The organism is Kineococcus rugosus (genome assembly GCF_050871975.1).
Lineage (GTDB): Bacteria > Actinomycetota > Actinomycetes > Actinomycetales > Kineococcaceae > Kineococcus.
The window spans coordinates 1-49,820 of sequence record NZ_JBJLSJ010000037.1 but is presented as its reverse complement, the minus strand read 5'-3'; the positions used below and the strand labels follow the sequence as shown (position 1 = coordinate 49,820).

Annotated in this window: 49 protein-coding genes; 25 read left to right on the top strand and 24 right to left on the bottom strand. The window is 74.8% G+C overall.

The genetic code is table 11. The annotated features are described in order from the left end of the window. Window positions 1-121: 121 nt before the first annotated feature. Entirely contained in the window at window positions 122-517 is a 396-nt protein-coding gene (locus ACRYM6_RS18845; RefSeq protein WP_432544420.1) for an ankyrin repeat domain-containing protein, read from the bottom strand. A 161-nt stretch (window positions 518-678) separates the two neighbouring features. Here ACRYM6_RS18845 and ACRYM6_RS18840 point away from each other — a divergent pair, with 161 nt between their 5' ends. The 6 genes from ACRYM6_RS18840 to ACRYM6_RS18815 all read left to right on the top strand — a co-directional run bounded on the left by ACRYM6_RS18840 (window position 679) and on the right by ACRYM6_RS18815 (window position 5,186). Continuing rightward, a complete protein-coding gene (locus ACRYM6_RS18840) occupies window positions 679-1,431 on the top strand; it encodes a sugar phosphate isomerase/epimerase family protein (protein ID WP_432544419.1) in 753 nt (250 codons plus the stop codon). Then, entirely contained in the window at window positions 1,428-2,546 is a 1,119-nt protein-coding gene (locus tag ACRYM6_RS18835; RefSeq protein ID WP_432544418.1) for a Gfo/Idh/MocA family protein, read from the top strand. Before ACRYM6_RS18840 ends, ACRYM6_RS18835 begins: the two co-directional genes overlap by 4 nt. A 164-nt stretch (window positions 2,547-2,710) precedes the next feature. Further along, window positions 2,711-3,451 carry a DedA family protein gene (locus ACRYM6_RS18830; protein WP_432544417.1) on the top strand — a complete coding sequence of 247 codons (741 nt, stop codon included), beginning with the start codon at window positions 2,711-2,713 and terminating at the stop codon, window positions 3,449-3,451. Between the two features lie 24 nt (window positions 3,452-3,475). Beyond that, on the top strand, window positions 3,476-3,889 hold the full coding sequence (locus tag ACRYM6_RS18825) for an acyl-CoA thioesterase (protein ID WP_432544416.1): 414 nt from the start codon (window positions 3,476-3,478) through the stop codon (window positions 3,887-3,889). Between the two features lie 53 nt (window positions 3,890-3,942). After that, a complete protein-coding gene (locus tag ACRYM6_RS18820) occupies window positions 3,943-4,563 on the top strand; it encodes a DedA family protein (RefSeq protein ID WP_432544415.1) in 621 nt (206 codons plus the stop codon). Continuing rightward, on the top strand, window positions 4,560-5,186 hold the full coding sequence (locus tag ACRYM6_RS18815; RefSeq protein ID WP_432544414.1) for an IMPACT family protein: 627 nt from the start codon (window positions 4,560-4,562) through the stop codon (window positions 5,184-5,186). Before ACRYM6_RS18820 ends, ACRYM6_RS18815 begins: the two co-directional genes overlap by 4 nt. Here the strand turns inward: ACRYM6_RS18815 and ACRYM6_RS18810 are convergent, their stop codons facing one another. From ACRYM6_RS18810 to ACRYM6_RS18775, 8 genes are read right to left on the bottom strand one after another with little or no spacing between them, the layout of a single operon-like run. Next, entirely contained in the window at window positions 5,187-6,056 is an 870-nt protein-coding gene (locus tag ACRYM6_RS18810; RefSeq protein ID WP_432544413.1) for a putative RNA methyltransferase, read from the bottom strand. It lies immediately after the preceding gene. Then, window positions 6,002-6,376 carry a hypothetical protein gene (locus ACRYM6_RS18805; protein ID WP_432544412.1) on the bottom strand — a complete coding sequence of 125 codons (375 nt, stop codon included), beginning with the start codon at window positions 6,374-6,376 and terminating at the stop codon, window positions 6,002-6,004. Before ACRYM6_RS18805 ends, ACRYM6_RS18810 begins: the two co-directional genes overlap by 55 nt. Beyond that, window positions 6,376-6,942 carry an orotate phosphoribosyltransferase gene (gene pyrE / locus ACRYM6_RS18800; RefSeq protein ID WP_432544411.1) on the bottom strand — a complete coding sequence of 189 codons (567 nt, stop codon included), beginning with the start codon at window positions 6,940-6,942 and terminating at the stop codon, window positions 6,376-6,378. The genes ACRYM6_RS18805 and pyrE overlap by 1 nt, the downstream gene beginning before the upstream one ends. A 56-nt stretch (window positions 6,943-6,998) precedes the next feature. After that, the gene (locus ACRYM6_RS18795; protein WP_432544410.1) at window positions 6,999-7,883 is read right to left on the bottom strand and encodes a phytanoyl-CoA dioxygenase family protein; all 885 of its coding nucleotides are present in this window, start codon (window positions 7,881-7,883) and stop codon (window positions 6,999-7,001) included. A gap of 28 nt (window positions 7,884-7,911) precedes the next feature. Continuing rightward, entirely contained in the window at window positions 7,912-8,805 is an 894-nt protein-coding gene (locus ACRYM6_RS18790) for a carbohydrate ABC transporter permease (RefSeq protein WP_432544409.1), read from the bottom strand. Window position 8,806: 1 nt separating this feature from the next. Then, window positions 8,807-9,757 carry a carbohydrate ABC transporter permease gene (locus tag ACRYM6_RS18785; RefSeq protein ID WP_432544408.1) on the bottom strand — a complete coding sequence of 317 codons (951 nt, stop codon included), beginning with the start codon at window positions 9,755-9,757 and terminating at the stop codon, window positions 8,807-8,809. Then, the gene (locus ACRYM6_RS18780) at window positions 9,757-11,061 is read right to left on the bottom strand and encodes an ABC transporter substrate-binding protein (RefSeq protein ID WP_432544407.1); all 1,305 of its coding nucleotides are present in this window, start codon (window positions 11,059-11,061) and stop codon (window positions 9,757-9,759) included. Before ACRYM6_RS18780 ends, ACRYM6_RS18785 begins: the two co-directional genes overlap by 1 nt. Window positions 11,062-11,113: 52 nt before the next feature. Continuing rightward, window positions 11,114-12,688 (bottom strand): alpha-N-arabinofuranosidase, encoded by a 1,575-nt coding sequence (locus ACRYM6_RS18775; protein WP_432544422.1) that lies wholly within the window; start codon window positions 12,686-12,688, stop codon window positions 11,114-11,116. 285 nt (window positions 12,689-12,973) lie between these two features. Between ACRYM6_RS18775 and ACRYM6_RS18770 the strand changes: the two genes are divergently transcribed. From ACRYM6_RS18770 to ACRYM6_RS18760, 3 genes are all read left to right on the top strand, one after another. Continuing rightward, window positions 12,974-14,017 (top strand): LacI family DNA-binding transcriptional regulator, encoded by a 1,044-nt coding sequence (locus ACRYM6_RS18770; RefSeq protein ID WP_432544421.1) that lies wholly within the window; start codon window positions 12,974-12,976, stop codon window positions 14,015-14,017. Window positions 14,018-14,027: 10 nt separating this feature from the next. Further along, window positions 14,028-14,828 (top strand): exodeoxyribonuclease III, encoded by an 801-nt coding sequence (locus ACRYM6_RS18765; protein ID WP_432544406.1) that lies wholly within the window; start codon window positions 14,028-14,030, stop codon window positions 14,826-14,828. Window positions 14,829-14,890: 62 nt separating this feature from the next. After that, window positions 14,891-15,442, top strand: coding sequence for a hypothetical protein (locus ACRYM6_RS18760; RefSeq protein WP_432544405.1), 552 nt, complete (start codon window positions 14,891-14,893; stop codon window positions 15,440-15,442). 7 nt (window positions 15,443-15,449) lie between these two features. Here ACRYM6_RS18760 and ACRYM6_RS18755 read toward each other — a convergent pair whose 3' ends face one another. Genes ACRYM6_RS18755 through ACRYM6_RS18745 form a run of 3 tightly spaced genes read right to left on the bottom strand, consistent with a single transcriptional unit; the run spans window position 15,450 to window position 16,836 of the window. After that, entirely contained in the window at window positions 15,450-16,046 is a 597-nt protein-coding gene (locus ACRYM6_RS18755; RefSeq protein ID WP_432544404.1) for a DUF1684 domain-containing protein, read from the bottom strand. Further along, entirely contained in the window at window positions 16,043-16,396 is a 354-nt protein-coding gene (locus ACRYM6_RS18750) for an STAS domain-containing protein (protein ID WP_432544403.1), read from the bottom strand. Before ACRYM6_RS18750 ends, ACRYM6_RS18755 begins: the two co-directional genes overlap by 4 nt. A gap of 20 nt (window positions 16,397-16,416) precedes the next feature. Continuing rightward, window positions 16,417-16,836, bottom strand: a complete 420-nt coding sequence (locus tag ACRYM6_RS18745; RefSeq protein WP_432544402.1) for a DUF2000 family protein — start codon at window positions 16,834-16,836, stop codon at window positions 16,417-16,419. A gap of 49 nt (window positions 16,837-16,885) precedes the next feature. On the opposite strand from ACRYM6_RS18745, the gene ACRYM6_RS18740 reads away from it, so the two are divergent. From ACRYM6_RS18740 to ACRYM6_RS18720, 5 genes are all read left to right on the top strand, one after another. After that, the gene (locus tag ACRYM6_RS18740) at window positions 16,886-17,668 is read left to right on the top strand and encodes an AraC family transcriptional regulator (protein ID WP_432544401.1); all 783 of its coding nucleotides are present in this window, start codon (window positions 16,886-16,888) and stop codon (window positions 17,666-17,668) included. Window positions 17,669-17,857: 189 nt separating this feature from the next. Then, window positions 17,858-19,081, top strand: a complete 1,224-nt coding sequence (locus tag ACRYM6_RS18735; protein ID WP_432544400.1) for a mannitol dehydrogenase family protein — start codon at window positions 17,858-17,860, stop codon at window positions 19,079-19,081. After that, on the top strand, window positions 19,078-20,055 hold the full coding sequence (locus tag ACRYM6_RS18730) for an SDR family oxidoreductase (protein WP_432544399.1): 978 nt from the start codon (window positions 19,078-19,080) through the stop codon (window positions 20,053-20,055). Before ACRYM6_RS18735 ends, ACRYM6_RS18730 begins: the two co-directional genes overlap by 4 nt. Before the next feature lie 14 nt (window positions 20,056-20,069). Next, window positions 20,070-21,563, top strand: coding sequence for a mannitol dehydrogenase family protein (locus tag ACRYM6_RS18725; RefSeq protein WP_432544398.1), 1,494 nt, complete (start codon window positions 20,070-20,072; stop codon window positions 21,561-21,563). Then, a complete protein-coding gene (locus ACRYM6_RS18720) occupies window positions 21,560-22,291 on the top strand; it encodes an HAD family hydrolase (RefSeq protein ID WP_432544397.1) in 732 nt (243 codons plus the stop codon). Before ACRYM6_RS18725 ends, ACRYM6_RS18720 begins: the two co-directional genes overlap by 4 nt. Window positions 22,292-22,300: 9 nt before the next feature. Here the strand turns inward: ACRYM6_RS18720 and ACRYM6_RS18715 are convergent, their stop codons facing one another. Beyond that, the gene (locus ACRYM6_RS18715) at window positions 22,301-23,911 is read right to left on the bottom strand and encodes a peptide chain release factor 3 (protein WP_432544396.1); all 1,611 of its coding nucleotides are present in this window, start codon (window positions 23,909-23,911) and stop codon (window positions 22,301-22,303) included. 249 nt (window positions 23,912-24,160) lie between these two features. Here ACRYM6_RS18715 and ACRYM6_RS18710 point away from each other — a divergent pair, with 249 nt between their 5' ends. Next, window positions 24,161-24,889, top strand: a complete 729-nt coding sequence (locus tag ACRYM6_RS18710) for an ANTAR domain-containing protein (RefSeq protein ID WP_432544395.1) — start codon at window positions 24,161-24,163, stop codon at window positions 24,887-24,889. Window positions 24,890-24,898: 9 nt separating this feature from the next. Here ACRYM6_RS18710 and ACRYM6_RS18705 read toward each other — a convergent pair whose 3' ends face one another. Then, window positions 24,899-25,759 carry a phosphotransferase family protein gene (locus ACRYM6_RS18705; protein ID WP_432544394.1) on the bottom strand — a complete coding sequence of 287 codons (861 nt, stop codon included), beginning with the start codon at window positions 25,757-25,759 and terminating at the stop codon, window positions 24,899-24,901. A gap of 70 nt (window positions 25,760-25,829) precedes the next feature. Between ACRYM6_RS18705 and ACRYM6_RS18700 the strand changes: the two genes are divergently transcribed. After that, window positions 25,830-26,273 (top strand): DUF1772 domain-containing protein, encoded by a 444-nt coding sequence (locus ACRYM6_RS18700; protein WP_432544393.1) that lies wholly within the window; start codon window positions 25,830-25,832, stop codon window positions 26,271-26,273. Window positions 26,274-26,590: 317 nt separating this feature from the next. On the opposite strand, the gene lysA is transcribed toward ACRYM6_RS18700, so the two are convergent. The 3 genes from lysA to clpB form a co-directional block, all read right to left on the bottom strand. Further along, window positions 26,591-27,919 carry a diaminopimelate decarboxylase gene (gene lysA / locus ACRYM6_RS18695; protein ID WP_432544392.1) on the bottom strand — a complete coding sequence of 443 codons (1,329 nt, stop codon included), beginning with the start codon at window positions 27,917-27,919 and terminating at the stop codon, window positions 26,591-26,593. Then, window positions 27,916-28,275, bottom strand: a complete 360-nt coding sequence (locus tag ACRYM6_RS18690) for an SAV_915 family protein (RefSeq protein WP_432544391.1) — start codon at window positions 28,273-28,275, stop codon at window positions 27,916-27,918. The genes lysA and ACRYM6_RS18690 overlap by 4 nt, the downstream gene beginning before the upstream one ends. A gap of 154 nt (window positions 28,276-28,429) precedes the next feature. After that, the gene (clpB, locus tag ACRYM6_RS18685) at window positions 28,430-31,066 is read right to left on the bottom strand and encodes an ATP-dependent chaperone ClpB (RefSeq protein WP_432544390.1); all 2,637 of its coding nucleotides are present in this window, start codon (window positions 31,064-31,066) and stop codon (window positions 28,430-28,432) included. 176 nt (window positions 31,067-31,242) lie between these two features. Here clpB and ACRYM6_RS18680 point away from each other — a divergent pair, with 176 nt between their 5' ends. Beyond that, complete coding sequence (locus ACRYM6_RS18680; RefSeq protein ID WP_432544389.1) at window positions 31,243-33,195, top strand: putative bifunctional diguanylate cyclase/phosphodiesterase; 1,953 nt, start codon at window positions 31,243-31,245, stop codon at window positions 33,193-33,195. Window positions 33,196-33,269: 74 nt separating this feature from the next. On the opposite strand, the gene ACRYM6_RS18675 is transcribed toward ACRYM6_RS18680, so the two are convergent. Beyond that, window positions 33,270-36,110 carry an ATP-binding protein gene (locus tag ACRYM6_RS18675; RefSeq protein ID WP_432544388.1) on the bottom strand — a complete coding sequence of 947 codons (2,841 nt, stop codon included), beginning with the start codon at window positions 36,108-36,110 and terminating at the stop codon, window positions 33,270-33,272. 272 nt (window positions 36,111-36,382) lie between these two features. Between ACRYM6_RS18675 and ACRYM6_RS18670 the strand changes: the two genes are divergently transcribed. Next, entirely contained in the window at window positions 36,383-37,216 is an 834-nt protein-coding gene (locus tag ACRYM6_RS18670) for a helix-turn-helix transcriptional regulator (protein ID WP_432544387.1), read from the top strand. Window positions 37,217-37,340: 124 nt separating this feature from the next. Here ACRYM6_RS18670 and ACRYM6_RS18665 read toward each other — a convergent pair whose 3' ends face one another. Together ACRYM6_RS18665 and ACRYM6_RS18660 are read right to left on the bottom strand one after the other, a co-directional pair. Continuing rightward, a complete protein-coding gene (locus tag ACRYM6_RS18665; RefSeq protein ID WP_432544386.1) occupies window positions 37,341-37,871 on the bottom strand; it encodes an MmyB family transcriptional regulator in 531 nt (176 codons plus the stop codon). A 167-nt stretch (window positions 37,872-38,038) separates the two neighbouring features. Beyond that, a complete protein-coding gene (locus ACRYM6_RS18660) occupies window positions 38,039-38,752 on the bottom strand; it encodes an alpha/beta fold hydrolase (protein WP_432544385.1) in 714 nt (237 codons plus the stop codon). Between the two features lie 408 nt (window positions 38,753-39,160). Between ACRYM6_RS18660 and ACRYM6_RS18655 the strand changes: the two genes are divergently transcribed. The 3 genes from ACRYM6_RS18655 (at window position 39,161) to ACRYM6_RS18645 (ending at window position 42,432) form a co-directional block, all read left to right on the top strand. Then, on the top strand, window positions 39,161-40,348 hold the full coding sequence (locus ACRYM6_RS18655; RefSeq protein ID WP_432544384.1) for an LLM class flavin-dependent oxidoreductase: 1,188 nt from the start codon (window positions 39,161-39,163) through the stop codon (window positions 40,346-40,348). Beyond that, window positions 40,345-41,016 (top strand): FMN reductase, encoded by a 672-nt coding sequence (locus ACRYM6_RS18650; RefSeq protein ID WP_432544383.1) that lies wholly within the window; start codon window positions 40,345-40,347, stop codon window positions 41,014-41,016. Before ACRYM6_RS18655 ends, ACRYM6_RS18650 begins: the two co-directional genes overlap by 4 nt. Window positions 41,017-41,598: 582 nt before the next feature. After that, entirely contained in the window at window positions 41,599-42,432 is an 834-nt protein-coding gene (locus ACRYM6_RS18645; RefSeq protein ID WP_432544382.1) for a peptidase, read from the top strand. Between the two features lie 109 nt (window positions 42,433-42,541). Here the strand turns inward: ACRYM6_RS18645 and frlD are convergent, their stop codons facing one another. The 4 genes from frlD to ACRYM6_RS18625 form a co-directional block, all read right to left on the bottom strand. Further along, window positions 42,542-43,327: a fructoselysine 6-kinase gene (gene frlD / locus ACRYM6_RS18640; protein ID WP_432544381.1), complete on the bottom strand. Its 786-nt coding sequence runs from the start codon at window positions 43,325-43,327 to the stop codon at window positions 42,542-42,544. A gap of 15 nt (window positions 43,328-43,342) precedes the next feature. Next, window positions 43,343-44,338, bottom strand: coding sequence for an SIS domain-containing protein (locus ACRYM6_RS18635; protein WP_432544380.1), 996 nt, complete (start codon window positions 44,336-44,338; stop codon window positions 43,343-43,345). After that, window positions 44,335-45,807 (bottom strand): amino acid permease, encoded by a 1,473-nt coding sequence (locus ACRYM6_RS18630; RefSeq protein WP_432544379.1) that lies wholly within the window; start codon window positions 45,805-45,807, stop codon window positions 44,335-44,337. The genes ACRYM6_RS18635 and ACRYM6_RS18630 overlap by 4 nt, the downstream gene beginning before the upstream one ends. 112 nt (window positions 45,808-45,919) lie before the next feature. Beyond that, window positions 45,920-47,008 carry an SIS domain-containing protein gene (locus ACRYM6_RS18625; RefSeq protein ID WP_432544378.1) on the bottom strand — a complete coding sequence of 363 codons (1,089 nt, stop codon included), beginning with the start codon at window positions 47,006-47,008 and terminating at the stop codon, window positions 45,920-45,922. A 263-nt stretch (window positions 47,009-47,271) separates the two neighbouring features. Here ACRYM6_RS18625 and ACRYM6_RS18620 point away from each other — a divergent pair, with 263 nt between their 5' ends. The 4 genes from ACRYM6_RS18620 to ACRYM6_RS18605 form a co-directional block, all read left to right on the top strand. Then, window positions 47,272-48,000 carry a GntR family transcriptional regulator gene (locus ACRYM6_RS18620; protein ID WP_432544377.1) on the top strand — a complete coding sequence of 243 codons (729 nt, stop codon included), beginning with the start codon at window positions 47,272-47,274 and terminating at the stop codon, window positions 47,998-48,000. Window positions 48,001-48,082: 82 nt separating this feature from the next. Next, window positions 48,083-48,865 carry a GntR family transcriptional regulator gene (locus ACRYM6_RS18615; RefSeq protein WP_432544376.1) on the top strand — a complete coding sequence of 261 codons (783 nt, stop codon included), beginning with the start codon at window positions 48,083-48,085 and terminating at the stop codon, window positions 48,863-48,865. A 66-nt stretch (window positions 48,866-48,931) separates the two neighbouring features. Then, window positions 48,932-49,264: an ArsR/SmtB family transcription factor gene (locus ACRYM6_RS18610; RefSeq protein WP_432544375.1), complete on the top strand. Its 333-nt coding sequence runs from the start codon at window positions 48,932-48,934 to the stop codon at window positions 49,262-49,264. After that, on the top strand, window positions 49,264-49,820 hold a 557-nt coding region (locus tag ACRYM6_RS18605), incomplete at its 3' end, for a cation transporter (protein ID WP_432544374.1). The genes ACRYM6_RS18610 and ACRYM6_RS18605, both read left to right, overlap by 1 nt.

Here is a 49,820-nt window from a genome sequence, read left to right as displayed (position 1 = left end):
GGAGGACGGTCAGCGGAGGACGGTCAGCGGAGGACGGTCAGCGGAGGACGGTCAGCGGAGGACGGTCAGCGGAGGACGGTCAGCGGAGGACGGTCAGCGGAGGACGGTCAGCGGAGGACGGTCAGCGCGGGGCGGTCAGCAGGGCCGCCATCTCCGGCAGGTCGAACACCTGGGCCACGGCGAGCCCGGACTGCCGGCCCAGCGCGGGGTCGGCGCCGGCGTCGAGCAGCAGCTCCACGACGGGCCGGGCCTGCCGGAAGACGGCGGCCCCCAGCGCGGTCTGGCCCTTGTCGTTGACGCGGGCGTGGTCGGCGCCGCGCTCCAGCAGCAGCCGCACCGCGTCGGCGTGCGCGTGGTAGGCGGCCAGGATCAGCAGGGTGTCGCCCACCGAGTTGGTGAGGTCGACCGGGACGCCGACGTCGAGGCGCTCGGCGAGCGCGTCGGCCCGCCCCTCGCGGGCCAGGTCGAACGTCTCCTGCAGGAAGCGCAGCTCGTCCTCGGTCAGTCCCTCGCTCACGGCCGGATCGTATCCACCACCGCCAGGGGGTGGCGCCCGGCGGACCGCGCCCCGTACGGTTGCTGAACCGGTTCGGTCGAGCCGACCGCAGGACGAGGGCGTCCCGGACACCCCGCCCTCGGACGCACCCCCGTCACCCCCGAGAGGACGCGGACCACCGCATGACCACGCTGGACACCTCGAAGATCTCCCTGCAGCTCTACACCGTGCGCGAGGCGCTGGCCGCCGACCTCGACGGCACGCTGGCCCGCCTGGCCGCCACCGGGTTCACCCTGGTGGAGCCGTTCGGGCTGGCCGAGGGGGCCGCCGAGCTCGCCCCCGCCCTGCGCGCGCACGGCCTGGCGGCCCCCAGCGCCCACGCCGGGATCGTCGGCCGCGACCTCGACGCCGTGCTCGCCGCCGCCGCGACCACCGGCACCACCCTCGTCGTCGAACCCCACGTCGACCGCGCCCGCTGGACCACCGTCGAGGACGTCGCCGCCATCGCCGCCGAGCTCAACGCCGCCGCCGAGCGGGCCGCCGACGCCGGCGTCACCCTCGGCTACCACAACCACGAGTTCGAGCTCGCGACGACGATCGCGGGGCGCCCGGCGCTGGAGGTCTTCGCCGACCACCTCGCCGACGGCGTCGCGCTGGAGGTCGACACCTACTGGGCCGTCGTCGGCGGCGTGCCCGTCCCCGACCTGCTGGCCCGCCTCGGCCCGCGCGTGCGGGCCGTCCACCTCAAGGACGGCGACGGCACCCGCGACACCTCCCGCCAGGTCGCCTGGGGCACCGGCGACCTCGACGTCACCGCGATCCTGGCCGCCGCCGACGGCGTCGACCTCGCCGTCCTCGAGCTCGACGACACCACCGGCGACATGCTCACCGCCGTCGAGGACAGCTTCGCCAACCTCACCAAGGCCCTCGCGTGAGCGCCCCCGCCCCGCGCACCGGCCCCGTCGGCATCGGGATCATCGGCGCCGGCGTCATCAGCGGCACCTACCTGGAGAACCTCACGTCCTTCCCGGACGTGCGGGTGCACGCGATCGGCGACCTGTTCCCCGAGGCCGCCCGCGCCCGCGCCGAGGAGCACGGCGTCCCCCACCACGGCGGCATCGACACCGTCCTGGCCCACGAGGACGTCGAGATCGTGATCAACCTCACGATCCCCGCCGCCCACGTCGAGGTGTCCCTGGCCGCGATCTCGGCCGGCAAGCACGTCTGGTCGGAGAAACCCGTCGCCCTGGACCGCGAGGGCGGGCAGCGGCTGATCGCCGCCGCCGACGCCGCCGGCGTCCGCCTGGGCTGCGCCCCCGACACCTTCCTCGGCGCCGGCCTGCAGACGGCGCTCAAGGCGCTGCGGCGCGGGGACGTCGGTGAGCCCCTGACGGCGCTGACCCTCATGCAGTCCCCCGGCCCGGAGTCCTGGCACCCCAACCCGGCGTTCCTGTTCCAGACCGGCGCCGGGCCCCTGTTCGACATCGGCCCCTACTACCTGACCGCGCTCGTGCAGGCGTTCGGGCCGGTCACCTCCGTCGCGGCCGTCGCGGGGAAGTCCCGCGCGCAGCGGACCGTCGGGTCCGGTCCCCGCGCCGGGGAGGTGTTCGACGTCACCGTCCCCACGCACGTCAGCGCGCTCGCCCGGTTCGCCGGCGGGCGGAGCTCGCAGAGCACCTTCAGCTTCGACTCCCCGCTCCAGCGGCACGGGTTCGTCGAGATCACCGGCACCGAGGCGACGCTGTCGCTGCCGGACCCGAACAACTTCGACGGCGACGTGCGGATCCGCCGCGCGGGCAGCGAGGACTGGGAGCTGCTGGCCTCGACGAAGGCGCTGTCGACCCGCGGGACGGGCGCGCTGGAGATGGCCCGCGCGATCCGCGCGGGGCGCCCGCACCGCGTCCAGGGCGCCCTGGCCCACCACGTCGTCGACGTCATGACCTCGATCACCGAGTCCGCCGACGCGGGCGCCTTCGTGCCGGTGACGAGCACCGTCGAGGCGGCCGAGCCGCTGCCGGACGACTGGGACCCGACCGCCCGGACCGTCTGAGGCGCCCGACGGCGGTCACCGGCGGTCACCGGTCGGGCCCTGGGGGGCCGGACCGGTGACCGCCGTCCGTCGACCGGATGATCCCGCGGCGGACGGGTCATCCTCTGGGCTGAACTCCAGGCCGGGCCGACCTGGGGCCCGGGAACCGGACTTACCCTGGGGACGTGTCGTTCCTCGCCGAGCTGTCGGCCTCGCTGACGTCCGCGGCTCCGGCCGCCGCACCCGCGCTGCTGCCCGACTGGGCCAGTCCCGAGACCTTCCTCGACACCCTGGGCGGCGCGGCCCTGTGGGTCTCGGTGGCCATCGTGTTCGTCGAGTGCGGGCTGTTCCTGTTCTTCCTGCCCGGCGACTCGCTGCTGTTCACGGTGGGGCTGTTCACCCACTCGGACGTGCTGCAGGAGCCCATCTGGCTGTCGTGCCTGCTGCTGTCGGTCGCGGCGTTCCTGGGCAACGTCGTGGGGTACGAGATCGGCCGCAAGGCCGGGCCGGCGCTGTTCGACCGGCCGGGCTCGAAGATCCTCACGCCCCAGCGGATCACGCAGACCCACGAGTTCTTCGAGCGGTTCGGGGCCCGGGCGATCATCCTGGCCCGCTTCGTGCCGGTCGTGCGCACGTTCATCACCCTCGCCGCCGGCGCCGGCGCCATGCCCCGCCGCACGTTCGTGACGTTCTCGGCCGTCGGGGCCGTCCTGTGGGCCACCGGCATCACCCTGCTCGGCTACGCCCTGGGCGGGATCACGCTGATCCGCGAGAACCTCGAGCTGGGGCTGCTGCTGCTCGTCGTCCTGTCGCTCATCCCGGTCGGCATCGAGTACCTGCGCAACCGCGCCAAGGCGCGCCGGCACGCCGCGACGCTGCCCGCGCAGGCGACCGGCGGCACCCGCACCCCCGAGAACCACCGCTGAGCGGCCACCGGGCAGGATGACCCGGTGGCTCGTCAGCGGATCCTCCTGCCCCTGCGCTGGGGGGACATGGACGCCTACCGGCACGTGAACAACGTGGAGGTCCTGCGGCTCCTGGAGGAGGCCCGCGTCCGCGCGTTCGGCACCGCCGCCCCCGACGGGACCGCCCCCATGCTCGCGACCGGCATGGTCGTGGCCAAGCACACCGTCGAGTACCTGCTCCCGCTGGACTACCGCCTCGAACCGGTCGCCGTCGACCTGTGGATCGGGCGCGTCGGCGGCGCCAGCTTCGAGGTCGACTACGAGCTGGTCGAACCCGGCGCACCCGCCACCGTCTACGTGAGGGCGTCCACCGTGTGCGTCGCGTACGACTTCGGCGCCGGCCGCCCGCGCCGCCTCGACGACGACGAGAAGGCGCGGCTGGCGACCCTCGCCCCCTGAGGCCGACGCGGGACCGCTCCGGGACCGCCCCGGACCTCTGCGAGGATCGCAGGGTGTCCGACTGGCTCGCCCACCTCGCCGATCCTCAGCTCGAGGACCTCGGCGCCGCGGGCCTGTACGTCCTGGTCTTCGGGATCGTCTTCGCCGAGACGGGCACCCTCGTGGGGTTCTGGCTGCCCGGCAGCAGCGTCCTGTTCTCCGCCGGGCTGCTGGCCGCGCGCGACGGCTCGCCGCTGTCGCTGCCGGTGCTCGTCGTGGGCGTGACCCTCTCGGCGATCCTCGGCGACACCGTCGGGTACTGGTCGGGCCGGCGGCTGGGCCGACCGTGGCTGCTGCGGCGGGCCGGCAAGGCGGCCCGGCACCTGCCGAAGGCCGAGGCGTTCTACGCCCGGTACGGCTGGTTCGCCGTCGTGGCCTGCCGGTTCATCCCGTGGCTGCGCGCCTTCACGCCGATCATCGCCGGGACGGCGGCGATGTCGTACCCGAGGTTCTTCTCCGCCAACGTCGTCGGCGCCCTGTGCTGGGGCGCGATGCTGGTCCTGGCCGGGTACGCCGCCGACTCCCAGCCGTGGTTGCGGACGCTGGCGTACGTGGTCGCGGGGACCGCGATCCTGTTCTCGATCGTGGCGCCCCTGGTGTCCTGGCTCCGCCGCCGCCGGGCCGCGCGCCCGTGAGGGACCCGCTGCCGGTGCCGGCGCGGGCGGTGCGGACCGAGCTGGTCGTGGAGCGGTCCCGGTTCGTGACGACCCTCGAACCGGTGGCCGACGTCGCGGCGGCCGAGCGGGTCGTGGCGCGCGTGCGCCGCGAGCTGCCCGACGCCCGGCACCACTGCACGGCCGCGGTGCTGGGCGAGGACGGCGGCCTCGTGCGCTCCCACGACGACGGCGAACCGGCCGGGACGGCCGGGGCGCCCATGCTCGCCGCGCTGCGCGGGGCGGGCGTCACCGACGTCGTCGCCGTCGTCACCCGCTACTTCGGCGGGGTGCTGCTGGGGACCGGCGGCCTGGTCCGCGCCTACGGCGGCTCGGTCGGCGCGGCCCTGGCCGCGGCCGGGGTGGTGCCGCGCCGCTGGGCCGACCTCGTGGAGGTGCGCGCGGGGCTGGCCGACGGGGGCCGGGTGGAGGCCGAGCTGCGCCGCACCCGCGACGTCGAGGACGTCGCGTGGGCCGGTGACGGGTGGCGGGCCGTGGTGGCCGTCCCCGTGGGCGGGCTGGGGGCGCTGCGCGCCGGGCTGGCCGCGGCGGGCCTGCGGGCGAGCGCCGAGCCCGTCGGCCGGGCGGTGCGCCCCGCCCCGTGATCAGCCGGGGGCGCGGGCGACGGTGAGGCGGACGGCGACGGTGACGTCGACGGCGTCCGGGACCGCGTCCAGCCGGGCCCGCAGCGCGGCCTCGTCGGTGTGGAACGCGCTCGGCCCCATGAGCACCAGCGCCCGCAGGTCCTCGCGCGTGAAGGTCCGGGTGAACCGCAGCTCGTCCTCGCCGACGAGGTCGAACGCGGCGAGCTCGCCGTGCAGCCGCTCGGCCTTGCCCGCCTCGACGCCGACCATGCCCAGCGGCCCGCGCACCTCCTCCAGGTGCTCGGGCAGCGGCGTCACGACGACCCACCGGCCCCCCGGGCGCAGGACCCGCCGCACGTGCGCGGCCCCGCGCGGGGCGAAGACGTTGGTCACGAGGTCGACGCTGCCGTCGGCGAAGGGCAGGCCGCGCCACACGTCGCCGCCCACGGCCGCCACCCGGGGGTGGGCGCGGGCGGCCCGCCGCAGCGCCGCCGTGGACGGTTCCAGCACCGCTCCCCACCCGCCGGTGGCCTCGACGACGGCGGCGAGGTGGTGGCCGGTGCCGCCGCCCACGTCGACGGCGAGCCCGGGGACGGCGCGCTCGGCGAGGGCCGCGACGACCGGGGCGTAGTGCCCGGCGCCGAGGAACTCCTCGCGGGCGGCGACCATCGCGGGGGTGTCCCCGCCGGTGCGGCTGCCGACGGCGAGGTTCACGTAGCCCTGGCGGGCCAGGTCGAACCGGTGCCCGGCCGCGCACCCCAGGGTGCGGCCGGCGAGCGTGAACGCCCCGCCGCAGACCGGGCAGCGCAGGGCCGCCAGGACGGCGTCGAGGGCGCTCAGCGCTCCGCCGCGGCGCCGAGCGGGTGCAGCCCGGACAGCGCCGCGACCCACGAGGCGGGGATCGCGTGCAGGCGGGCGTCGTAGGCGCGCACGGCCGCGGAGTGGAAGGCGACGTCCCCGGCGAGGCGGTGCTCGGCGTCGGCGAGCGCCTTGACGGTCTGCGGGTCGGGCTCGACCGCGGACGCCTCCTGGGCGTGCAGGTGCGCGGACAGGTCCGACAGGCGGCTGCGGCGCTGCTCGGCCAGGGCCCCGGCCTCCACGGCGAGGTCGCGCATCCGCACCAGGGCGGCGCGGGTGCTGACGGCGTACAGCGCGACGACGAGGACGAGCAGGACGACGAGGACCAGCACGACGGTCCCGGTGGCGCCCATCAGGCGAGCCCGATGTCGGCCAGGCCGAAGGCGTACCGGTACGGCAGGCCCTGCGCCTCGACGCGCTCGCGGGCGCCGGTGTCGCGGTCGACGATGACGGCGACGCCGACGACCTCGGCGCCGGCCTCGCGCAGCGCCTCGACGGCGGTGAGCACCGAGCCGCCGGTGGTGGAGGTGTCCTCGACGGCCAGCACGCGGCGCCCGGCGACGTCGGGGCCCTCGATGCGCCGCTGCAGGCCGTGGGTCTTCTCGGCCTTGCGCACGACGAACGCGTCGAGCGGGCGGCCGCCGTGGGCCTCGGCCCAGCCGCGGGCGTTGGCGGCGTGGACCACGGCGAGGGCGACGGGGTCGGCGCCCATGGTCAGGCCGCCGACGGCCTCGAAGTCCCAGTCGGCGACGAGGTCGAGCAGGACGGGCCCGACGAGGGCGGACGCTTCGCCGTCGAGGCTGATGCGGCGCAGGTCGACGTAGTAGTCGGCCCGCTCACCGCTGGACAGCGTCACCTCGCCGCGCACGACGGCCTTGGCGGAGACGAGGTCGGCGAGGCGTTCTCGATCGGTGCTCACGGTCGCCGATCCTAGGTGCTCGCCCCCGGCGCCGTGAGCAGCGCCGGGGGCGGGGGTCACCCGGCCGCGCCGGCCGCGCGCTGGGCCCGCACCCGCGCGGGCACGACCTCCTCGCGGGGGGCGGTGGGGCGGAAGTCGAGGCGGTCCACCCCGAGGCCGCGCAGCACCGCGAGCTCCACCGGGGAGTGCTGGGCGGGGTCCTCCCGGTCGAAGCGCAGGGGGTCGCGCAGGCTCAGCGGCGGGTTGGTGATGAGCCGCTGGGCGCGCAGCACGTTCTGGGAGGTGGCGTGCAGCACGAAGGGGTGCATGAGGACGACGTCGCCCTGCTCGCCGGTGAGCTCCACGAACTCGCGGCACTGGCGGATCAGCGGGGTCTGCTGCAGCTCGTCGGGCAGGACGCCCTCGGGCCGCTCGGCCAGGTACCGGGCCACGACGCCCACGGAGTCGGTGGCCACGAAGGTGCCGCCCCCGCGGGACAGGACGTCGGTCCACAGCACGATGGTCAGCAGGCCCTGCTCGGGGGAGTCCAGGAAGTGGCGGAAGAAGTCGCCGTCCTTGTGCCACCCGCCGACGTCGGCCGAGGGCGGGTCGAAGGGGCGGTCGGCGCCGACGCCGAGGTTGGCGATGATGCCGTCGCCCCACCCCCAGGGCGTCTGCACGCGGTCCTCGCCGCCGAGCAGCTGGCAGGCGGCGCGGTACGCGGTGGGCGCGAACTCGGCGGCGTCGAGGTGCTCCTCGGAGGGCAGGTGGACGCGGGGGCGGTCCCAGGTCGAGGGGTCGTCGCGGTCGACGCCGAGGCGGTCCCAGGCGCGGTCGACGACGGGGGCGGCCTGCTCGGGGCTGAAGCAGCCCTTCAGGACGACGTACCCCTTCTCCAGGAAGTGCTCGACCTGGGCGTCGCTGAGCGGTGCGGTGCTGCTGGTGCTGGTGCTGGTGCTCACGGGTGTCCTCACGGTGGGGCGGGGGGGCTCAGCCCTTGAAGGCGCCGTCCATGATCCCGGAGACCATCTGCTTGCCGAAGAAGGCGAACAGCACCAGGAGCGGGACGGTGACGAGGAAGGACCCGGCCATGGCCAGGCCGAGGTCGACGGAGATGTTGGACTGCAGGGCCTTGATGGCGATCTGCGCGGTGTACATGTCGGGCGACTTCAGGACGATGAACGGCCAGAGGAAGTCGTTCCAGGCGTTGACGAACCCCAGCAGGCCCAGGACGGCGGCCGCGGGCCGGACGACGGGGAACGCGATGCGGGTGAAGATCTGCCAGGAGTTCGCGCCGTCCATGCGGGCGGCCTGCAGCAGCTCGTCGCTGATGGTGGCGCTGATGTGCTGGCGCATCCAGAAGATGCCGAACGCGCTGACCAGGCCGGGCACGACGAGGGCCTGCAGGGTGTCCACCCAGCCGAACGTCGACATGATCATGTACTGCGGGATGATCGCGAGCTGCGCCGGCACCGTCATGGTGAGGACGAGGACCAGGAACAGCAGGTCCCGTCCGCGGAAGGTCATCTTGGCGAACGCGAAACCGGCCAGCGAGCAGAGGAACGCCTGCCCCACGGCGATCAGGGCCGCGACGATGAAGCTGTTGACCAGCGACCGCACGAACGGCACCGTCTCGAACACCAGCTTCAGCAGGTCGAGGAAGTTCCCGCCGGGCACGACGCGCGGGGGCAGCTGGGTGGCCGCCTCCGAGCCGACGGAGGACACGACGAACATCCAGTAGACCGGGAAGATGCAGGCGGCCGCGGCCAGGGAGAGCAGGACGTAGGTGTACCAGCGCACGCGGACGATGGCCCGCGGCCGCCGGGACCGGCCCGTCCGCCGGTCCTGTCCCACGCGGGTCGGGGGTTCGGTGGAGGTGGCCATGTCAGCCCTTCTTCCCCAGACGGCTGGAGAGCAGGAAGTTGATCAACGCCACGACGACGATGATGGCGAAGAGCGCGACCCCGATGGCCGAGCCGTAGCCGAACTTGAACGACCCGAAACCCTGCTCGTAGAGGAACAGCGAGAGGGTCTGGCACTGGCGGGCCGTGCCGCAGGTGAGCGTTCCGTTGGACAGCAGCAGCGGCTCGGTGAAGATCTGCAGGCCGCCGATGGTGGACATGATGACGGTGAAGACGATCACCGGGCGCAGCGAGGGCAGCGTGATGTGCAGGAACTGCTTGACGGGCCCGGCGCCGTCCATCGCCGCCGCCTCGTACAGGTCGCGCGGCACGGCCTGCAGGGCGGCCAGGTAGAGCAGCGTGTTGTAGCCGAACCAGCGCCAGATCACCATGACCGAGACGAGCAGGTGGCTGCCCGTCGGGGTGGACATGAAGTCGATGTGGTCGAACCCGAACGCGCCCAGGAACCAGTTCAGCAGGCCGTAGTCGCGGTTGAAGAGCTGGGCGAAGACGATCGCCGTGGCCGCGACGGACGTGATGTAGGGCAGCAGCATCGCCATGCGGAAGAAGTTGGCGAAGCGCAGGAAGGCGCTGTTGAGCACCTGGGCCAGGATCAGCGCGATGAGCAGCTGCGGCACCGTCGAGATGATCCAGATGCTGAAGGTGTTGCGCAGCGCGTTCCAGAAGCGCGGGTCCTGCCCGAGCTGCTGGAAGTTCGCCAGGCCGACGAACGTCTTCTCGCCGATGGGGTTCCAGTCGAACAGCGCGACGTAGAAGGTGAACAGCAGCGGGAACAGGCCGAAGACCAGGAACAGGACGTAGAAGGGCGCCACGTACCCGTAGGGCGCCAGCCGTTCCCACCGCTTCTCCACCGGCCGGGTGGCGGTGGCGGGTTTGACGCCCTGCAGGGTGCCGGGGGTCAGGGTGGCGCTCATCAGGCGCCGATCGCGGTCTTGATGTTCTTGACCGCCGTGTCCCACGCGGCGTCGGCGGGGGCGCCGTCGCCCTCGACGCCGTTGAGGGCGTTGAGCAGCTCGGTGCTGATCTCGGTGTTGTACTCCCCGTTGAGGAAGGGCTTCAGGCCCAGGACGGCCTGGGTGAAGATCTTGCCGGTGGGGGCGTTGCTGAAGAACGGGTCGGTGTGGTTCACCAGTTCCGGCTTGTCGTAGTTGACCGGGGTGGTGGGCAGCGACCCCGACTCGATGAAGTGCTGGAGCTGCTGCTCGGGGGACTGCATCTTCGTGATGTACGCCCAGGCCGCCTCGGGGTTGGCCGCCCGCGCCGGGATGGCCAGGTAGCTGCCGCCCCAGTTGCCGCTGCCGCCGGGGATGGTGGCGATGTCCCACTTGCCCTCGGTGTCGGGGGCCGCGGACCGGATGGACCCCAGCATCCAGGACGGGGCGGCGACGGCGGCGAACGCGCCCTTGGCCATGCCGGCGTTCCAGCCGTCGGTGAAGCTGTCCAGCTTGGCGGTGATCCCGGCGGCGATGGCCTTCAGCCCGAGGTCGAAGGACTCGCGCACGATCGGGTTGGTGTCGTAGACCACGTCGCCGTCGGCGGAGTAGTACTGCTCCTCCCCCTGCGAGACGGCCTGCAGGAACACGGTCGTGGCGGCGTTGTCGATGAACGCGTTGCCGGTGGCCTGGGTGTAGCGCTGCCCGGTGGCGATGAAGTCCTCCCAGGTGGGCCACAGCGCGCCGACCTCGTCGCGGTTGGTCGGCAGCCCGGCCGCGGCCAGCAGGTCGGTGCGGTACGCCACACCCATGCCGCCGACGTCGGTGGGGATGCCGACGATCTCACCGGACTGCGCGGTGGCCTGCGCCATCACCCAGTCCACGTAGTCGTCCTGGATGTCGTCGGCGCCCAGCGTGGTGAGGTCGACGAAGTTGCCCGGGTTCTTCATGAACTTGGGCAGGTCGCCGGCCTGGATGAGCACCAGGTCGGGCACCTTGCCGCCGGCCAGGGCGGTGGTGAGGCCCTGCGCGGTCTCCTGGGCGTTGCCGACCTCGGTGAGCTTGACGGTGACGTCGGGGGCGAGCTTCTTGTACGCCTCGACGTCGGCCTTCTGGTTGATGCCGGTGAAGGACCAGAAGTCGAAGGTGTTCGGGTCGGTGGAGCCGGCCGAACCCGACGAGCAGGCCGAGGCGGTGAGGGCGAACCCGCCGGCGAGGCCGCCGAGGGCGAGGGCGCGGCGGCGGGACAGGGCCAGGGACAGGGAGGTGCGGGACGGCGTGTTCACGGGACGGACTCCTCGTCGAGTGGTGGGTGGGGTGGTCGAGGGGTGGCGCGGCTCAGGCACCGGCGTCGAAGCTGACGGTGGCGAAGCTGTGCGCGGGCAGCGTCACCCGCAGCACGCCGTCCTCGACGGAGAGGCCCTCGAGGTCGCGGACCGCGACGGGGGTCTCGGTGGCGGTGTTGTGGGCGGAGATCGTGTCGGCGTTCAGCAGCCGGCCGACGGGCGCCCCGACCGCGGAACCGCGCACGTCGACCTCGACGGTCAGTTCCTCGGTGGCGTGCAGGTTCGTCAGGGAGAGCAGGACGCGGCCGTCCTTGGTGCTGGCCGACCCGGAGAACGTCGGCAGGGCGGTGCCGTCGACGTCGTGGACGGGGGTCTGCCCCCGGACGGTCAGCGGCAGCGACGCCGCGTCGTGGTGGCGCTTGTTCATCTCGAACACGTGGTACGTGGGCGTCAGGACGAGGGTGTCGCCGTCGGTCAGCAGCACCGACTGCAGGACGTTGACGGTCTGGGCGATGTTCGCCATGACGAGCCGGTCGGCGTGGCGGTGGAAGGCGTCGAAGTGGACCCCGGCGACCAGGGCGTCGCGCATGGTGTTCTGCTGGAACAGGAACCCGGGGTTCGTCCCGGGTTCGACGTCGAACCAGGTCCCCCACTCGTCGAGCACGAGGCCGACGCGGCGGTCGGGGTCGTAGGCGTCCATGACGTTGGCGTGCCCGGCGATGATCCGCTCGATCCCGGCGGCCTTCACCATCGTGCGGTAGTACTCGTCGTCGTCGAACCGCGTCGCGGAACCCTTCGCGTCCCACGTGGGGCCGACGATCGTGTAGTGGTGGAAGGAGATCGCCTGGTAGGTGTTCTTCCCGTGCCCGGTCACCTCGCCGTCGCCGAGGTAGCGGCCGAGGTTCTGCATGAGGACCTCGGTCCAGCGGTAGTCGGCGTCGGCGGCCCCGGCGGCGATCCGGTACAGCCGGTTGTCGCCGTGGTCGAGGCTGTAGGTGCCGTACTGCCGGGCGAGTTCGGCGTAGGCGCCCGCGCCCATGCCGCCGCCGCAGCCCCAGGGTTCGTTCCCCAGGCCCCAGAACGGCACCTTCCACGGTTCGTCGCGCCCGTGGGAGCGGCGCAGCCGGGCCATCGGGGAGTCGTCGGCGCGGGTGAGGTACTCGATCCACTCGGCGGCCTCGCGGACGGTGCCGCTGCCGACGTTGGCCGAGACGTAGGGGTCGGCGCCGAGGAGCTCGCACAGGGCCATGAACTCGTGGGTCCCGAAGGAGTTGTCCTCCACGACGTCGCCCCAGTGCGAGTTCACCATCGCGGGGCGGTCCTCGCGGGGGCCGACGCCGTCGCGCCAGTGGTAGGTGTCGGCGAAGCAGCCGCCGGGCCAGCGCAGGTTGGGGATGTCGAGGGCGCGCAGCGCCTCGACGACGTCGAGGCGCAGGCCGCCCTCGTTCGGGACGTCGGAGTCCTCCCCCACCCAAAAACCGCCGTAGATGCAGCGGCCGAGGTGCTCGGCGAAGTGCCCGTAGAGGTGGCGGTTGATGCGCGGGCCGGGGAGGTCCACGTCGAGCACGGCGCGCACGCGGGCCGCGGTGGCGGGCGGGGCGTCGGAGTCGGTCCGGGCGAGCGGCAGGGAGTCGTCCACTCGGTGGTCGTCGGTGATCACACGGGCCTCGCAGTGTCGGTGGGCGGGAACGGTCCCGCCGTCTCGTCGGAGTCTTCGGAGTCTTCGGAGTCTTCGGAGTCGTGGCGCGGGCCGTCCCGTCCGCCCTCGTCGGCGAACCGCGACCCTGCGTGTATCGATATAGTGCGAGTGCCGACCACCGGTGTCAAGGGGGATCGCCGGGCGGTAGTTTCGACGGCGGGGCGGGACCGCCACCGCCCACCGCGTCGGGGAGAGGGGTCGAGCGTGGTCACGATGCGCGACGTGGCGGCCGAGGCCGGGGTCTCGGCCATGACCGTCTCCAACGCCCTCACCGGGCGCCGGCCCGTCAGCGAACCCACCCGGCGGCTCGTCATGGAGACCGTGGAACGGCTCGGGTACCAGGTCAACGTCGCCGCCCGCAGCCTCCGCCAGGGCCGCACCGGCGTCGTCGGGATCGCCGTCCCCACCCTGGACAGCCACTACTACAGCCAGCTCAGCCACCGCCTCGTCCGGGCGTTCTCCCAGGCCGGGCTGGCCACCGTCGTGGAGGAGACCCACGCCAGCCGCGAGGGCGAGATCGCGGCGTTCCGCGACTCCCGCCTCAACGCCTACGACGGGCTCGTCATCGCCGCCCTCGGCCTCACCGAGCGCGAGATCGACGCCTTCAGCCGCGAGGTCCCCGTCGTCGTCCTCGGCGAGCAGGAGCTGCACCGCACCGTCGACCACGTCAGCATGCCCAACGTCGACGGCGCCGAGGCCGCCACCCGCGTCCTGCTCGACCACGGCCGCCGGCGCCTGGCCGTCGTCGGGTTCCCCCGCCTGGAGGACGTGGGCGCGGTCCACCTGCCCGAAGGCGCCGCCTTCTCGCTGCGCACCGAGGGCTTCCTGCGCGTCGCCCGCGCCGCCGGCGCCGAGGTCAGCTCCTCCTACGCCGGGGTCACCCAGGCCGCGGGCTGGCAGTGCGCGCAGGACCTCCTGGCCCGCCCCGAGCTGCCCGACGGCGTCTTCTGCGTCACCGACACCCTCGCCTTCGGGGTCGTCCGCGGCCTGGCCGACGGCGGGGTGCGCGTCCCCGAGGACGTCCTGGTCATCGGCTTCGACGACGTCGAGGACGCCCGGTTCCACATCCCGTCGCTGTCCTCGGTGGCCCCCGACCACGACGCCCTCGTCCAGGAGGCCGTCCGGCTCCTCCAGCGCCGGATCCAGGACCCCTCGGCCACCCCGCAGGACGTGACCGTGCCGTTCACCGTCGTCGAGCGGGAGTCGACCCTCGGCCGGGGCCCCGTGCCGGGAGGCGGGCCGGGCGCGGCCGGGTAACGTCCCGCGGGTGCGCCTCGCCACCTGGAACGTCAACTCCATCCGCGCCCGCCTCGACCGCGTCCTCGCCTGGATCGAGCGCAGCGACGTCGACGTCGTCGCGCTGCAGGAGACCAAGTGCAAGGACGAGCAGTTCCCCGAGCAGGCCTTCACCGACCTCGGCTACCAGGTCGCCCACCACGGCCTGTCGCAGTGGAACGGCGTCGCGCTGGTCTCCCGGGTGGGCCTGGAGGACGTCAGCACGGCCTTCGCCCCCGACGTCCCGCACTTCGGGGACCCCGCCGTCGTCGAGGCCCGGGCCATCGGGGCCGTGTGCGGCGGGGTGCGGGTCTGGAGCCTGTACGTGCCCAACGGCCGCGGCCTCGACGACCCGCACTACGCCTACAAGCTGCTGTGGCTGCAGTCCCTGCGGGACGCGGGGGCGCGGTGGCTGGCGGAGGACCCGGCGGCCCAGGTCGCGCTCGTGGGCGACTTCAACATCGCCCCGCAGGACGAGGACGTGTGGGACGTCGACGTCTTCGCCGGGTCCACCCACGTGTCCGAACCGGAGCGGGCCGCGTTCCGGGCCCTCGTCGAGGCCGGGTACACCGACACGGTGCGCCCGCACGCGCCGGGCCCGGGCACCTACACGTACTGGGACTACACGCAGCTGCGCTTCCCCAAGCGGCAGGGGATGCGGATCGACTTCGTGCTCGGCTCCCCCGCCCTGGCCGCACGGGTGACCGGCGCGACGATCGACCGGGCCGAGCGCAAGGGCAAGGGCGCCTCCGACCACGCCCCCGTGGTCGTGGAGCTTGCGCCGAACGCGTGAACCGTGCCCGAACGGGCTCCGCGGGGGCGACGAACGGGTCCGCGCTCACTAGATTCCGAACGGTGCGAGCACCTGTGAGCTGCGACGACCTGGAACGGGTCGAACTGAGCGCGGCCAACGACGCCCGGGGTCAACGGGCCGTCGCCGACCTCCTGCACTCCTGGGCGCGGCGGGCGGTACCGGGGGACTCGGTGTCGCGCGGCCGGCTGTTCGTCGCGGCCAGCGAGCACGCGGCGTTCGCCGGGGACGCGCGGCGGGCGCTGCGGCTGGCGCGCGAGGCCCTGGCCACCGGCGACCACGTCGCCCCCGACACCCGCTGCTACGTGGTCTCCGCGCTGCTGGTGTGCGGCCACCTGCGCGAGGCCGTCGTCCTGGCCGACGAGATCGTCGACAGCCACGGCGCCGACGTCGACGTGTACCTGCACCTGGGCGAGGAGTTCTCCTGGCACCGGCAGGCCGAGGAGGCGGCGCGGATCTACACCCTCGGGATGTTCCGCTGCGCCGGGGACGACGAGGCCACCGAGCAGCTCCTCGGGGCGTGGCGGCGCGGGCGCGCCCCCCGCACCGTCGACCTGCGCGAACCGGTCCCCGCCCAGGGCCCGCCGCGCGACTGACCGGCCCTCACGGGGCCGCCCACGGCCCCGCGAGCTCCCCGGCGTGCACGGCGACGTCCACGACGTTGCCCGGCGGCGGCAGCGGGCACGCCCACGCCGGGTCGTACGCGCAGCTCGGCGGGTAGGCGAAGTTCAGGTCCACGACCAGCCCCCGCGCGGTGCTGCCCAGGTCGGCGCCCTTCACGGTGTCCAGCACGTACCGGCCCCCGCCGTACCCCGGGCCGGGGTCCTTCAGGGGCAGGAACAACCCGCCGCCGTACTGGTCCAGCCACCACACGTCCAGGGTGCCCACCCCCGGCAGCGCCACCGTGCCGATCCGCTCGAACGCCACCGTCCCGTCGGTGCCGGTGACCGCCTCCCGGCGCAGCGGCGCGGCCGGCTCGACGGGCACCTCGAACCGCAGGGCCGGGTCGTACGCGGCGACCGGCAACCCCGCGAAGCGCTCGCGGTCGGCGGGCAGCAGCGGCCCCGCCGGGTGCGTGGCGAACAGCTCCCCGCGGCCCGCGACCCACGCCGCGTGCCCGGCCTCCGGGTCCAGCTCCCGCACCCGCGCGTACAGCGCCGCGACCCGCCGCCGCCAGTCCAGGACGTCCAGCCGGTTCACGCGCCCGGACCCCGCGGCACGCCGGGGCGGAAGTCGATGATCTGCTCCAGCCGGGCCCGGTGCACCAGGTGCCGCACGACCTCCGGCGGGTCGGTCACCGTGATCCGCCGCTCCCCGCTGCGCGAGGCCAGCCGGGCCAGGAAACCCAGCCCCGTGGAGTCCATGAAGGTGATCCGCGCGGCCTCCACGACCACCGGCAGCCGCACCGCGAGCGCCTCGTCGACGCAGCGCACGAGGTCGGGGCCGAGGCAGGCGTCGACCTCCCCGGCGAGCCGGACGAGCACGTGGTCCGGGGCGAGCTGGACGTCCACCGATCCCGGGGGACCGTCGAAGGCGCTGCTCGAGGTCACCGGCCGAACGTACCCGACCCTCAGGGGTGCGCGTGGGCCCCCTTGAGGACCTTGTCGACGGGGTTCCGCGGGCCGTGCACGCCGATCCCGACGACGTCGAGGTCGTCGCCGGCCACGGCCGCCACCACCGCCCGGTTCGCCGCGTCGTCGCCCGTCGTGAACATCTGCGCCGTGAACAGGGCCGTCGCCAGCCCCCGCCCCACGGCCCGCGAGCGCGCCGCGCGCAGGGTCGCGGCGTCCCCCTCGAAGACCATGACGGGCTGCCCCAGCAGCGGCAGGTACGCGGTGCCGTCGCCGTCGGCGTACGGCTGCCCCACGAGGCCGGGGTGGGCCGCGGTGATCCCGCTGAGCAGGAACGCCGTCACGTTCAGGCGCTGCCAGGGGGCCAGGTCGTCGCGGACGAGGACGGCGGTCTTGGTGTCGGGTCGGGCGTCGCTCACCCGGCCCACGGTGCCCGCCGCGCCCCGGGGCGTCTTGTACGTTCGTGAGGTGAGCGAGCAGGTCCGCAGCCGCCGCCCCGGCGTGCCCGGGATCGCCGAGGTCCTGCACGCCCGCTTCGTCGAGCACGCCTACCCGCTGCACACGCACGACACGTGGACGCTGCTGCTCGTGGAGGACGGCGCCGTCCACTACGACCTGGACCGGCGCCCGCACGACACCGGTCCCCTCGTCACGCTGCTGCCCCCGCACGTCCCGCACGACGGCCGCGCCGCGACCCCGGCGGGTTTCCGCAAGCGGGTCCTCTACCTCGAACCCGACGCCCTGCCGGCGGGGTCCGCCGGCCGCGCCGTCGACACCCCCGAGCTGCCCGACGCCCGGCTGGCCGGCGCCGTCCGGGACCTGCACCGGCGGCTGTCGGGCGGGGCCGGGGCCCTGGACCCGCTCGACGTGGAGTCCCGCGCCGCGGTGCTGCTCGACGTCGTGGGCGACCACCTGCGCGCCGCCCCCCGCCGCCCCGTCCGCGACGTCCCGCTGGCGCGGCGGCTGCGGGCGCTGCTCGACGAGCACGTCGTCGACGGCGTCGCCCTGGCCGAGGCGTCGCGCCTGCTGTCCGCCTCCACCGCCCACCTGGTCCGGACCTTCACCCGCGAGGTCGGGATGCCCCCGCACGCCTACCTCACCGGCCGCCGCGTCGACCTCGCCCGGCGGCTGCTGCTGGCCGGGCACCGCCCCGCCGAGGCCGCGGTGCTGGCGGGTTTCCACGACCAGCCGCACCTGAACCGGCACTTCCGGCGGGTGCTGGGGACGACGCCGGGACGGTTCACGGGCTGACCGGACCGGCGACCGCCCGCACCGAGTTGCCGACCCCCGCGGGCGGTGGTGGAGTCGGGGGGTCGGCCCGAGACGCGGCCGGCCCCGGTGCGGCGGTCCGCCGCACTCGACGGTCCAAGCTGCGGCCGCTCCCCCCGAGGTGTTCCGGTCGAGCAGCGGCCAGGCCCCCACCTGTCCGTGAGGTCCGTCATGACCACCCGCGCACCATCGACCCACCCCGTCCCGCGGGACGTCCCGCTCGACCCCGCCCTCCTGACCCCCGCCGTCGTGCACCTCGGCGCGCACGGCCTGCGGCGGGCCTACCACGCCGTGTACGTCGACGAGCTCCTCCGGCGGGGCGTCAGCACCGACTGGGGCCTGGTCCGGATCGAGCTGCTCCCCCCCGACGTCGAGCTCGACCTCGACGCCGTGCGCCGGCGCGAGGTGCTGACCGACCCCCCGCGGGAGGTCGTGGTGCTGGCCGACCACGTCTGCCTGACGGGTGGGTGCGAGGACCAGCTGGCGGTGCTGGCCGACCCCGCGACCCGGCTGGTGCTGGTGGACGTGGAGGTCGACGTGGAGGTGGACGACCCGCTGGCGCGGACCGCCGTGGGGTACCTCGTCGGGGCCCTGGCCCGCCGGCGCGCGGCGGGTGAGCCGCCGTTCACGGCCCTCAGCTGCGCCGCCGGTCCCCGCAACGGCTCCCGGTTGCGGGAGGCGGTGCTGCGTCTCGCGCGGGACGTCGACGGCGGGCTGGCCGCCTGGGTCGAGGCGCGCGGGAGCTTCCCGAGCAGCGTCTGCGAACCCCTCCTGCCCGGGGGAGCCGGGTGCCCGCGCTGGATCGTCGAGGACGACTTCAGCGACGGCCGGCCACCCCTGGACGACGTCGGCGTCCAGCTGGTGCCCAGCACCGTGCCGCACGAGCTCCTGCGCGGCCGCCTGCACGACGCGGCGTTCGACGTGCTGGCGGTCCAGGGCGCCCTCCGCGGTGACCGGACGGCCGGTGCGGCGCTGGCCCGTCCGGGTGCCCGCGCCCTCCTCGAGGGTTTCCTGGCCGAGGCCGGGCAGCAGCTCCTCGGGTTCGCCGAGGACGAGCTCGCCGGGTACCGCCGGAACGTGGTCGCCGACCTGGCCCGGGACCCGGGGCGGGAACTGCCCGCCCCGGGACGGTCCCGGTTCTGCACCGACGTCCTGCCGTCCCTGCGCCAGGCCGTGGACCACGACGGGCCGCGGCGGTGGCTGGTGCAGGCCCTGGCGGACTGGCTCCGGGTGACGTCCGACGGACCGGGTGACGCCGTGGACCTCCTGCGGCGGCAGCACCACGTCCTGGGTCCCCTCGCCGACGAGCACCGCCTGACCACCGAGCTCCAGCAGGCCCTCGACCTGCTGCCCCCCTCCCCCTCGCCCACCACCACCCCCGTGGAGTTCTCGTGACCAGACCCCTGACCGAGCAGGTCGTCGTCGTCCTCGGCGCCTCCAGCGGCATCGGCCGTGCGACGGCGCTGAGGTTCGCCCGCGCCGGGTCGACCGTCGTGTGCGCCTCCCGGGGCACCGACGCGCTGAACGCCCTCGTGGAGGAGATCACCGCCGCCGGTGGCCGCGCGAGCGCCGTGCGCACCGACATCACCCGGCCCGAGGACCTGCAGGCGCTGGCCGCCGAGGCCGAGGTCGTCCACGGCCGCATCGACACCTGGGTCACGATGGCCGGGGTCAGCGTCTACGGGACGATCGCGCAGATCCCGCTGGAGGAGTTCCGCCGGGTCAGCGAGGTGAACTACCTCGGGCACGTCGCGGCCGCGCAGGTCGCGGTCCCGGCGCTGGAACGTTCCGGCGGGGGCGTCCTGGTCGGCATGGCCTCCGTGGAGGGGGTGCGGTCCCTGCCGCTGCACGCCCCGTACACGGCGTCGAAGTTCGCCGTCCGCTCGTTCTACGACGCGCTGCGGATGGAACTGGCCCGCGACGGCGCGCGCACGAGGGTCAGCACGATCCTGCCCGCGGGCATCGGCACCCCGTTCTGGGAGCACTCGCGCAACCACACCGACCACCTGACGAAACCGCCGCCGCCGGTGTACGCCCCCGAACTGGTCGCCGACGTCGTCGCGCGGATGGCGACGCACCCGCGCCGGCAGGCCGTCGTCGGCGGCGCGTCGCTGGGTTTCCTGCTCGGGGAGAAGCTGAACCCGGGGCTGACCGACGTGGTGCTGAGCGTGCTGGGCCGCAGGATGCAGACCAGCGACCGGCCCGACACCGGGACGGACGTCCTGGACACCCCCACGCCCGGGCCCGGGCGGGTGCACGGCGAGCACGTGAGCCACCTGGTGCGCCGGGACCTGTTCACGACGGTCAGCGAGCGGCTCCCCCGCCCCGGGGAGGCCCTGCTGGCGCTGCGGGCGCGGTGGGCCCGGTGAGCGCGGTGCACGAGGTGAGGGGGACCCCCGTCCCGTTGCGCGACAGCACGCTCGGCGACCTGCCCGCCGGGGTGGAGGCCCCCGGGTACGACCGGACGGCGCTGCGACCGGCCGTGGTCCACATCGGCGTCGGGGGTTTCCACCGCGCGCACCAGGCCGTGTACCTGGACGACCTGGCCCGCACCGGGGAGACCGGCTGGGGACTGGTCGGCGTCGGCCTGCGCAGCCCCGGGATGGGGCAGGTCCTGGCCGACCAGGACGGCCTGTTCCTCGTCGTCGAACGCGGCGGTGAGCAGGAGCGGGCCCGGGTGGTGGGCGTGCTGAACCGGTACCTGTTCGCCCCCGACGACCCCGGAGCGGTCCTGGACGCGCTGGCGGCCGAGACGACCCGCGTGGTGACGCTGACCATCACGGGCACCGGCTACCGCATCGACCCCCACACCGGGGAGTTCGACGCCGACGACGACGACCTGCGCGCCGACCTGGCCGACCCGGCGGCCCCGCGGACGGTGTTCGGGTTCCTCGTCGAGGCCCTGGACCGCCGGCGCCGCGCCGGGCTGCCGCCGTTCACCGTGCTGTCCTGCGACAACATGCCGGACAACGGGACGGCCGCCCGCACCGCCGTCGTGTCGTTCGCCCGCTCGCGCGACGAGGGGCTGGCCGGGTGGATCGAGGCCGAGGGCGCCTTCCCCAGCAGCATGGTCGACCGCATCACCCCCACGACGACCCCCGGGGAGCGCGAGGTCGTCGTGGCGCGCACCGGCGTGGACGACCGGTGGCCGGTGGTCACCGAACCGTTCCGGCAGTGGATCGTCGAGGACTCCTTCGCCTGCGGCCGGCCGCCGCTGGAGCGGGTCGGGGTGCAGTTCGTCGACGACGTCGCCCCCTACGAGGCGATGAAGACGCGGATGCTCAACGCCGGCCACTGCGCCCTGGCCTACCTGGGGATCCTCGCCGGGTACTCCACGATCGACGAGGTGCTGGCCGACTGGGTGTTCCGCGCGTACTTCGAGCACCTCCTGGCCGACGAGATCGTCCCGCTGCTGCCGCCGGTGCCGGGCATCGACCTGGCCGAGTACCAGCAGACCCTGGTGCGGCGCTTCTCGAACCCGGAGATGGGCGACCAGCTGACCCGGCTGGGGCGGCGCGGGTCGAGCAAGATGCCGAACTACGTCTTCCCGTCCGTGGAGGCGGCCGTCGCCGCCGGCCGCCCGCACCAGCTGCTGCTGCTCGCGGTGGCGGGGTGGATGAGGTTCCTGCGAGGGTACGACTACGCCGGGAACGACGTCCCGGTCGACGGCCCCCTGGCCGACCGGCTCGTGGAGCTGGCCCGGCAGGGGCAGGAGGAACCGGAGCCCCTGATGAGCGAGAAGACCGTGTTCGGCGACCTGCGCGACGACCCGGGGTTCGCCTCCGGCGTCGAGGTGGCGTTGCGGGCGCTGGAGGAGCAGGGGCCGCGGGAGGTCATCGGGCTGTACCTGGACCTCGCGACCAAGGCGGGCCGGTGAGCGCGGACGCCCTGCGGGGGACGGTCACGACCGTCCTCGCCGACGCCGACGGCACCCTGTTCCCGTCGGAGGAACCGGCCTACGCCGCCTCGGCGGGCGTGACGAACCGGTTCCTCGCCGAGCTGGGCGCCGAGCGGGAGTTCAGCCCCGGTGAGCTGCAGGCCATGACGAACGGGAAGAACTTCCGGGCCGCGGCGCAGGAACTGGCCCGCGGGTACGGGCGCGACCTGGCCGCCGCGGAGCTGGACGACTGGGTGGCGCAGGAGAAGGACGTCGTCACCGCGCACCTGCGCGCCGTGCTGGGCCCGGACCCGGCGGTGCGCGAGCCCCTGCGGGCGCTGGCCGGGCGGTTCGGTCTGGCCGCGGTGACCTCCAGCGCCTCGTCCCGGCTGGACGCGTGCCTGGAGGTCACCGGGCTGGCGGCGCTGTTCGACCCCGCGCGGCGGTTCAGCGCGGAGGACTCCCTGCCGGTGCCGACCTCGAAACCCGACCCGGCGGTCTACGCCCTCGCCGGGTCCGAGCTCGGGGTGAGCCCGGACGAGGCCGTCGCCGTGGAGGACTCGATCAACGGGGCGCTGTCCGCGGTGGCCGCCGGGTTCCCCACGATCGGGACGGTCCAGTTCGTCCCCGCCGGTGAGCGGGACGCCCGGGAGGCCGCGCTGCGCGAGGCCGGCGCGTTCACCGTGGTGAGGTCCTGGGCCGAGGTCGCCGACCTGCTCACCGCCTGACCGGGCGCCTCACTCGCTGGTGGCGACCAGCTGCTCGAGCCGCACGCCGGGGTTGTCGCGCTCGAAGCTGCGGACGCGCCACTCGTCGGTGAACAGGGCGAACACCCGCCCGTCGGCGTGCTCGACGACCTCGGTCCCGCGGTGCGCGCGCAGCAGCGGGGCGTCCTCGCGGTCGATGATGCGGGCCGTGGTGAAGGGCAGTTCGGTGAACAGGACGGGCGAGCGGAACTCGTGCGTCATCCGGTACTGCACGACGTCGAACTGCAGCGCCCCGACGGCGCTCAGGACGGGTTCGCCGTCGCCGCGCGAGTCCGACGTCAGGACCCGGACGACGCCCTCGGCGTCGAGTTCGCGCAGGCCCTGCCGGAACTGCTTGCCCGCGCCGAGGTCCTTGGGGCGCACGGTGCGGAAGTGCTCGGGGGCGAACACCGGCAGCGGCGGGTACGCGAGGCGGCCGTTCTCCGACAGCGTGTCCCCCACGTTGACGTGGCGGGCGTTGACGAGGCCGATGACGTCCCCGGGCCAGGCGACGTCGACGGTGGAGCGGTCGGACCCGAACACGGTCTGGACGTGCTTGAGGACCATCGGCCGGCCGCTGCGGTCGTCGCGCACCGTCATGCCGCGGTGGAAGACCCCGGAGTGGATGCGGGCGAAGGCGAGCCGGTCGCGGTGGGCGGGGTTCATGCCCGTCTGGGTCTTGAACACCTGCGCGCTGAACCGTCCCGAGACGGGCTGGACCCGGCCGGTGACGTCGGGCTGGTCGCGCGGGGAGGGGGCGATGTCGACGATGGCGTCGAGGACCTGCCCGACGCCGGTGTTCGCGACGGCCGCGGTGAAGAACACCGGCGTGGTCTCGAACGCCAGGAACGACGCCTCGTCGTGGTCGGCGCCGGTGGCCTCCAGCAGCTCGTGCTCGTCGACGGCGGCCCGCCAGGGCTCGCCCTCGACCTCGGCGGCGCCGGCGGCGTCGAAGTGCTGCTCGACGGCGAGGGTCGCGCCGCCGGGGGCCTTCGTGTACTTCGTGTAGGCGCCGGTCGAGCGGTCCAGCAGCCCGCGGAAGTCCCCGGCGATCCCCACCGGCCAGGTGACGGGGGTGGGTCGCAGGCCGGTGACGGTCTCGACCTCGTCGAGCAGCGCCAGGGCCTCCTGCCCGGGCCGGTCCCACTTGTTGATCACGGTGATGACGGGCAGCCCGCGCTGCTTGCAGACGCCGAACAGCTTGCGGGTCTGCTGCTCCATGCCGCGGGCCGCGTCCACCAGCATGATCACGGCGTCGACGGCGGTGAGGGCGCGGTAGGTGTCCTCGGAGAAGTCGGCGTGACCGGGGGTGTCGACGACGTTGACGACCGTGCCGCGGTGGTCCAGCTGCAGGACGGCGGAGCTGATGGAGATGCCGCGCTGCTTCTCCATGTCCTGCCAGTCGGTGACGACCCCGGCGCGGCCCGCCTTGCCGTGGACGTGCCCGGCCTCGCGCAGCGCCCGGGCGTGCAGGGCGAGGGCCTCGGTGAGCGTCGACTTGCCCGCGTCGGGGTGGGAGATGACGGCGATGGTGCGGCGGCGGGCGGCTTCGGCCAGGACCTGCTCGGTCGTCGCTGCGGGGGTCTCCGTCTCGGTGCTCACCGGACCATTCTCGCCGCTGGGCGCGGCCGCCGGTGACGGCCGCGCTCCCGCGGTGGCGGGCGGGGGCACCGGCGCCGGGTTACGGTGGTCCCACTGCGCCCCGTCGCACCCCGCCGGTGACCGGCCGGGGGGTGCCCCGGACCGGGTTGTCCCCACAGCTCCCGCAGGTTCCGTCCCCGCGACCGCGGGAGCGGGAACCGTCGCCGGGTGGTCGGACACCGAGCCCGGCCACCACCGCGAGGAGACCACGTGCCGCAGGACCCCGACCCCACCCCCGCGCGCGAGACGGTGGAACCGCAGGAGGCGTTCGCCGAGCTGGGCCGGCTGGTGGTGGGCGAGACCCCGCTCCAGCAGGTGCTGGCCCGGGTCGCCGAGCTCACGCTGGCCTGCGTGCCCGGCGCCGAGGAGGTGTCGGTGACCCTGCTGGAGGGCGAGAAGGCCCACAGCGCCGCCTTCACCGGCAAGCTCGCCGCCACCCTCGACGAACGGCAGTACGAGGGCGGGTTCGGCCCGTGCGTCGACGCCGCGCAGAGCGGGCAGGTCGTGCGCGTCGACGACACCGCCGCCGAGGACATCTACCCCGACTTCGCCGCGACCGCCGCCCGCCAGGGCGTGCGCAGCGCCGTCTCGGTCGGCATGCCGATGCCCCAGCGCGTCCTGGGCGGCATCAACGTCTACCGCTTCGACGAGGACCCCCTCGACGAGGACGCGGTGCAGATCCTGCAGGTCTTCGCCGGGTACGCCGCCGTGGCCGTCGCCAACCACTCGCTGTACGCCTCCTCGATGGCCCTCAGCGCCAACCTCCAGGTCGCCATGCAGTCGCGGGCCGTCATCGAGCAGGCCAAGGGCGTGCTCATGGCGACCCTGCACTGCACCGCGGACGAGGCGTTCGCGCACCTGGCCACGCAGTCCCAGCACGCCAACCGCAAGCTGCGGGACATCGCGGCCGAGATCGTCGCGCGCACCGCCGGCCGCTGACCGGCGCCCTCAGCCCCGGGCCGCCGCGCGCCGCCGGACCCAGCCGGTCAGCGCCTCGCCCTGCACGCGCTGAAACTCCCGCAGCGTCGGCAGCCCCGGCGGGGGCGGCAGCGCGGCCCGGCCGAGGAAGAACGCGCTGAACCCCGACAGGACCGTCGTGAGCACGCCCGGGTCGACGTCGCGGGTCAGCGGCGAGGTCCGCAGGGTCGCCTCGGCGAGGTCCTGCCCACCCAGCCGGTCGACCTCGAACAGCAGCGCCAGCAGGTCCAGCCACGGCGGGCCGACGCAGGCGTGCGGCCAGTCGACGAGGACGGCGCCGGCCGCGGTCAGCAGCACGTTGTCCGCGCGCAGGTCGAGGTGGACCAGGGTGTCGCCGGTCAGCAGGTCCAGGGCGTCGGCGGGCAGCTGACCGGTCAGGGCCTCCCGCGCCGTGGGCAGGTCCGGGACGGGGCACGGCGTCGCGGTCGCCGCGAGCCGTTCCAGCGCCGCCACCACGGGCGCGAGGTCGTCGGCCCGCCACGGCAGCCGCGGCTGCCGGCCGGGCACCTCCTCCAGCACCAGGACGTGCCAGTCCCCCACCCACCGCGCCCCGCGGAACCCCGGGGCGGGCACGGCCGCGGGCAGCGCGGCGGTGATCCGCGCCTCCCGCTCCTGCATCCGCGGCGACTCCTCGTTCTGCGCCGCGCTCACGGCCTTGACGAAGGCGCGCGTCCCGTCCGCGGCGACGACGCGGTCGGCCGCCCCCGGGGAGAACCCCCCGGACTGCGAGACCGCCCGCACCACGGGCGACCCGAGGATCCCCGCGACGGCGTCGTGGACGGGCGCGGGCAGTTCGGGCCAGCGCAACCGGTTCCCTCCCGATCCGTGCACCCGACCACCGTCGCAGCACCGGCGGCCGGGCAGCCACCGGTTTCCCCGGGCCGTGCGCCAGGATCGGGGCGTGGACCTCCCCGCCGTCGCCGCCCGCACCCACGACGTCTGCACCGCCGCGCTCGCGCTGGCGATCGTCCCCGAACCGTTCGGCCGGCGCCGCCGGGCGATGGGGTTCGACGACTACGTGCGCCACCAGCAGCGCGCCGACGCCGTGATGCGCCGCCTCGCCCCGGCCCTGTCGGTGGCCGCGATGACGACCGGCACGGTCGCCGCCCTGACGCGGCCGGCGTCGGCGGGGTGGCGCCTGGCGTCGGTGGCGGCGGTCGCCGGGGCGATCGTCCTGACCGTGCGGGTGCACGTGCCGATCAACGAGCGGCTGCGGACCTGGCGGCCCGGCGCGGAGGCGGCGGGCTGGCGGGAGGCGCGGGCGCGGTGGGAGCGGGCGCACGTGGTGCGGCGGGGGCTGGTCGTGCTGGCCGGGGCCGCGACGGCGGCGGCACGGGCCCGCTGACCCGGGCGCGACGGCCGCAGGTCCACCCCCACCCGGCGGCGGCCGCGAACAGGAGCAGGTTCTCGACCTGCTCCGGGCCGATCCCGGCGGCGGCGGGCCGGGCGAGGAACCCGGTGTGCACCGCCCACGTCGCGGCGGCGACCAGACCGGCCGCCCACACCGGGACCCCGACCGAACCCACGAGGGCGGTCACCGCGAGGACCAGCACCGAGGCGGTGGGCGAGGCGCCGACCACCCGGGCCGCGCCCGCCGCGAGGGCGAGGCCGCCGACCGCGACCAGCGCGTGCGCCCCGGCCGCCAGGACGCGGTGGGCCACCTCAGCGGCCGACGTCGCGGCGGCCGAGGTCCTCGACCGTCTCCCGGCGCACCAGCAGCCGCGCCTGCCCGCCGCGCACCGCGATCACGGGCGGGCGGGGCACCGCGGTGCCGTTCGACGACATCGACACCTGGTACGCCCCGGCGGCAGGGAACGCCAGGAGGTCACCGACCCGGGTGTCGACGGGCAGCGGGACGTCGGCGGCCAGCACGTCACCGGCCTCGCCGTGGCGCCCCACGACCGTCACGGTCTGCTGGGCGGGGGCCGCGGTCCGCTCGACGAGGCGGGGGGCGTACCGCGCGCCGTGCGGGGCCGGGCGCGGGTTGCCGCTCATCCCGCCGTCCACGACGACGAACGTGCGGTGGGGCGTGCGCTTGACCACCGCGACCCGGTGGACGGCCACCCCGGCCGGCCCGACCAGCGCCCGGCCCGGTTCGACGCTCAGCTGCGGGACGGGCACACCCGCTGCGTCGCAGGCGTCCCGCAGTTCCCGGCGCACGCGCCGGGCCAGGTCGGCGACGTCGAGCTCGGGTTCGCCCGGGCGGTGGGCGGTGCCGTGGCCGCCGCCGAGGTCGAGTTCGCCCAGCACCAGCCCGTACCGGTTGCGCACCCGGGCGAGGGCCCCGGCCAGGACGAGCACCGCGTCCAGGTAGGGCTCCACGTCGGTGATCTGCGAACCCAGGTGGCAGTGCAGGCCGGCCAGTTCCAGGCCCGGGTGCGCCAGGACCCGCCCGGCGAACTCCTCGACGGCCGCGACCGGGGTGCCGAACCGCTGGTCCGCGGTCGCGGTGCGGACCTTCGGGTGCACGCCCGCGCTGGTGCCGGGCACCAGGCGCAGCAGCACCCGCTGGCGCGCGCCGGGGGGCAGCAGGGAGGCGAGCAGGTCCACCTCGTCGGGGCTGTCGAGCACGACGCGCCCGACACCGGCGGTGATCGCCGCCTGCAGTTCCGCGGGGCTCTTGGCGTTGCCGTGCAGGAGGATCCGCTGCGCCGGCAGACCGGCGTCGAGGGCGGTGCGCAGTTCCCCGGCCGAGCACACGTCCATGCCCAGTCCCTCCTGGTCCAGCCAGCCGGCCAGGGCGCGGCAGGTGAACGCCCCGGCGGCGTAGAACACGCCGTCGGCGCCGAAGTGCTCGCGGTAGGTGCGGGCCCGGGCCCGGACCTCCTCCTCGTCCAGCACGTGGACGGGGGTGCCGAAGCGGGCGGCGACCTCGCCCAGCGCGACCCCGGCGACGCGGACGTCACCGGCCACGACGCGGGCGGTGCGGGGCCACGGCGACCCGAGGCGGCGGGTCGCGGGGGTCGCCGGGGCGGGCAGCAGGAGGCTCACGCGGCGAACCCCTCCACGCGCAGCCGCGCCCGCGGCACGGCCGGGACCGGAGCCGGGGTCGCGGCCGAGGGCCCGCGGTCGGCCGGCGGCGCCGCGACCAGGCGGGGGTCGATCCGCAGGTCCTGCGTGCCCGCGGCGCGCAGCAGCGCCCGCACCGCGCCCACCCCGAGCTCCACGTGCGCCTGGTCCTCCCCGAGGACGGCGCGCAGGAGGGCGGGGGACGAGAACGCCACCCCGGTGCGGACGCCCAGCGGGTCGAGGAACGTCCGCAGGACCACGGCGCGGGGTCCGCGGTGGGCGGGGACGAACACGCGGGACGGTGAGGGTTCGGCGGCGGGGGCCGGGGTGCTGTGCATGGTGGGAACGCTAGGAACCCCGGCGGGCGCCGGGAACGTCCCTGACGGCGTCCTGACGCGCGGCTGACGCGACCTTGACGGGGGCACCCCGGCCGGGCCCCGGACGTGCGTGAGCCCCGCCCCCCGGGCCGGGGGCGGGGCTCACGCCGGTGGCTCAGATCGACACGGCCGTCTCGGCCCGCCGGACCACCAGCCCGGCCGGTTCCGCCGACGCGGGGTCGTCGAGGTCGAAGCTGCCGCGGGCGACGTCCACCTCGACGGTGTCGCCGTCGCGGACCTCGCCGCCGAGGATCGCCCGGGCGAGCCGGTCGCCGATCTCGCGCTGCACGAGCCGGCGCAGCGGCCGGGCCCCGTAGGCGGGGTCGTAGCCGGAGATCGCCAGCCAGTCCTTCGCGGCGTCGGTGACGTCGAGCGTGAGGCGGCGGTCGGCGAGGCGGTCGGCCATCCTCTGCACCTGGATCTCCACGATCCGGGACAGTTCCTGCGTCGACAGCGGGTCGAACACGACGACGTCGTCGAGGCGGTTGAGGAACTCCGGCTTGAAGTTCGCCCGGACCGCGGTCATGACGGCGTCGTGCTTGGTGGCCTGCGACAGCTCGGGGTCCACCAGGAACTGCGACCCGAGGTTCGAGGTCAGCACCAGGATGACGTTGCGGAAGTCCACCGTGCGGCCCTGACCGTCGGTGAGGCGGCCGTCGTCGAGGACCTGCAGGAGGATGTCGAACACCTCCGGGTGGGCCTTCTCCACCTCGTCCAGCAGCACCACCGAGTAGGGCCGGCGGCGGACGGCCTCGGTGAGCTGGCCGCCCTCCTCGTACCCGACGTACCCGGGGGGCGCCCCGACCAGGCGCGCGACGGCGTGCTTCTCGGAGTACTCGCTCATGTCGATGCGGACCATGGCGCGCTCGTCGTCGAAGAGGAAGTCGGCCAGCGCCTTCGCCAGTTCGGTCTTGCCGACCCCGGTCGGGCCGAGGAACAGGAACGAACCGGTGGGCCGGTCGGGGTCGTTGACCCCGGCCCGCGAGCGCCGGACGGCGTCGGAGACCGCCTGCACGGCAGCGGTCTGGCCGATGAGGCGGGCGCCGAGGAACTCCTCCATGCGCAGCAGCTTCGTGGTCTCGCCCTCCAGCAGCCGGCCGGCGGGGATGCCGGTCCAGCCGGCGATGACCTCGGCGATGTCGTCGGGGCCGACCTCGTCGGCGACCATGGGCGCGGTCGCGGCCACGTCCTGCTCGGCGGCCTGCGCGGAGGCCAGTTCGCGTTCGAGGGCGGGGATGCGGCCGTAGAGGATCTCGCTGGCGCCGCCGAGGTCGCCCTCGCGCTGGAGGCGCTCGGCCTGCGAGCGCAGTTCGTCGACCTGGTGCTTGAGGTCGCCGACGCGGTTGAGGCCGGCCTTCTCCTGCTCCCAGCGGGCGGTGAGGGCGGTCAGCTGCTCCTGCCGGTCGGCGAGGTTCTGGCGCAGGGCGTCGAGGCGTTCGCGGCTGGCGGCGTCGTCCTCCTTGGAGAGGGCGAGCTCCTCCATCTTGAGGCGGTCGACGGCGCGGCGGAGCTCGTCGATCTCGACGGGCGAGGAGTCGATCTCCATGCGCAGCCGGGACGCGGCCTCGTCGATGAGGTCGATGGCCTTGTCGGGCAGCTGGCGGGCGGTGATGTAGCGGTCGGACAGGGTGGCGGCGGCGACGAGGGCGGCGTCGGAGATGGCGACCTTGTGGTGCGCCTCGTACCGTTCGCGCAGCCCGCGCAGGATGCCGATGGTGTCGGGCACGGAGGGTTCGCCGACGAAGACCTGCTGGAAGCGGCGTTCGAGGGCGGGGTCCTTCTCGATGCGCTCGCGGTACTCGTCGAGGGTGGTGGCGCCGACGAGGCGGAGCTGGCCGCGGGCGAGCATGGGCTTGAGCATGTTGCCGGCGTCCATGGCGCCCTCGCCGGCCCCGGCGCCGACGACGGTGTGCAGTTCGTCGATGAAGGTGACGACCTGCCCGTCGGAGTCCTGGATCTCCTTCAGGACGGCCTTGAGGCGTTCCTCGAACTCGCCGCGGTACTTGGCCCCGGCGACCATGCTGGCCAGGTCGAGGGAGATGAGCCGCTTGCCGCGCAGCGACTCGGGGACGTCGCCGGCGACGATGCGCTGGGCGAGGCCCTCGACGACGGCGGTCTTGCCGACGCCGGGTTCGCCGATGAGGACGGGGTTGTTCTTGGTGCGGCGGGACAGGACCTGCACGACGCGGCGGATCTCGGCGTCGCGGCCGATGACGGGGTCGAGGCGGCCCTGGCGGGCCTGCTCGGTGAGGTCGACGCCGTACTTCTCCAGGGACCGGTAGGTCCCCTCGGGGTCGGGCGAGGTGACCTTCGCGCCGCCGCGGACGGACGGCAGGGAGTCCAGCAGGGCGTCGCGGGTGGCGCCGACGGCGCGCAGGGCCTCCCCGGCGGCGGAGGTGGACGCGGCGGCGCCGAGCAGCAGGTGCTCGGTGGAGACGTAGGCGTCGTCGAGGGCGCGGGCCTCGTCGCCGGCGGCCTGCATGAGCTGCAGGGCGGGGCGGGACAGCTGCGGCTGGCTGACGTTGCTGCCGGACGCGCTGGGCAGGGACGCCAGGGCGCCCTCGACGCGGCGGGTCACGAGGGCCTGGTCGGCCCCGAGGGCGGCGAGCAGGTGCCCGGCGACGCCGTTGTCCTGGCCGAGCAGGGCGGCGAGGACGTGCAGGGGCTCGACCTGGGGGTGACCCGCGGACGTGGCCCGGCCGACGGCGTCGGCCAGGGCTTCCTGGGCGCGGGTGGTGAGCTTGAGGTCCACGGACTACCTCCAGACGTGGGTGGACGGCTTCGACACCGGTGACAACTCTGCCAGAGTTGAGCTTGTTCCGCTCAACTCTGATGAGCGTGCGCGCCGTTGCCGCTCTCCGGTGGGCGGCGTACCGTCGCCGCAGGGTCGTACCCCGGCTCCCCCTCTGCCAGAGCGGTGGTCGACCGATGGATCCCCGAACCCCCCACCCGGGCACCGGTCGCGCCGACACGGTGCCGGAGGCGATGAGCGCCGCCCTGGCCGAGCTGGCGGTGGCCGCCAGCGGGCAGGCCGGCCCGGAGGAGCTGCTGAAGCAGCTGGTGGACATCGCCACCGAGCACCTCGACGTCGACGGCGCCGGCGTCATGGTCAACGACGGCACCCTGCTGCGCTTCGTGCACGCCGACCACGCCGCGGTGACCTCCGTCGAGCAGCTGCAGCAGCTCATGCAGGAGGGGCCCTGCCACGACGCGCTGCTGTTCGGGGTCGAGGTGGTCGTCGACGACGTGCGCGACCCGGTGCAGACGGCGTGGCCGCAGTACGTGACCCGGCTCCTGGAGGAGGGCCTCCTGTCGGTCGTGGCGATCCCGCTGATCAGCCGGGACCGGGTGTGGGGCGTGCTGGACCTCTACCGCCGCCGGCCCGGCACCTGGCGGCTGGAGGAGCTGCACTGGGCCCGGTTGCTGGCGCGGATGGCGGTGTCCTACCTGGTGCTGGCCGCCGACCGCCAGCAGCTCGTCCAGGCCCAGCAGGACCTCGCCCACGCCAGCACCCACGACGCCCTGACGGGGCTGGCGAACCGGACGCTGCTGCTGGACCGCCTCCAGCACGCCCTGTACGCCGCGCGCCGCCACCAGCGCGCCGTGGCGGTCTTCTTCCTCGACCTGGACCGCTTCAAGGCCGTCAACGACACCCTCGGCCACGCCGCCGGCGACACCGTGCTGGCGACGGTGGCGACCCGCGTGAACGCCTCCCTGCGCCAGGAGGACACCCTGGCCCGCCTGGGCGGGGACGAGTTCGTGCTGCTGTGCGAGGACCTCCCCCTGGGCGGGGACGGCTCGGAGGAGGCCGGGGAGCTGGAGCGGCACGTGCGGGCGGTCACCACCCGCCTGCGCCGGGTCCTGGCCCGCCCCCTGCACGTCGCCGGGGTGGACCTGGTGGTCAGCGCCAGCATCGGGGTCGCCGTCAGCTCGGACGTCGCGGGCCTCGACCCCGCCGACGGCGGACCCCGCGAGAACGGGCAGGTGACGGCGGAGGAACTGCTGGCGGCGGCCGACGCCGCGATGTACCGCGCCAAGCGGCACCACCGCGACGAGGACCCCCTCGCCGTGCGGACCGCCTCCGACGGTGGTGACCAGCGCACCCGGCGCCCCGGCCGGCACCTGGAGCGCCAGCTCGCCCGGGCGCTGACCCACCAGCAGCTGCAGGTGCACTACCAGCCCATCACCGACCCCGCGGGGACCGTGCACGCCGTCGAGGCGCTGCTGCGCTGGCAGCACCCCCAGCACGGGCTGCTGCCCGCCGCGCGGTTCATCGAGCTCGCCGTGGACACCGGCCTCATCGTGGAGATCGGGCACTGGGTCGTCGACCAGACCTGCGCGCAGATGGCCCGCTGGCAGCGCCAGCTGACGGGCGCGCGGGCCGGCGGCCCGGAGTGCGCCTACGTCAACCTCAGCGCCCGCGAGCTCGCCGACCCGGGCCTGACCGCCACCCTGGCCGACGCGCTGCGCACCCACGACCTGCCCCCGCAGCGGCTGGGCCTGGAACTGGTGGAGGACAGCTTCAGCGACCCCGACGTCCTGCCCGGCCTGCAGGAGCAGCACCGCCGCGGGCACCCGCTGTCGGTGGACGACTTCGGCACCGGGTACTCCTCCCTCGCGCGCCTGGTGGAGCTGCCCGTGCGCATGGCCAAGATCGACCGCGCCTTCACCGCCGGCCTGGAGGGCGACCCGCGCCGCCGCGCCCTGGTGGACGCGGTCGTCACCGTCGCCACCAGCCTGGACGTGCAGGTCATCGCCGAGGGGGTGGAGACCGCCGCGCAGGCCAGCCGGGTCGCGCAGGCGGGCTGCCACTACCTCCAGGGCTTCCACTGCGGACGCCCCGAGCCGGCGGACGTCCTGACGGCCCGCTGGGCCTCCTGAGGCGGGCGGCGGCGGGGAGCGGCGGGGCGCGACGGGACGCGACGGGACGGCGCGAGCGGTGGGGTGCCCACCCGCTACCGCGAGCCGGCGCCGCCGCGGGGGAACGGGTCGTCGGACCGCGTGGCGACGACGTGCGCGAGCTGGACGCGGGAGTTGATGCCCAGCTTGGCGAAGACCGCCCGCAGGTGGGTGCTGACGGTGTGCGGCGAGACCCCCAGCTGCGCCGCGACGGAGCGGTTGGTGCCCCCGCGCCCGACGTGGTCGGCGACGCGGCGCTCGGCCGCCGTCAGGGCGTCCCAGCCGTCGAGCGGGTGCGGCTCCTCCCGGGAGAGCCTGCGGGCGCCGTCCTGCAGCGCCAGCGCACGCGGGTCGACGATCACCGTGCTCGCCCCCCAGGACGCGAGCGCGTCGCTCGCCCGGCGCCACGCCCTCAGGGCCTCCGGGCGTCGTTCGGCGTCGGCGAGCAGGGCGGCGAGGTCACCGGCCGCCACCGAGTACACCGGCACCCTCGGGCCCGTGGCCAGGACCCGCACCGCCTCGGCCAGGCCGTCCACGTCGCCGGTGAGCAGGGCACCGGCGTGCAGGGCGATGCCCTGGATGCCGGGGACGCCCGGGTTGCGCTCGGCGTAGCCGGCCGCACCGGCCGCGGCCTCCTCGGCCAGTTCCCGCGCCCCCGCGCGCAGGGCGACGCGCACGATCTGCGGCGCGGAGTCGTAGTCGGGCCCGGCGCCCAGCAGGCCGTGCTCACGGCGCAACCGCAGCGCCCGGGTGAACGCCAGCACGGCGGCGGTGTCGTTCCCGGCCCCCTCCGCCAGCCGCCCGTCCACCACGTGCAGGGTGAGGTGCTGCTGCACGTCGCCGGGGACGAGCCCCGAGCGGGCGGCCTCCACGTGGCGGCGACCGGCCAGGGCGTCCCCCCGCGTGCCGACGACCCGGGCCAGCACGCAGTGCGCCTCGGCCCGGTAGAGCGCGAACTCCTCGAAGTCCTCCCCCAGCTGCAGCAGGTGCTCGGCCTCCGCGCGCGCCAGGTCGGTCCGGCCGGCGAACAGCTCCAGGAGCGAGCGCCGCCAGACGTGCTCGGGCAGGGTCCGCCACACGTCCGAGCGGTGCACCTCGGAGGCTTCGGCCAGCAGCGAGCGGGCCTCCTCGTAGCGCTCCAGCCCGGTGAGGGCGGCGACCTCCGCCGAGCGGGCCGGGCCGCCGTGGCGCACCCGCGCCTCGCGGGCCGGGAGCAGGGCGCCCTGGTGGCGGCCCTGCCGGGCGGCCGACTCCGCGAGCGCCAGGAGGGCCGCCTCGACGGCGTCCCGGTCGCCGAGCCGCTCGGCGTCGGCGAGGACGGACCGCGCCGAGGAGGTGGCGGCGGCGGGGTCGCGGTCGCGACTGGAGGCCAGTGCCCGCACCGCGCGCAGGCGCAGGTGGACGGGTGCGCCGACGGGGTCGTCCGGCAGCCCCTCCAGCGTCCGCGCCACCCCCTCCCGCAGCTCCTCGTCGCGGTGCAGGGCGCGCAGCGGCCCGGCCAGCCGCCACCAGACGCGTCCCGCGTCGAGGGCGGTGGTCACCTCCCCCAGCAGCGCCAGGCCGATGTCGGCCGCGGCCTCCACCTGCAGCCCGGCGCCGGCCGCCTCCAGCGCCTCCAGCCCGACGTCCAGCCGGTCGGGGCTGTCGGCGGGCAGCAGGCGCAGCGCGTGCTCCAGCAGCTGCGCGGCGGCGGCCGGGGTCGCGGGGACGAGCTCGGTGGCGGCGGCGCGCAGCAGGCCGGCCGCCCTGCGCCGCTCGGCGGGGGCGGTGTCCTCGGGCGCCGCGGGTGACAGCTCGCCCAGCACGTGGGGGACCAGGTGCGCGGCCGGACGTCCCTGCCGCAGCATCGTGCTCACCACGTCGCGGTGCACGGCGGCGCGCGCCGCGACCGGCAGGTCCTCGTAGACGGCCTCGCGCACCAGGTCGTGGCGGAAGGCGACCGCCGGTCCGTCGTGCTCCAGCAACCCGGCCCGCTCGGCGGCCTCCAGGGGGGCGATCAGCTGCGCCGCGGGCTCGTCCAGCACGGCGGCGACGTCGGTGAGGCGGAAGCGGCGCCCGAGGACCGCACCGGTGCGCAGCAGCCGCACCGAGGCCTGCGGCAGGCTGTCCAGCTGGCGCCGGACCGCGAGGACGAGCTGGTGCGGCAACGCCCCCGGCGTCCCCGACGTCCCCGGCTGCTCGGGCTCGCCGGGTCCCTCGGCGGCGGGGCGCCACCCGGCCAGCAGCGAGCTGACGAGCAGGGGGTGCCCCGCGGCGCGCTCCAGCAGGGCGTGCAGCGCGGGGTCCGGGTCGGCGCCGAGCTCGTCGCGGGCCAGGAGGGTGACGGCCTCCTCGTCGAGGGGGCCGAGGGTGAGGTGGAAGACGGCGTTCACGTGCCGGGCTGCCGTCCTGACCCGTTCGAGGGGGCCGTCGGGGTCCGGCCGGCCGGCCAGCACCCAGCACACCGGCTGCCGGGCGAGCCGGCCCAGGAGGACGCGCAGGGCGAAGACGCTCAGCTGGTCGATCCACTGCGCGTCGTCCAGCACCACCAGCAGCGGTCCGCGGGAGGCCGCGACGGCCAGGGCGTCGGCCAAGCGCTCGACGAGCCAGGGCTGGCGGTCGTACAGCCTCCCCAGCTCGGCGAAGGCCGCCTGCGACAACACCGGTTCCGGGCCGGCGCGCAGCGCCGACAGCAGCGCCGACAGGGGCAGCACGCGGGAGGACTCCTCACCTCCCCCGCTGCCCACCGTGAAACCCTGCTCGCGGGCCAGGTCCGTCACGGCCCGCAGCAGGGCGCTCTTGCCGATGCCGGCGACCCCCTCGACGGTGAGCAGGCCGGTGCGGCCCGACCGGCGGGTGCTGGACAGCACCGCCGAGGCGTGCAGCAGTTCCCGCTCGCGACCGCGCAGCCTGTCCACCCCTCGGACCTCCGTAGTCCACCTGCACGAGCCCCGGACGGCCGGGCGGGCCCAGTCTGCCAGCGTCGCACCCGCTCGACGCCGGGCGTCCGCACCGGCCGAGGGCCCGATCGGCCCCGCCGCCTCGCACGGATGTGCGATGCGCCGGCGACGACGAGCGGGTTGACTGCCCGTGCTCTGCAGGTCATCGGACGCTCCGGCGGGAGCGCGGGGGAAGGGGTGGTCGTCGTGGGTCCGGACGAGATCGCCGTCGCGTGCACCGGGGCGGCACGGTGAGCCCCGGGGCGCAGGGCATGGGCCGGTTCCTGCGGGCGCGGCGGGACGCGCTGCAGCCGGAGGACGTCGGCCTGCCGCGCGAGCCGGGACGCCGGGTGCCGGGGCTGCGCCGCGAGGAGGTCGCGGCACTGGCCGGCGTGAGCCTCGAGTACTACCTCCGGCTGGAGCAGGGGCGGGACCACCAGCCCTCCACCCAGGTGGTGGCGGCGCTGGCGCGGGCGCTGCGCCTGGACCCGGCGGGACGGGAGTACCTCTCCCGCCTGATGACCGGGTTCCTGGCGGTCCCGTCGGCCACGGACGAGACGGTCGTCGTGAACGAGCGCCTCACCTCCCTGGTGGACAGGTTCGGCCACGCCCCGACGTTCATCGCGAACGCGGTCAGGGACGTCCTGAGCAGCAACCCGATGGCGAGGGCGCTGAGCAGCGCCCTCGAACCGGGGCGCAACCTCCTGCTGGAGCTGTTCGCACCGCACGTGAAGCTGACGACGCCGGGCTGGGAGCAGGTCGCCCGGCGCGCGGTCGCCAACCTGCGCCTGGTCGGCGACCACGACAGCGCGCGGCTGCAGCAGGTGGTGGGCACCCTCGCGGTGCGGGACGAGGACTTCCGCCGGTGGTGGGCCAGGCACGAGGTCGCCACGACCAGCCTCCTGGGGAGCTTCTCCGCCACCGTCGACGGGTTCGGGCGGATCGACCTGGACTACGACAACCTCGCCGTGCCCGGGCACCCCGGGTGCGTGATGACCATCCTGCGGCCCCGCGCCGGCACGGTGGCCGAGGAGGCCCTGGAGGTGCTCGCCGCGCGCGTGCACGGGAGTCCGCAGCTGCTGTAGGTGCGCGGGGGTCGTGCCTCGCGCCCGCGAGCAGGTCCGCCGCCACCACCACCACCACCACCACCACGAACGCCGCGGGTCCGCGCGGGGACCCGGCGGCGCGGTCGATCCTCGTCCCCGGACGTCACATCGCGCGCAGCCGTCGCAGCGCATCGCGCGACGCCCGGTCCCTGGCCCGGAGGACGACCAGGACCGGGTCGCCGGGGCCGTGCAGGCCCTGCAACTGCTGGTAGGCCATCGACAGGGAACCCACCACGGGGTGCTCGACGTCGAAGTTGCCGGTGTCGACGCGGTCCCCCGGTTCCTGCGCCCAGGCGCGGCTGAAGTCGTCGCTGCGCGCGGCCAGCTCACCGACCAGCGCGCGGAAACCCGCGTCCTCCAGGTGGGTCTCCAGCGACGTGCGCAGGCAGTTCGCCGACTGCCGGCAGACGTGGTCCCAATCGCCCGTGGAGGCGGCGACCTCGGGGTTCAGGAAGATGAAGCGCGCCATGTTCACCCCGGGCTGGAAGGCCGCGCTCACCCGGCGGGCCAGCTCGTTGGAGGCCAGGACGTCCAGGTGGCGGTTGCGCAGGAGCGCCGGCACCTCGTGCAGCGACTCCAGCACCCGGCTCAGGTGCTCACCCGCCGCCGCGGCACCCTCAGGTCCATCGTCCACAGCGGCGACGGTAGACCCCGCACCCCGTGGCCCGTCAGCGACGGAACAGGCCCTGCTGGGGTCAGGGTCGCCCCGCCCGCGGGGTTCCCGCGGTGGCGCCGGCACCGGGGTTCGACGACGGTGGACCCGCCCGGACCCCGCGCGTTCAGCCCGCTGCGGGTGAGCGGTCAGGAGAGCTCGGCGGCCGCGGCCGCGATGACGTCGGCGACCTCGCGCGGGTGGGTCTGCATCACCAGGTGCGGGGCGTCGACCTCGACGATCTCCCGCACGCCCGCGCGGGTGTACCCGAACCGCTCCACCTCGGGGTTGATGGTGCGGTCGGCCGCCGAGACGATCCCCCACGACGGCTTCGTGCGCCACGCCGCCACCGACGCCGGCTCCCCGAACGCGAACGCCGACAACGGCCGCTGGGACACCGCCAGCACCCGCGCCCGCTCCTCGGGGACCCCCGCGGCGAAGACGGCCGGGAAGGCGTCCACGGCGACCGACACGTCGGTGCCGTCCTCGCCCCCGGGGACCGGGTACGGGGTGTACACGAGGTTGGCGGCCAGGTCGGAGTCGGGGAACCCGCCCTGCAACTGCCCCAGGCTCTCCCCCTCGGCCAGGGCGTACCCGGCCACGTACACCAGGCCGACGACGTTCTCGGCCGCGCCGGCGACGGTGATGACGGCCCCGCCGTAGGAGTGCCCGGCCAGCAGCACCGGGCCCCCGACCTGCTCGGCGACCGCGCGGACGGAGGCGGCGTCGGCGGACAGGCTGCGGTTGTAGACCGGCGGGACGCGGACGGCCAGACCGCGACCGAGCAGGTCGGCGGTCACCGGGGCCCAGCTGGCGGCGTCGGCGAACGCGCCGTGGACGAGAACGACGGTGGGAGCGGGCACGGGAACTCCTGGTGTCAGTGGTCAGTGGTCAGTGGTCAGTGGTCAGTGGCCGGTGGGTCGCGGTGGACGGGGAACCGGCTCGCGAGCGGGTCGGTCGTCCGCTGTCCGTGCTGCCGCCGGCGCTCGACGGCGAACGTCGCGCACCAGCGGTCGCGACGACCCTAGGCCGTGCCCGGCGCACCGTCCCTGTCCCTGACAAGGCCTGTCTCCCGCTGCGCCACCTCCCTAACGTGGGTCGTCGTGCCCACCAGTGCGCGGAGCAGGTCGAGCTCGGCCGGTGACCGGTCCGAGCCACCGTCTCCGCCGTGGAGCCCTCCGCTCACCGCGCCGCCGCCGCTCGACGCGCGGCCGGCGGACCGCCACCACCCACCAGCAGCCGGCGCGCGCCGGCTGAGATCGGAGCACACCGTGCAGTTCGGGGTCTTCTCGGTCGGGGACGTCACCCTCGACCCCACCACCGGGCACCTGCCCAGCGAGAACGAGCGCCTCAAGGCCCAGGTCGCCATCGCCCGCAAGGTCGAAGAGGTCGGCCTGGACGTGTTCGCCACCGGCGAGCACCACAACCCGCCCTTCGTGCCCTCCTCCCCCACCACCCTGCTCGGGCACGTCGCGGCCCTGACCGAACGCATCGTCCTGTCCACCGCCACCACGCTCATCACCACCAACGACCCCGTGAAGATCGCCGAGGACTACGCACTGCTGCAGCACCTGGCCGACGGGCGGGTGGACCTGGTGCTGGGCCGCGGCAACACCGGACCGGTCTACCCGTGGTTCGGCAAGGACATCCGCGACGGCATCGCGCTGGCGGTGGAGAACTACGACCTGCTGCACCGGCTGTGGCGGCAGGACGTCGTCGACTTCTCCGGGCGGTTCCGCACCGCCCTGCAGTCCTTCACCTCCACCCCCCGCCCGCTGGACGGGGTGGCGCCGTTCGTGTGGCACGGTTCCATCCGCAGCCCCGAGATCGCCGAGCAGGCCGCCTACTACGGCGACGGTTTCTTCCACAACAACATCTTCTGGCCCATCACCCACACCCAGCAGATGGTCCAGCGGTACCGCGAACGCTTCGAGCACTACGGCCACGGCCCGGCCGACACCGCGATCGTCGGCCTCGGGGGGCAGTTCTTCGCCCGGGAACGGTCCCAGGACGCGGTGCGGGAGTTCCGGCCCTACTTCGACGTCGCCCCCGTCTACGGCCACGGTCCCTCCCTGGAGGAGTTCACCGCGACCACGCCGCTGACCGTGGGCAGCCCCCAGCAGGTCATCGAGCGCTACGCCGCGATGCGCGAGCACGTCGGGGACTACCAGCGGCAACTGTTCCTCATCGACCACGCCGGGCTGCCGCTGTCCACGGTGCTGGAGCAGATCGAGATCCTCGGCGGGCAGATCGTCCCGGTCCTGCGGCGGGAACTGGCAGCCGGGCGCCCCGCGCACGTGCCCGACGCCCCCACCCACGCCTCGCTCGTCGCCGCTGCCGGCGGCGCGCACGACGCCACCGTCCACGCGGTCGACGCGGTGACCGGCCGCCGCGCCGAGGGCGAGGACGTCCCCGCGGTCCGGGTGCCCGAACCCGCTCAGCCGCAGGTGCGGGCGTGAGCGCCGCGCCCGGTGCCCGCAGCGGCCGGGGGCGCGCCCTGGCGGTCGTCTCCGCGGGCCTGCGCCAGCCGTCCAGCACCCGCCTGCTGGCCGACCGGCTGACCGAGGCCACGGTGCGGGCCCTGCAGGAGGACGGCGCCGGCGTGGACGTCACGGTCGTGGAGGTGCGTGAGCACGCCCACGACCTCACCAACGCCCTGGCCACCGGTTTCGCGGTGCCGGCGCTGCAGACCGCGCTGGACGCCGTGACGGGAGCCGACGGGATCATCGCCGTCTCCCCGATCTTCTCCGGTTCCTACAGCGGCCTCTTCAAGACGTTCTTCGACGTCGTGGAGGACGGGGCGCTGGCCGGTGTCCCGGTGCTCCTGGGCGCCACGGCCGGCACCGCCCGCCACTCCCTGGCTCTCGACCACGCGCTGCGCCCGCTGTTCGCCCACCTGCGCACCGTGACCGTGCCGACCGGGGTCTTCGGCGCCACCGAGGACTTCGGGACGGGCGACGTCCGGGCCGGGGGTGCCGCCGCGGGATCCGGCCTGACCGTGCGGGTGCGGCGTGCCGCCGGCGAACTGGCGGCGCTGATGCGCGCCCGCACCCCGCGTGAGGTGCGGCCCGCGGCTCTGCCGGTGCCGAGCACGTCGTTCGAGCAACTCCTGACGGGCCGGGCCTGAGGAGGGATCCTGCGTGAACCGCCTCCACCCCTTCAGGACTCGGTGCTCGACCGTCGTCACTGCGGCGTCGTGGGCGACTCTGACCTTCCTGCCGTTGCCGTTCGACGGGAGCCCCCTGGTGCACAGCCTGCTCCTCGCCTGCGCCGTGCCCGTCGCTCTCACGGCGGGTTCCCTCGCCTCCTGGGACGGTCGCTCATCGACGTCCTCCGGACGTCGATGAGCGCACGACTCCGGAGAGCCCTGCGTCTCCTCCTCGTCCTGTCGGCTGTGACGATCTGCGGTGTCGCGCTGCGCACGGGCGGAGGCTGACGGCCGCGCGTGCGCGGGCTGCGGGAGTTCCGGGATCGCGGTGCCTCGATCCGGTTCCCCGGACCCGCGTTCCAGGTCGCCACCCTCCTCGGCGAGTTCCCGCGCGCGGCGACGGCGTGCGGGTGAGCAGGACGCGGCAGGGCAGCCCCGGGGCCGGTCGCGGAACCCGGGCATGAACCCGGGCACGGCCGTGTTGCAGCAGCCGACGGAGCCGGAACCCGCAGCCAGCGGAGGCCGAACCCCCGTCAGGAGCCCTGGAAGGGGCAGATCACCGTGAACCGCACACTCTCCACCGCCGCCGTCCTGACCGCCGCCGCCCTGCTCGGCGGAGCCGGGGTCGCCGCCGCGGCCGGCCCGGTCACCGGCACCGGCACCGGCTCGGGCGCGAACGGCGTCCCGGCGCAGACCGTCATCCACTTCGCCAAGGGCGCCACCTCCGCCTCGGTCAGCGGGAAGGTCGGGCCGGGGGAGGACGACCGGTACGTCTTCGACGCGAAGGCCGGGCAGACCGCCCACATCCACCTGGCCCGCTCCACCAGCGCCCAGACCTGGACGCTGGTCGGCCCCTCGGGTCCGGCGGTGCACGACGCGCACAGCCCGCGGCAGTCCGACTTCACCTACCGGCTGCCCGAGAGCGGGCGGTACTACGTCGACATCGTCTCCACCCGGCCCTCCAGCTACCGGCTGGACCTGTCCATCCCCGCCACCGGCAAGCCCGCCAAGCCCGCCAAGCCCGCCAAGCCCGCCAAGCCCGCCACGGGCAACGGTGGTGGGGTCCACGGGAACCTGCCGGTGGTGGCCGAGGCCACGAAGATCGACTTCGCCCCCGGGCGCACCAGCGCGACGGTCACCGCGAAGGTCGGCCCGCGCGACCGCGCCGCGTACACGTTCGCCGCGAAGGCCGGGCAGCGCGCCCGGATCCAGCTGGACGGTTCGGGCACCGGGACGTTCACGCTGATCGCCCCCGACGGCACCCCGCTGCACACCACGCACAGCCGCAACCAGCGTGATGTGACGGTGACGCTGCCGGCGTCGGGTCTGTACCGCGTCGACCTCGCCGACGACGTCCACGCCGGGTCCCAGCAGCTGACGCTCAGCGTCCGCTGACCGCGGGACCGCCGGGCCCGGTTCCCCGGGCCCGGCGGGGTCGTCCAGGACCCGGTCGGCGGGGACCACCCCGCGGAGCGGACCTCGACCACACCGCCGGGCGGGTCCGCTACCAGGCCCCCGGGTAGGTGAGCGTCACCGCGCTGCTGGCCGCGCCCCGGGCCATGCACTCGGCGAGCGGCCGGCCGTCGAGGACGCCGGTGAGGAAACCCGCGATGTAGCTGTCCCCGGCGCCCATGGTGTCGACGACCTCGCCGGGGACCGGTCCGACGACCGTGAACTCCCGGCCGTCGTAGGCGATGCTCCCCCGCGCGCCCAGGGTGGCGACGACGCACACCGGGCCCCGGGCCTGGGCCCGGCGCACGAACTCGCGCAGTTCCTCGCCGTCGTCGGCCTCCAGCCCGAAGAACGCGTAGTCGACGTCGCCGAGGGAGGCGTCGACGACCGGGTCCTGCGGCTGGTCGGAGTAGTCGAAGGCGATGGTGGCTCCCCGCGCCTTCAGCGCGGCGAGGTCCCCGGCGGTGTGCCCCCAGATCCCGGAGACCACCAGGTCGTGGCCGCACAGGAAGTCGAGGTCGTCGGCGGTGAGGCGGAAGTCCGCCATGACCCCCTCGTCGTGCTCCCCGAAGACCCGGTTGCCGTCGACGACCTCGATCTGGGTGAGAGCCGTGCTGCCGGGGCTGACGCGCAGGTGGCTGGTGTCCACGCCCTTGCCCTCCAGCGCCCGGCGCAGGAGGTCGCCGTGCGCGTCGTCCCCCACCGCGCCGACGTAGGAGCTGTCGACCCCGAGGCGGCGGAGGTAGACCGCGACGTTCACGGCGTTGCCGCCCGGGTAGCTGCGGCCCTGCCCGGCGTAGACGTCGATGCAGTTGTCGCCGGCGGCTGCGACTCTCATGCGGTGGTCCTCCGGTCAGTAGGGCAGGGCGCGGTAGTAGCGGCGGATGTCCATCGGGTGCCGGTTGAGGTGCTCCACGTGGGCGTCGATCCGCTGGGTGACCGCGTGCGTGACGAGGTGGGACAGGAACCCGCGGTACTGCGGCGAGATGCCGTCGAGCGCGTAGTCCCTGGAGTCGATGAGCGTGACGTTCGCGCTGATCCTCGGCAGGAACCGGGCGACCCGCTCGGCGAGCGGGCGCTCGGCGTCCTCCCCGAGGAACACGGTGACGTTGGTGTCCCGGTCGACGACCTCGAGCGTCCCGTGCAGGAACTCGGCCGCGTGGATGGACTTGCTGCGCAGCCAGTGCTGCTCCTCCCAGTAGCACATGGCGTACGAGTAGGTCGACCCGTGCTGGGTCCCGGCGGCCACGAAGTAGTGCACGGGGTCCTCGTGGTGGTCCCGCGCGAAGGCGGCGCCGAACTCGTCCGCGGCCTTCTCGACGTCGACGAGCGCCCGGGCCAGGTGGGCGTCGAGCTGGGCGTAGTAGTCGTCGTAGGCCTCGAAGTGACCGGCGTTGCGCATGAACCGGTCGGCGACCATGAAGAACTTCAGCTGCTCGTTGCCCGGCCGGGAGATGCAGGTCGTGGACAGGTCGGCCAGCGGGGTTCCCGGGGCGTCGACGAAACCGATGACGGTCGCACCGAGCTTCTCGACCTCCTGCACGGCGGCCACCATCTCGGGGGTGTTCCCCGTGACCGAGGAGATCACGACGACGGTCCGGTCGGTGATGCGGCGGTTGCCGGTGGTGGTGAACTGCGCGGCGTTCTCGACGCACACCGGGATGGCGCTGAGCTGCTTGACGTGGGACTCGGCCTGCAGGCCCGAGGCCCACGTGCCCCCGATGCCCAGGTAGCAGAGCAGGTCGTACCCCCTGTCGCAGAGGCCGTCCACCACCTCCTCGATCGCGGGTCGCAGGGCGAGGGCGCCCTCCACGCTGCCGAGCTGCGCGTTCTCGTCGAACTTGATCAACGGGTTCCTCCTGTGGTGCGGTCTGTGGTGCGGTGCTCCGGGGCGTCGACCTCGGCTTCGGCTTCGGTCCCGCCCAGGATGCGTGCGTTGCGGGCCCTCTCGGCGCCCTCGATGACGTCGGCGTTGACCTTGCGCCAGCGGTAGTAGAACGGGACCGCGGAGGCCAGGGCCAGCAGCCCGGCCCCGACCGACTCCACCGGGGCGTCGAAGAACGTCGAGATCATCAGGATCAGGCTCGGCACGATGGCCAGGACCGCGGTGACGGGGCCGAACGGGGCCCGCCACGTGGGCCGGTAGTTCGCCTTGCGGCGCAGCTTGAACCACGCGCAGAACAGCAGCGCGTTGCGCAGCAGGACGATGAGCGTGAAGAGCCCCAGCAGCTGCTGGATCGTGGAGAACCAGACGAGGACGAGGGCGAGGCCGGACTGCCAGAGCATCGCGGTGGCGGGGGTGTTGTACTTCGGGTGGATCGTGGCCCACGAGCGCCACCAGTACCCCTCCTCCGCGGCCTTCATCTGCATCCGGGCCTGGAACATGATGAGGCTGGACAGCGAGCCGACCACGACGACGACGGCGAGGACCGCGGCGATGGTGCCGGCGTTGCTGCCGATGCCGGGGATCTGCGAGAACGCCGCGGCGACGGGTGCGTCGGAACCGGACAGGGAGTCGATGTCGACGAGGCCGACGGCGGCCGCGGCCAGGCCGGTGTAGAGCAGCGTGACGAGGACGACGGTCCCGATGAGCGCGATCGGCATGTTCCGGCGCGGGTTCTTGATCTCCCCGGCCATGGTGACCGACGTCTGCATGCCGTCGTAGGCCCAGGTGGTCAGGGCGACGCCGGTGACGATCGCGAGCAGCGGGCTCGACACGTCGGCCGCCTCGCTCGTCCGGCTGGAGTAGTTGTCCCCGTTGACGAAGAACAACCCGATGCCCACGAGGACGATGAAGGGCACGATCTTGGCGGCGGTGATGAAGTCCTGCCAGGTGGCGCCGGCCTTCTTGTGGCAGATGTGCAGCCACGTGAAGAAGACGATGAGGGCGCAGCCGACGAGGCGTCCGGTGGTCCCGCCCCAGCCGGTGAAGTACGCCGCGTAGTTCACGACGGTCAGGGTCATGGTGGCGATGCCGACCGGGTCGGTCGCCCAGTAGCACGACCACGACATGAACATGCTGGGGAAGGACCACCCCGCTTCGCGGAAGTACACGACCTGCCCACCGCTCTCGGTGTAGGCGGTGGAGAACTCGCAGTACAGCAGGATCTGCGGGACCATGATCAGGCCGCCGACGAGGAACGCCGCGATCGCCAGCAGCGGGGTGCCGGCCGCTCCGGCGACGGCGCCGACGGAGGTGAAGATGCCCGATCCGACGGTGGTCCCGACCCCCAGCGCGATGGCGGTGGTCAGGCCGAGGTTGCGTTGCAGCTTCCCCTGCCCCGGGGAGGCCGCCGTGGGCTCCACGGTGTCGCTCATGCTGTCTCCTTGTGTTGTCGGGGTGCGGTCCGCGCCGGCCCGACGTCGTGGTCGGGCCGGCGGGGACCGGCGCGGTCCGCCGTCGCGGGGCGGCGGACCGGTGGCGGTGGGTTCAGACGACTTCCCTGTCGACGTAGTTCTCGCTCTTGCCGCTGACCATCGCCTCGAACCGGGCGAGGAGCGGATGCTTGTGCCACAGGTGCTTGCGTTCGGTGATCTCGTACGACACGATCTGGAAGAACGGCAGCAGGCTCGCCGCGCTCGCCAGCGGGTCGCGCAGGGTGTCGACCCGGACGTCGGCGTCGTCGGCGCCGGGGTCGTCGGTGAGCAGGAGCACCCGGTCGGTGACGACGCGGGCCGCTGCGCGGATCTGCCGCGACCGGGCCCGGGAAGCGGGTCCGGTGGCCACGACGACGACCGTGTGCAGCGGGGTCAGCTGCAGGTGCGGGCCGTGCAGGAACTCCTCCAGGTCGACCGCGACGGCCGGGACCTGGAGGGTCTCGGCCAGTTTCAGCGCCCCCTCGGCGGCGACGCCGAGGTCGGGGCCCGAGCCGAGGACGAACACCGGGCCCATCGAGGTCAGTTCCTTCTCGCGGGACCGCAGGACGTCCCGCGTCTGGGAGCGGACCGCCTCGTAGGAGGCCACGTACTCCCCGAGCGAGTCGCGGAACGACGGCCGTCCGCCGCCGTCCCGGCCCAGCCGGCCGGCCGCGGTGTCGGCGAAGAGGCAGAAGAACGCGTGCAGCGCGCTGACGCCCTTCGTCACGTACCCGACGGTCTCGGTCCCCACGCCGTAGTCGACCAGGACGTCGCAGTGCGCCGGGAAGTCGCTCGCGACGTCCCCGGTGATGCCGATCGCGGGGCGGCCGAGGCGGCGCAGGCAGTCGAGCGCCTCGATCGCCGCGGTGCTGAAACCGCTCTGGGACACGCACACGACGAACTCGTCGTCGGGGACCTCGTGCTCGTGGTGGACGAACGTCCAGGGGTCGGTGACGAGCACCTCGACGCCCAGCGCCCTCCGCAGGTACGGGCGGGCGCACAGCGCGGCGTTGCGGGAGGAACCGGAGGCCACGACGCGGACCACGCGCCGGGGCGCGGCGACGTAGGCGTCGACCAGCGGTTCCTCGAAGTTCCCGGCGGCCTGGGCCCGCAGCACGGCGGGGGTCTCGGCGACGTAGTGGAGCATCGTCTCGGTGCGCACTGGAACTCCTTCGTCCGCGAGCGCTCCGCTCGGGTGGGTGCCGCCGACGGCGGGGCCGTCCGGCTGGGGGGGTGGTGCGACGGACGCCTGCGACCGTCGCCACGCACTCGGACTAGACGGGTGACCGCCAAAACCGAGCCAATGAGAACGTAGCACCACGAGCCGCCCGCGCCTAGACCGCTCTGCGATAAAATCGGACCACCGGCCGTTCTCGCCTCCCCGGCACCGCCTGACCCGACGGCCCGCGAGACGAAGGAGGAGCCGTGCAGCGGCTGACGGTCCGCCCCAGCGTCGACGCCCAGGAACGCCTCGAAGCGCTGGTGGTGCGCGAGGACCTCCGCCCGGGCGACCGGCTGCCGACCGAGCGCGAGCTCGCCGCCCGGTGGGGCGTCAGCCGCGCTGCGGTCCGCTCGGCCATCCGGCGACTGGCCGACGAGGGGGTCGTCTACAACGTCCAGGGGTCGGGGACCTACGTCGCGGCACCGCCCGTCGTGCGCAACCTGCGGGACCTGCGGCCGTTCGCCGAGGCCGCGGCCGCGGCCGGCCGGACCCTGACCACCACCGTGCTCGGCTGGGACGCCGAACCCGCCGACGCCGGCACCGGGGACCGGCTGGGCCTGCCGGTCGGTGAACCCGTGCACGTGGTGCGCCGGGTGCGCCTGCTCGACGGGGTGCCCGCGGCTGTGGAGCGGTCCGTCCTGCCGGTGTCCCGGTTCCCGGACCTGCCGTGGCAGTACGACGCCCACGGGTCGCTGTACGCGGCGCTGCGCGGGGCGTACGGCGTGGAGGTGGTCGCGGGCTACGAGCAGCTGTCCGTCAGCGCCCTGGACGAGGCGACCGCGCAGGTGCTGGCGGTGCCGCCGGGGACCTCGGTCCTCTCCCTCAGCGGGGTCGCGCACGAGGCCGCCGGCGCGCCGGTCGAGCACTTCTCCTCCCTGGTCCGCGCCGACCAGGTGCGGTTCGCCAGCGAACTGGGGACCGTCGCCCCCTGACCCCGTCCCGGGCGCGGCCTAGGGTGGGGCGGACGTGGCGGCCCGGACGCCACCGGCGGCGGCACGGACGGGGGGGGCGACGGTGGGGGTCGAGCGGACGCCGCAGTACCTGGCGCTGCGCCGCCTGGTCCGGCACCGGATCGAGACCGGCCGCTACCAGCCCGGCGCCCTGCTGCCGGCCGTGGGCGACCTCGCCGCCGAGCAGGGGGTCCACCGCCTCACGGCCCTCAGGGCGCTGGAGGCGCTCGTCGAGGAGGGGCTGCTCAAACCGGTCGTGGGCCGGGGGTTCTTCGTGGTCGGGGAGAAGGTGGCCCGCGAGCTGGAGACGCTCGACGGCTTCACCCAGTCGATGACCGAGCGGGGGGCCGAACCGTCGGTCCGCGTCCTGGCGCGGGGCGTGCGGCCGGCCGGCCCGCGGTACGCGGACGTGTTCTCGGTGGCCGAGGACGACGACCTCTGCCTCATCAAGCGGCTGTGCCTGGCGGGGGGCGTGCCCTTCTCGCTGGAGGAGATCCTCTTCCCGGCGGACCTGCTGCCCGACACCGGGGTCCTGGACCTCGGCGTCTTCTCCCTCTACCAGCTGTTCAGCTTCTACGGCGTCCAGCTGCAGCGCGCCTGGCAGACGCTGGACCTGGCCACGCTGGACCAGAAGGACGCCCGCGTCCTGGAGGTCGACGCCGCCGTCCCGGTGATGCTCTTCACCTGCACCAGCCGTGACCGGGACGACCGGGTGGTCGAGCACACCCGCACCTACACCCGCGCCGACCGGGCCAGCTTCGTCGTGCCGTTCGGGTCCGGGTCGCTGCGGACCGGGTCCGTCCCGGCGGCCGAGGGGTCGTGGGTGCCCGGCGGCGTCCCGGGGTGAGGCCGGCGCCACCCCGAGAACGCGTCAGCGTCCGCTGACGTCAGTTTTCGCTGTAGCGTTGTCGGGGTGGAGACCACGACCCGCATCGAGGTGCTGACCACCTTCGGCCACGCCCTGTCCGACCCCACCCGCGCCCGGGTCCTGGTGGCCCTGCGCGCCGGCGGGGCCTACCCGACCGAACTGGCCGAGCAGCTGGGCGTGGGCCGCACCAGCCTGTCCAACCACCTGGCCTGCCTGCGCGGCTGCGGGCTGGTCGTCGCCGTCCCCGAGGGCAAGCGGGTGCGGTACGAACTGGCCGACGGCCACCTGCGCCGGGCGCTGGAGGACCTGCTGGGCACCGTCCTGGCCCCCGACGCCGCCGCCTGCGCCCCCGCGCGGGCGGGCGGGGAGTGCTGCTGATGGACCGGCTCCCCGCCCCCCGGCTCCGCCCGGCGCCCGCCGGTCCCCCCGCGCCGCGGCGCGAGGTCCTCGCGCGCCGGGTGCGCCTGCTGGTCGCCGGGACCATCACGTACAACCTGGTCGAGGCCGCCGTGGCGCTCGGCGCCGGGCACCGCGCGGGGTCGGCCGCCCTCGTCGGCTTCGGCCTGGACTCCCTCATCGAGGTCTCGTCCGCGGCCGCCGTGGCCTGGCAGTTCTCCGCCCGCGACGAGGCCCGCCGCCGGGCGCGCGAGCACCTGACCCTGCGGATCATCGCCTGCTCGTTCTTCGCCCTGGCCGCCTACGTCGGCGTCGGGTCCACCCGCGCGCTGCTGGGCGACGGCGAGGCGCAGCCGTCCACGGTCGGCGTCGCCCTGGCCGCGCTGAGCCTGGTCGTCATGCCGTTCCTGTCGCTGGCCCAGCGCCGCGCCGGCCGGGAGCTCGGGTCGGCCACCGCGGTGGCCGCCGCCCGGCAGTCCCAGCTGTGGACCTACCAGGAAGCGGTGGTGCTCCCCGGTCTGCTGCTCAAACCGGTCGC

Coding starts and splice junctions, on each gene's coding strand:
- ACRYM6_RS18690 (WP_432544391.1), bottom strand. CDS start 28,275: ATGCACAGCACCCCGGCCCCCGCCGCCGAACCCTCACCGTCCCGCGTG.
- ACRYM6_RS18630 (WP_432544379.1), bottom strand. CDS start 45,807: ATGAGCGACACCGTGGAGCCCACGGCGGCCTCCCCGGGGCAGGGGAAG.
- ACRYM6_RS18805 (WP_432544412.1), bottom strand. CDS start 6,376: ATGGGCGCCACCGGGACCGTCGTGCTGGTCCTCGTCGTCCTGCTCGTC.
- ACRYM6_RS18840 (WP_432544419.1), top strand. CDS start 679: ATGACCACGCTGGACACCTCGAAGATCTCCCTGCAGCTCTACACCGTG.
- ACRYM6_RS18770 (WP_432544421.1), top strand. CDS start 12,974: ATGCGCGACGTGGCGGCCGAGGCCGGGGTCTCGGCCATGACCGTCTCC.
- ACRYM6_RS18785 (WP_432544408.1), bottom strand. CDS start 9,757: ATGAGCGCCACCCTGACCCCCGGCACCCTGCAGGGCGTCAAACCCGCC.
- ACRYM6_RS18680 (WP_432544389.1), top strand. CDS start 31,243: ATGGATCCCCGAACCCCCCACCCGGGCACCGGTCGCGCCGACACGGTG.
- ACRYM6_RS18735 (WP_432544400.1), top strand. CDS start 17,858: ATGACCACCCGCGCACCATCGACCCACCCCGTCCCGCGGGACGTCCCG.
- frlD (WP_432544381.1), bottom strand. CDS start 43,327: ATGAGAGTCGCAGCCGCCGGCGACAACTGCATCGACGTCTACGCCGGG.
- ACRYM6_RS18790 (WP_432544409.1), bottom strand. CDS start 8,805: ATGGCCACCTCCACCGAACCCCCGACCCGCGTGGGACAGGACCGGCGG.